55 protein-coding genes are annotated in these 49879 nt (G+C 68.3%); 24 read left to right on the top strand and 31 right to left on the bottom strand.

Going from position 1 to position 49879, the window contains the following annotated elements; all coding sequences use genetic code 11:
• Positions 1-62: 62 nt before the first annotated feature.
• On the bottom strand, positions 63-467 hold the full coding sequence (locus IEZ09_RS38395) for an SRPBCC family protein (RefSeq protein WP_189258760.1): 405 nt from the start codon (positions 465-467) through the stop codon (positions 63-65).
• A 4-nt stretch (positions 468-471) separates the two neighbouring features.
• Positions 472-822 (bottom strand): VOC family protein, encoded by a 351-nt coding sequence (locus IEZ09_RS38390; RefSeq protein ID WP_189258759.1) that lies wholly within the window; start codon positions 820-822, stop codon positions 472-474.
• A gap of 103 nt (positions 823-925) precedes the next feature.
• Between IEZ09_RS38390 and IEZ09_RS38385 the strand changes: the two genes are divergently transcribed.
• A complete protein-coding gene (locus tag IEZ09_RS38385; RefSeq protein WP_189258758.1) occupies positions 926-1738 on the top strand; it encodes a helix-turn-helix domain-containing protein in 813 nt (270 codons plus the stop codon).
• Here IEZ09_RS38385 and IEZ09_RS38380 read toward each other — a convergent pair.
• The 3 genes from IEZ09_RS38380 to radA all read right to left on the bottom strand — a co-directional run bounded on the left by IEZ09_RS38380 (position 1710) and on the right by radA (position 3909).
• The gene (locus IEZ09_RS38380; RefSeq protein ID WP_189258757.1) at positions 1710-2240 is read right to left on the bottom strand and encodes a hypothetical protein; all 531 of its coding nucleotides are present in this window, start codon (positions 2238-2240) and stop codon (positions 1710-1712) included. The two genes, IEZ09_RS38385 and IEZ09_RS38380, sit on opposite strands and share 29 nt — an antisense overlap.
• Before the next feature lie 69 nt (positions 2241-2309).
• Positions 2310-2531, bottom strand: coding sequence for a hypothetical protein (locus tag IEZ09_RS38375; protein WP_189258756.1), 222 nt, complete (start codon positions 2529-2531; stop codon positions 2310-2312).
• Positions 2524-3909: a DNA repair protein RadA gene (gene radA, locus IEZ09_RS38370; protein ID WP_229813327.1), complete on the bottom strand. Its 1386-nt coding sequence runs from the start codon at positions 3907-3909 to the stop codon at positions 2524-2526. Before radA ends, IEZ09_RS38375 begins: the two co-directional genes overlap by 8 nt.
• Before the next feature lie 152 nt (positions 3910-4061).
• On the opposite strand from radA, the gene IEZ09_RS38365 reads away from it, so the two are divergent.
• Positions 4062-4490, top strand: coding sequence for a DoxX family membrane protein (locus IEZ09_RS38365; protein WP_189258754.1), 429 nt, complete (start codon positions 4062-4064; stop codon positions 4488-4490).
• Positions 4491-4557: 67 nt separating this feature from the next.
• On the opposite strand, the gene IEZ09_RS38360 is transcribed toward IEZ09_RS38365, so the two are convergent.
• Positions 4558-5334 (bottom strand): hypothetical protein, encoded by a 777-nt coding sequence (locus IEZ09_RS38360; protein WP_189258753.1) that lies wholly within the window; start codon positions 5332-5334, stop codon positions 4558-4560.
• A gap of 230 nt (positions 5335-5564) precedes the next feature.
• On the opposite strand from IEZ09_RS38360, the gene IEZ09_RS38355 reads away from it, so the two are divergent.
• Genes IEZ09_RS38355 through IEZ09_RS38340 form a run of 4 tightly spaced genes read left to right on the top strand, consistent with a single transcriptional unit; the run spans position 5565 to position 7633 of the window.
• Complete coding sequence (locus tag IEZ09_RS38355) at positions 5565-6053, top strand: CarD family transcriptional regulator (RefSeq protein WP_065915127.1); 489 nt, start codon at positions 5565-5567, stop codon at positions 6051-6053.
• A 40-nt stretch (positions 6054-6093) separates the two neighbouring features.
• The gene (gene ispD / locus IEZ09_RS38350) at positions 6094-6786 is read left to right on the top strand and encodes a 2-C-methyl-D-erythritol 4-phosphate cytidylyltransferase (protein WP_189258752.1); all 693 of its coding nucleotides are present in this window, start codon (positions 6094-6096) and stop codon (positions 6784-6786) included.
• Positions 6783-7277 (top strand): 2-C-methyl-D-erythritol 2,4-cyclodiphosphate synthase, encoded by a 495-nt coding sequence (gene ispF / locus IEZ09_RS38345; protein ID WP_189258751.1) that lies wholly within the window; start codon positions 6783-6785, stop codon positions 7275-7277. The genes ispD and ispF overlap by 4 nt, the downstream gene beginning before the upstream one ends.
• On the top strand, positions 7241-7633 hold the full coding sequence (locus tag IEZ09_RS38340; protein ID WP_189258750.1) for a PPOX class F420-dependent oxidoreductase: 393 nt from the start codon (positions 7241-7243) through the stop codon (positions 7631-7633). The genes ispF and IEZ09_RS38340 overlap by 37 nt, the downstream gene beginning before the upstream one ends.
• Here IEZ09_RS38340 and IEZ09_RS38335 read toward each other — a convergent pair.
• Complete coding sequence (locus IEZ09_RS38335; protein ID WP_189258749.1) at positions 7630-7914, bottom strand: DUF6191 domain-containing protein; 285 nt, start codon at positions 7912-7914, stop codon at positions 7630-7632. The genes IEZ09_RS38340 and IEZ09_RS38335 overlap by 4 nt on opposite strands.
• A 54-nt stretch (positions 7915-7968) precedes the next feature.
• Here IEZ09_RS38335 and IEZ09_RS38330 point away from each other — a divergent pair, with 54 nt between their 5' ends.
• The 6 genes from IEZ09_RS38330 to IEZ09_RS38305 all read left to right on the top strand — a co-directional run bounded on the left by IEZ09_RS38330 (position 7969) and on the right by IEZ09_RS38305 (position 15396).
• On the top strand, positions 7969-8913 hold the full coding sequence (locus IEZ09_RS38330; protein WP_189258748.1) for a toll/interleukin-1 receptor domain-containing protein: 945 nt from the start codon (positions 7969-7971) through the stop codon (positions 8911-8913).
• A 25-nt stretch (positions 8914-8938) separates the two neighbouring features.
• The gene (locus tag IEZ09_RS38325; RefSeq protein ID WP_189258747.1) at positions 8939-9562 is read left to right on the top strand and encodes an HAD family hydrolase; all 624 of its coding nucleotides are present in this window, start codon (positions 8939-8941) and stop codon (positions 9560-9562) included.
• Positions 9559-10953, top strand: coding sequence for a cysteine--tRNA ligase (cysS, locus tag IEZ09_RS38320; protein ID WP_189258746.1), 1395 nt, complete (start codon positions 9559-9561; stop codon positions 10951-10953). The genes IEZ09_RS38325 and cysS overlap by 4 nt, the downstream gene beginning before the upstream one ends.
• A gap of 5 nt (positions 10954-10958) precedes the next feature.
• Positions 10959-11930: a 23S rRNA (guanosine(2251)-2'-O)-methyltransferase RlmB gene (rlmB, locus tag IEZ09_RS38315; protein WP_189258745.1), complete on the top strand. Its 972-nt coding sequence runs from the start codon at positions 10959-10961 to the stop codon at positions 11928-11930.
• A gap of 567 nt (positions 11931-12497) precedes the next feature.
• Complete coding sequence (locus tag IEZ09_RS38310; RefSeq protein WP_189258744.1) at positions 12498-13721, top strand: MFS transporter; 1224 nt, start codon at positions 12498-12500, stop codon at positions 13719-13721.
• Between the two features lie 316 nt (positions 13722-14037).
• On the top strand, positions 14038-15396 hold the full coding sequence (locus IEZ09_RS38305; RefSeq protein WP_229813326.1) for a GGDEF domain-containing protein: 1359 nt from the start codon (positions 14038-14040) through the stop codon (positions 15394-15396).
• Between the two features lie 4 nt (positions 15397-15400).
• Here the strand turns inward: IEZ09_RS38305 and IEZ09_RS38300 are convergent, their stop codons facing one another.
• From IEZ09_RS38300 to IEZ09_RS38255, 10 genes are all read right to left on the bottom strand, one after another.
• On the bottom strand, positions 15401-17983 hold the full coding sequence (locus IEZ09_RS38300; protein WP_189258742.1) for a fumarate reductase/succinate dehydrogenase flavoprotein subunit: 2583 nt from the start codon (positions 17981-17983) through the stop codon (positions 15401-15403).
• Complete coding sequence (locus tag IEZ09_RS38295) at positions 17980-18636, bottom strand: ABC transporter ATP-binding protein (RefSeq protein WP_189258741.1); 657 nt, start codon at positions 18634-18636, stop codon at positions 17980-17982. The genes IEZ09_RS38300 and IEZ09_RS38295 overlap by 4 nt, the downstream gene beginning before the upstream one ends.
• Positions 18633-19397, bottom strand: a complete 765-nt coding sequence (locus tag IEZ09_RS38290) for an ABC transporter permease (protein WP_189258740.1) — start codon at positions 19395-19397, stop codon at positions 18633-18635. The genes IEZ09_RS38295 and IEZ09_RS38290 overlap by 4 nt, the downstream gene beginning before the upstream one ends.
• Positions 19397-20704, bottom strand: coding sequence for an ABC transporter substrate-binding protein (locus IEZ09_RS38285; protein WP_189258739.1), 1308 nt, complete (start codon positions 20702-20704; stop codon positions 19397-19399). The genes IEZ09_RS38290 and IEZ09_RS38285 overlap by 1 nt, the downstream gene beginning before the upstream one ends.
• Before the next feature lie 11 nt (positions 20705-20715).
• Positions 20716-20943 carry a 4Fe-4S dicluster domain-containing protein gene (locus tag IEZ09_RS38280; protein WP_189258738.1) on the bottom strand — a complete coding sequence of 76 codons (228 nt, stop codon included), beginning with the start codon at positions 20941-20943 and terminating at the stop codon, positions 20716-20718.
• Between the two features lie 39 nt (positions 20944-20982).
• On the bottom strand, positions 20983-21717 hold the full coding sequence (locus tag IEZ09_RS38275; RefSeq protein ID WP_229813325.1) for a GntR family transcriptional regulator: 735 nt from the start codon (positions 21715-21717) through the stop codon (positions 20983-20985).
• A gap of 103 nt (positions 21718-21820) precedes the next feature.
• Positions 21821-22636 carry a metal ABC transporter permease gene (locus tag IEZ09_RS38270; protein ID WP_189258736.1) on the bottom strand — a complete coding sequence of 272 codons (816 nt, stop codon included), beginning with the start codon at positions 22634-22636 and terminating at the stop codon, positions 21821-21823.
• The gene (locus IEZ09_RS38265; RefSeq protein WP_189258735.1) at positions 22633-23424 is read right to left on the bottom strand and encodes a metal ABC transporter ATP-binding protein; all 792 of its coding nucleotides are present in this window, start codon (positions 23422-23424) and stop codon (positions 22633-22635) included. The genes IEZ09_RS38270 and IEZ09_RS38265 overlap by 4 nt, the downstream gene beginning before the upstream one ends.
• Complete coding sequence (locus tag IEZ09_RS38260) at positions 23421-24362, bottom strand: metal ABC transporter solute-binding protein, Zn/Mn family (RefSeq protein ID WP_189258734.1); 942 nt, start codon at positions 24360-24362, stop codon at positions 23421-23423. Before IEZ09_RS38260 ends, IEZ09_RS38265 begins: the two co-directional genes overlap by 4 nt.
• 98 nt (positions 24363-24460) lie before the next feature.
• Positions 24461-25555, bottom strand: a complete 1095-nt coding sequence (locus IEZ09_RS38255; RefSeq protein ID WP_189258733.1) for an ABC transporter ATP-binding protein — start codon at positions 25553-25555, stop codon at positions 24461-24463.
• Positions 25556-25874: 319 nt separating this feature from the next.
• Here IEZ09_RS38255 and IEZ09_RS38250 point away from each other — a divergent pair, with 319 nt between their 5' ends.
• On the top strand, positions 25875-26705 hold the full coding sequence (locus IEZ09_RS38250; RefSeq protein ID WP_189258732.1) for a DUF3800 domain-containing protein: 831 nt from the start codon (positions 25875-25877) through the stop codon (positions 26703-26705).
• A 10-nt stretch (positions 26706-26715) separates the two neighbouring features.
• Here the strand turns inward: IEZ09_RS38250 and IEZ09_RS38245 are convergent, their stop codons facing one another.
• Positions 26716-27480: an SDR family oxidoreductase gene (locus IEZ09_RS38245; protein ID WP_189258731.1), complete on the bottom strand. Its 765-nt coding sequence runs from the start codon at positions 27478-27480 to the stop codon at positions 26716-26718.
• A gap of 85 nt (positions 27481-27565) precedes the next feature.
• Here IEZ09_RS38245 and IEZ09_RS38240 point away from each other — a divergent pair, with 85 nt between their 5' ends.
• Entirely contained in the window at positions 27566-27922 is a 357-nt protein-coding gene (locus tag IEZ09_RS38240) for a winged helix-turn-helix transcriptional regulator (RefSeq protein ID WP_189258730.1), read from the top strand.
• Here the strand turns inward: IEZ09_RS38240 and IEZ09_RS38235 are convergent.
• The 3 genes from IEZ09_RS38235 to IEZ09_RS38225 form a co-directional block, all read right to left on the bottom strand.
• Positions 27919-28815, bottom strand: coding sequence for a sugar ABC transporter permease (locus IEZ09_RS38235; RefSeq protein ID WP_189258729.1), 897 nt, complete (start codon positions 28813-28815; stop codon positions 27919-27921). The genes IEZ09_RS38240 and IEZ09_RS38235 overlap by 4 nt on opposite strands.
• Complete coding sequence (locus tag IEZ09_RS38230; RefSeq protein WP_370467784.1) at positions 28815-29732, bottom strand: carbohydrate ABC transporter permease; 918 nt, start codon at positions 29730-29732, stop codon at positions 28815-28817. Before IEZ09_RS38230 ends, IEZ09_RS38235 begins: the two co-directional genes overlap by 1 nt.
• 61 nt (positions 29733-29793) lie before the next feature.
• Positions 29794-31050, bottom strand: a complete 1257-nt coding sequence (locus IEZ09_RS38225; RefSeq protein ID WP_189258728.1) for an extracellular solute-binding protein — start codon at positions 31048-31050, stop codon at positions 29794-29796.
• A 221-nt stretch (positions 31051-31271) separates the two neighbouring features.
• Here IEZ09_RS38225 and IEZ09_RS38220 point away from each other — a divergent pair, with 221 nt between their 5' ends.
• Together IEZ09_RS38220 and IEZ09_RS38215 are read left to right on the top strand one after the other, a co-directional pair.
• The gene (locus IEZ09_RS38220; RefSeq protein WP_189258727.1) at positions 31272-32309 is read left to right on the top strand and encodes a LacI family DNA-binding transcriptional regulator; all 1038 of its coding nucleotides are present in this window, start codon (positions 31272-31274) and stop codon (positions 32307-32309) included.
• 124 nt (positions 32310-32433) lie between these two features.
• Positions 32434-33537 carry a LacI family DNA-binding transcriptional regulator gene (locus IEZ09_RS38215; protein ID WP_189258726.1) on the top strand — a complete coding sequence of 368 codons (1104 nt, stop codon included), beginning with the start codon at positions 32434-32436 and terminating at the stop codon, positions 33535-33537.
• On the opposite strand, the gene IEZ09_RS38210 is transcribed toward IEZ09_RS38215, so the two are convergent.
• Complete coding sequence (locus tag IEZ09_RS38210) at positions 33538-34206, bottom strand: hypothetical protein (protein WP_189258725.1); 669 nt, start codon at positions 34204-34206, stop codon at positions 33538-33540.
• A gap of 151 nt (positions 34207-34357) precedes the next feature.
• Here IEZ09_RS38210 and IEZ09_RS38205 point away from each other — a divergent pair, with 151 nt between their 5' ends.
• From IEZ09_RS38205 to IEZ09_RS38195, 3 genes are read left to right on the top strand one after another with little or no spacing between them, the layout of a single operon-like run.
• On the top strand, positions 34358-34870 hold the full coding sequence (locus tag IEZ09_RS38205) for a beta-class carbonic anhydrase (RefSeq protein ID WP_189258724.1): 513 nt from the start codon (positions 34358-34360) through the stop codon (positions 34868-34870).
• Between the two features lie 23 nt (positions 34871-34893).
• On the top strand, positions 34894-35763 hold the full coding sequence (locus tag IEZ09_RS38200; RefSeq protein WP_189258723.1) for an HhH-GPD family protein: 870 nt from the start codon (positions 34894-34896) through the stop codon (positions 35761-35763).
• The gene (locus IEZ09_RS38195) at positions 35763-36272 is read left to right on the top strand and encodes a 2'-5' RNA ligase family protein (protein WP_189258722.1); all 510 of its coding nucleotides are present in this window, start codon (positions 35763-35765) and stop codon (positions 36270-36272) included. Before IEZ09_RS38200 ends, IEZ09_RS38195 begins: the two co-directional genes overlap by 1 nt.
• On the opposite strand, the gene IEZ09_RS38190 is transcribed toward IEZ09_RS38195, so the two are convergent.
• On the bottom strand, positions 36221-36967 hold the full coding sequence (locus tag IEZ09_RS38190) for an alpha/beta fold hydrolase (RefSeq protein ID WP_189258721.1): 747 nt from the start codon (positions 36965-36967) through the stop codon (positions 36221-36223). The genes IEZ09_RS38195 and IEZ09_RS38190 overlap by 52 nt on opposite strands.
• 15 nt (positions 36968-36982) lie before the next feature.
• On the opposite strand from IEZ09_RS38190, the gene IEZ09_RS38185 reads away from it, so the two are divergent.
• Genes IEZ09_RS38185 through IEZ09_RS38175 form a run of 3 tightly spaced genes read left to right on the top strand, consistent with a single transcriptional unit; the run spans position 36983 to position 39568 of the window.
• Positions 36983-38440, top strand: coding sequence for a M1 family metallopeptidase (locus IEZ09_RS38185; protein ID WP_189258720.1), 1458 nt, complete (start codon positions 36983-36985; stop codon positions 38438-38440).
• Positions 38441-38450: 10 nt separating this feature from the next.
• Positions 38451-38762: an antibiotic biosynthesis monooxygenase family protein gene (locus IEZ09_RS38180; RefSeq protein WP_189258719.1), complete on the top strand. Its 312-nt coding sequence runs from the start codon at positions 38451-38453 to the stop codon at positions 38760-38762.
• Complete coding sequence (locus IEZ09_RS38175; protein WP_189258761.1) at positions 38762-39568, top strand: SIR2 family NAD-dependent protein deacylase; 807 nt, start codon at positions 38762-38764, stop codon at positions 39566-39568. The genes IEZ09_RS38180 and IEZ09_RS38175 overlap by 1 nt, the downstream gene beginning before the upstream one ends.
• On the opposite strand, the gene IEZ09_RS38170 is transcribed toward IEZ09_RS38175, so the two are convergent.
• Positions 39528-40613 carry a hypothetical protein gene (locus IEZ09_RS38170; RefSeq protein WP_189258718.1) on the bottom strand — a complete coding sequence of 362 codons (1086 nt, stop codon included), beginning with the start codon at positions 40611-40613 and terminating at the stop codon, positions 39528-39530. The two genes, IEZ09_RS38175 and IEZ09_RS38170, sit on opposite strands and share 41 nt — an antisense overlap.
• A 23-nt stretch (positions 40614-40636) precedes the next feature.
• Positions 40637-41656 carry an endonuclease/exonuclease/phosphatase family protein gene (locus IEZ09_RS38165; protein ID WP_229813323.1) on the bottom strand — a complete coding sequence of 340 codons (1020 nt, stop codon included), beginning with the start codon at positions 41654-41656 and terminating at the stop codon, positions 40637-40639.
• A gap of 72 nt (positions 41657-41728) precedes the next feature.
• Here IEZ09_RS38165 and IEZ09_RS38160 point away from each other — a divergent pair, with 72 nt between their 5' ends.
• Positions 41729-42358, top strand: a complete 630-nt coding sequence (locus tag IEZ09_RS38160; RefSeq protein WP_189258716.1) for a DUF6928 family protein — start codon at positions 41729-41731, stop codon at positions 42356-42358.
• Between the two features lie 28 nt (positions 42359-42386).
• Here IEZ09_RS38160 and IEZ09_RS38155 read toward each other — a convergent pair whose 3' ends face one another.
• From IEZ09_RS38155 to IEZ09_RS38130, 6 genes are all read right to left on the bottom strand, one after another.
• Positions 42387-43145: a hypothetical protein gene (locus IEZ09_RS38155; RefSeq protein ID WP_189258715.1), complete on the bottom strand. Its 759-nt coding sequence runs from the start codon at positions 43143-43145 to the stop codon at positions 42387-42389.
• Between the two features lie 2 nt (positions 43146-43147).
• Complete coding sequence (locus IEZ09_RS38150) at positions 43148-44272, bottom strand: WXG100 family type VII secretion target (RefSeq protein WP_189258714.1); 1125 nt, start codon at positions 44270-44272, stop codon at positions 43148-43150.
• Positions 44273-44280: 8 nt separating this feature from the next.
• Positions 44281-44601 (bottom strand): WXG100 family type VII secretion target, encoded by a 321-nt coding sequence (locus IEZ09_RS38145; protein ID WP_189258713.1) that lies wholly within the window; start codon positions 44599-44601, stop codon positions 44281-44283.
• The gene (locus IEZ09_RS38140) at positions 44598-45239 is read right to left on the bottom strand and encodes a YbaB/EbfC family nucleoid-associated protein (protein ID WP_189258712.1); all 642 of its coding nucleotides are present in this window, start codon (positions 45237-45239) and stop codon (positions 44598-44600) included. The genes IEZ09_RS38145 and IEZ09_RS38140 overlap by 4 nt, the downstream gene beginning before the upstream one ends.
• Before the next feature lie 132 nt (positions 45240-45371).
• A complete protein-coding gene (locus IEZ09_RS38135) occupies positions 45372-45908 on the bottom strand; it encodes a hypothetical protein (protein ID WP_189258711.1) in 537 nt (178 codons plus the stop codon).
• 121 nt (positions 45909-46029) lie between these two features.
• Positions 46030-48591 (bottom strand): ATP-dependent Clp protease ATP-binding subunit, encoded by a 2562-nt coding sequence (locus IEZ09_RS38130; RefSeq protein WP_189258710.1) that lies wholly within the window; start codon positions 48589-48591, stop codon positions 46030-46032.
• 369 nt (positions 48592-48960) lie between these two features.
• Between IEZ09_RS38130 and IEZ09_RS38125 the strand changes: the two genes are divergently transcribed.
• Positions 48961-49707, top strand: coding sequence for a (2Fe-2S)-binding protein (locus IEZ09_RS38125; RefSeq protein WP_229813322.1), 747 nt, complete (start codon positions 48961-48963; stop codon positions 49705-49707).
• The last annotated feature ends 172 nt before the right edge of the window (positions 49708-49879 follow it).

Here is a 49879-nt window from a genome sequence, read left to right as displayed (position 1 = left end):
ATCAGGTGTTGCGAGGACCCCTAGAAACCGCCCCTGCCGCACGAAAGGGCCCCGCGTGCGTTTCAGCGAGCGTCGTCGAGGGTCTGCTTGACGACGGTCAGGCAGTGGGCCATCACCTTGCCCATCGGCTCGGCCAGCTCGTCGGGGAGCACGTCGCGGGTCCAGAGCATGCGGCAACGGCGTTCGCCCTCGGGGACGATCTGCATCACCGCGTTGTCGTGCTCCGGCGCCACGGTGCCGCTGACGACCGAGTAGGTGATCCGGCGCACGTCGTCGTCGACCGAAACGCGCTTCTCCGTGACCACGGTGCCGTCGGCGAACGTGACCGTGCGGTGGTCGGCTTCGGCCGTGGTGTCCACCACCAGCCCCGGCGCCATGCGCGACGGCCCGGTGGCGAAGTCGCCGATCACCTTCCAGACGTCGTCGGCGCCGGCCTCGATCACGATCTCCTCGCTGATGTACGCCATGTGATCAGCCGACCAGGCAGAGCAGGTGACCCTGCGGGTCGGCGAGCACCGTCCACCCGTCGCCCGGCTGGAACTCGGGCTTGGTGGCGCCCAGGTCGAGCAGTTGCTTGACCGCGAGCTCGCGATCGGCGACCTGGAAGTCCAGGTGCGCCTGCTTGACGGGGCTCGGCCACGCCGGCGCCTCGTAGCCCTCCACCCGGACGAACGCGAGCTGGACGCCGCCGCCGCCGAGGTAGACGCAGTCCGGGTCGCTGAACGTCTCCTCCCACCCCGTGACGGCGCGGTAGAACTCGGCCAGCGGTCCGGGGTCGGCGCAGTCGAGGACGATCGTGGTGAGCTGGGCCAGTGCGGGCATGATGACTCCTCCGGTTCTCGTGCGCACCAGCCTCGCCCGGAGTCGCCGTGCGGTCTTGAAGATCCTTGCGGGAATTGTCAGACCCCCGGCCTACCCTGCCGGTGTGCTCTCGTTCGTCGACCTCGCGGCCCGTCCGGAGTTCACCGTCTCCGTGGTGAACTGCCGGGACGATCACCGCGGCTGGTCGGCCGAGACGCCGCGCTCGGACGTGCGGCTCGTGCTCGTGCACCGCGGTGGGTTCCGCCGCCGGGTCCGCGGTGTGCCCGCGGACCTCGACCGCACGGTCGGCTACGTCGGGCTACCGGGCGAGGAGGAGCAGTTCGCCCATCCCGCGGGCGGCGACGTGTGCACGTCGATCAGCCTCACCGCGGGCCTGTGGCGTGCCGTGGCGGGTGACGCACCCCGGCTGACCGGTTCGTCGCTGTACGTCGACGGCAGGCTCGATCTCGCCCACCGCAGGCTGCTGGCCGCGACCCGCTCCGGCGACTCGGCCGAGCACCTCGTCGGCCTGGTGGGGGAGGTCGTCGAGCAGATGGTGTCGACGCCCGTCCCCGCCGGAGCCGGTGCGGGTGACGCGGCGCTGGTGGCCAGGGCCCGCGACGTGATCGGTGCCGATCACCCCGCCGCGGAGGGCCTGATCCCGCTCGCCACGCTGCTGGGCGTCTCGCCGTACCGGCTCAGCCGTGCCTTCACCCGCGAGCTGGGGGTGTCGCTGACCCGCTACCGCAACCGGGTGCGCGTGGGCCGCGCGCTGGACCGGTTGGAGGGCGGCGAAACGAGCCTCGCCGGCCTCGCCGCCGATCTGGGCTTCGCCGACCAGGCCCACCTGTCGCGAACGGTGCGCGACCACCTGGGCCACACGCCGACAGCCCTCCGCAAACTGCTGTTCAGGGCCGCGGCGGTACCCGCTCGATGATCGTCGCCGTCCCCGGCGACCTGCCCTGCAACGTGATCACGTCACCCCGGATCAGATGCGCCCACGCCGGCGGCACGAACGGCCGCAGCCGCGCCGTCGCCCGTTCTCCCGGCCCCAGCACCGGCTTGGACTCGATCCACAACGCCGCCAGCCGCTGGTGCTTCCCCGTGACGTCCCACGTCGGCCGTTCTCCCCTGGCCTGCAACGGTTCCGCGTCGCGCCCGAGCACCAGCTCCACCCGCAGCACGCCCTGGATCGACTCCACGCACCGCCACTGGAACCAGGCCTCGTCCACGCCCATCTGGAGGGCGGCCTCGGCCAGCAGGGCCCAGTACCGCGGTGTCTGCCAGGTGTGGCCGTCGAACTCCCCCAGCAGGTCGAGAACCAGCTCCCACTCCTCGTGGTCGAGGTGGTCGAGCACGTCCTCGCTCTGCACCTCCGGGGGCACCATGCCCGCCGCGAACCGCAACAACTCACCGATCTCGCGGTCGTGTCTCCCCAACACCTCCGTATTCGATCACAGCCGCGGTTTCGGCCGCGGTCAGCCCGGCCGCGGTCAGCCCGGCCGCGGTCAGCCCGGCCGCAGCAGCGTGGCCGCCTCCGTCAGCAGTTCCTGGAACTCCCCGTCTTGCCAGGCCCCGTCGAAGAAGTCCTCGAGAATGCTGAGCGCGACCTCGAACTCGTTGTGGTCCAGGTACTCCTCGACGTCCGCACGCGACAGGCCCGCGTCACTGCGCGCGTCGTCCGGCACCAGCGCGACCGCGCGGCGCAGCAGCGGCTCGAAGTCAGTCATCGTCGCCCTTGACGGCGTTGCGCCGCCGGTTCAGGCCCAGAACGTCCAGCGCCGACACCAGGTCGTTCGCCACCAGCGCCCGCACCCCGTCCGGCAGCGGGCCGTGGTCCGGTGGCACGAGCGCCTTCTTGAAGCCGAGCCTCGCGGCCTCCGTCAGCCGCTTGCCGACGCCGTTGACCCGGCGGATCTCGCCGGCGAGCCCCACCTCGCCGAGCACCACCAGGTCGGCGGGCAGGGCGATCTCCCGTTCCGCGGAGGCCACCGCGAGCACCACGGCGAGATCGGCGGCGGGCTCGACCAGGCGCATGCCGCCCACCGTCGCGGTGAAGACGTCCTTCTGGAACAGGTTGACCTTGCCGCGCTTCTCCAGCACGGCCAGGGCCATCGAGATGCGCGCGGAGTCGAGGCCGCTGACCGCGCGGCGGGGCGCGGGCAGGTTCGTCTTGGCGACCAGGGCCTGCACTTCGCCGAGCATCGGGCGTTTGCCCTCGACGATCACCGTGACGCACGTGCCCTCGACGGCCTTCTCCCGGCGCGTCAGGAACAGGCCCGACGGGTCCGGCACGCCGATGATGCCGTCGTCGCGCAGCTCGAAGCAGCCGACCTCGTCGGCCGCGCCGTAGCGGTTCTTGATGCCGCGCAGCAGCCGCAGGCTGGAGTGCCGGTCGCCCTCGAACTGGAGCACGACGTCGACGAGGTGCTCCAGAACCCGGGGCCCCGCAACGGATCCGTCCTTGGTGACGTGCCCGACCAGCACCACCGGGAGGCCGCGTTCCTTGGCCATCGCGATGAGTCCTGAAGCGACGGTCCGCACCTGGGTGACGCCGCCCGGCACGCCCTCCACGCTCACCGTCGACATGGTCTGCACCGAGTCGACGATCAGCATCGACGGCTTCACCTGGTCGACCTGCCCGAGCAAGGCGCTGAGCTCGCTCTCGGCCGCCAGGTACATCTCCGGGTGCAGGTTGCCGGTGCGCTCCGCCCTCAGCCGCACCTGCCCCGCGGACTCCTCACCCGTGACGTAGAGGCAGCGGCCGTGGTTCTCCGCCCACCGGTGCGCGGTCTCGAGCAGCAACGTCGACTTGCCCACGCCCGGCTCGCCCGCCAGCAGCACGACCGCGCCCGGCACCAGGCCCCCGCCCAGCACCCGGTCGAACTCGCCCACGCCCGTCGACAGCGCCCGCGCCGACTCGATGTCGACCTCGCCGATCGGACGCGCCGCGGACGTCGGCGCACCGGCCACCACGCGGGTCACCGACGCCGTGCCACGTTCCTCGATGCTGCCCCACGCCTGGCATTCGGGGCAGCGGCCGAACCACTTCGCCACCTCGTGCCCGCACTCGGCACAACGGAAGATCGGCCGCGCTGTCTTCGCCACGGACCGAACGTTAGAGCACGGCACCGACAGAAACGCGAACCGCAGGTCAGGGCCCCGCCGAGAAAGTTCGAAGATTTTTTCGCCGACTTGTCGATCCGGCGTGGTGGCCGTTCGACGCATCAGTGGAAGGACACAACAGCCTGGAGGACACAGTGACCACCGCTACCGCGACCCAGACCCGCAAGTTCGCCCTCGGCCGCTACGCGACCGTCGTCACCCGCGTGCTGACCGGCCTGCTGTTCGCCACGACCGGCCTGAACGGCTTCCTGATGTTCATGCCCGCGCCGGACCCCAGCACCTTGGCGCCGGAAGGCGTGGCCTTCAGCGCCGCCCTCTACGCGACCGGGTACATGCTGCAGCTCGCGTCCGGCGTCCAGCTGGTGTCCGGCGTCCTGCTGATCATCGGCCGGTTCGTGCCGCTGGCGCTCGCGATGCTGGCCCCGATGGTCGTGAACATCTTCCTGTTCCACGTCTTCCTGGAGCCGAGCGGCACCGTCATGGCGGTGCTCGTCGTCGCAGCGGAGATCGGCCTGGCGTGGGCCTACCGCGACAAGTTCCGCCCGATGCTGAAGGCCGCGTGACCGCAGAACACGCGAAAACGCCGCCCCCTCACCGAGAGGGAGCGGCGTTTTTCGTGCAAGCGGAAAGTCAGTGGCCGCCGGTTCCGTGGCCCTCGCTGACGCGCTTGTGCTCGGACGGCGCGATCGGCACCTCGAGCGTGACCGAACCGGCCTTCTCGAAGAGGAACGTGACCTTGACGGTCTGCGCCGCCACGATCTCGCGGTTGATCTTCTTCAGCGTGCAGCGGACCTGCAGCACCTCGAGGTCGTCAGGAATCGCCGCAGACGACGAGGTCGGCGAGACCGAGGACGACCCGGTCGGGCGGCCGGACGACGACGCCGGAACACCGGACGACGACGCCGGAACGCTGGACGACGTCGGGGCGACCGACGAGGACGTCGGCGCGCCGGAGGTCGGCGACACCGACGAGGAAGGCGCGTGCGACGACGACGGGGCGTGCGCGGAGGACGACGGCGCGGAGGTCTTCGTCGGCGCCTTCGAGGGGTCGTACTCGGCCTGCAGCGCGTAGCGCGACGGGATGTCCTTGCCGCCCACGACCTCGGCCTCGCCCTCTGCGGCCTCGGACTTGATCGACAGCAGCTTGTCCGGGGTCTCGCCCGTGTTCGCGATGACGAAGGTCATCGGCACGGAGTCACCCTCGTGATAGCGGTTGCCGTCCGGCGGGAACGCCAGCATGACGTTGCGCACCGCGATCGGGCCCGCGTTTCCGCTCGCACCGTCGACGGCGGCGACCTGGGTGTCGGTCTGGGTGATCTGACCGGCGCTGCAGCCGACCGCCACCAGGCCGAGGCCCGCGGCCAGCGCTGCCGTCACGATCATCCGGCGAGACACTCCTGAGTTCACGGCTCCAGCGTCCTTCCTAGGGAACAACCACCAGGCAAAGAGCCTAACCGGGGCCCGAAAAGCGGACTCGACGTGGTGCCAATCGATCTTGACAAGCCCGTACGTTGCACGCGAACAGGTGGTTTGTCAACCCCCCGCATGGCCCTGACCAGCACTAACGGATCATCGAGCCGCGTTCGCGGCCTTGCCGGACGTGTTAGGATGGAGGAAGCGAAAGGGGCAGAGGACACATGGTTTTCAAGGTCGGAGAGACCGTCGTCTACCCGCACCACGGTGCCGCTCTCATCGAAGCAATCGAGACCCGCGTGATCAAGGGCGAGGAGAAGAAGTACCTCGTTCTCAAGGTTGCGCAGGGCGACCTCACCGTTCGGGTTCCCGCTGACAACGCCGAGATCGTCGGCGTGCGCGACGTTGTCGGCCAGGAAGGGCTCGACCGGGTCTTCGAGGTCTTGCGCGCTCCCCACACCGAGGAGCCGACCAACTGGTCTCGGCGGTACAAGGCCAACCTTGAGAAGCTCGCCTCCGGCGACGTGAACAAGGTTGCGGAAGTGGTGCGCGACCTCTGGCGGCGCGAGAAGGATCGCGGGTTGTCCGCCGGCGAGAAGCGGATGCTGGCGAAGGCGCGGCAGATACTGGTCAGTGAGCTGGCACTGGCCGAGGGCACCGACGAGGACAAGGCCGAGGTCCTCCTCGACGAAGTTCTCGCCACCGCGTCGTAGTTTTCCACAATCACACAGAGCATCGGATAACGCTGCAGACATGAGTGTTGTCGCGCTCGTGCCCGCGGCTGGGCGGGGTGAGCGTCTGGGCTACGGGATGCCCAAGGCGCTCGTGCCGGTCAACGGCGTACCGCTGCTGACCCGTGCCGTTCAAGGTCTGTTCGCGTCAGGCCAGGTTCAGCACGTCGTCATCGCCGCTCCACCGTCCGATGTGGATCTAGTGCACACCGCAACCGCCTCGCTGGCCCCGGCCGGCGGGGCGGTGCACGTGCTTTCAGGGGGCGCCGAACGCACCGACTCGGTGCGCCTCGCCCTCGAACACGCGCTCCGCGTGATTCCGGACACCTCGATCGTGCTGGTGCACGACGCCGCCCGTGCTTTCACCCCTCCCCAGGTGGTCGCCGACGTCGTGGCCGCGGTGCGCGACGGGCACGACGCCGTCATCCCGGTGCTTCCGGTGGCCGACACGATCAAGCAGGTGGACGAGGTCGGAGTTGTCGTCTCCACACCTGACCGGGCCGGTCTGCGGGTCGTCCAGACCCCGCAGGGTTTCCGCGCCGAGACTCTCAGAGCCGCCTATTGCTCCGGTATTGCCGCGACTGACGACGCTGGTCTCGTTGAGAAGAACGGCGGCAAGGTCCACACGGTTCCCGGGCACCCGCACGCCATGAAGATCACCACCCCGTTCGACCTCGCGGTCGCGGAAGCACTTTTCACCGGAGGCCAGCAGTGAGGATCGGCCAGGGCGTCGACGTCCACCCGATCGAGGCAGGTCGCGAGTGCTGGATCGCCGGACTGCTGTGGGAGGGCGTCGACGGTTGCGCGGGTCACTCCGACGGCGACGTGGCCTCCCACGCGCTGTGCGACGCGTTGCTCTCGGCCGCCGGCCTCGGTGACCTGGGCGCGGTCTTCGGCACGTCCGACCCGCGCTGGTCGGGCGCGCACGGAGTGGTTCTGCTCACGGAGGTCCGCCGCCTCATCGAGGAGGCCGGTTTCCGTGTGGGAAACGCCACAGTGCAGGTGATCGGCAACGAGCCGCGCATCGGCAAGCGCCGCGAGGAAGCCCAGAAAACGCTTTCCGAAGCCGTCGGCGGCCCCGTCTCGGTGGCAGGCACCACGACCGACGGACTCGGTCTCACCGGCCGGAACGAGGGAATCGCGGCGATCGCCACGGCGTTGTTGATCGCATGGCCACCCTCTCAGAACCACAGCGCGCTCTCCTAGACAGCGCGAACTACGCCACGGTCGCGACGCTCGCCAAGGACGGCAGCCCGCAGACCTCGGTCGTGTGGATCAAGCGTGACGGCGACGACGTGCTGTTCTCCACCGTCGTCGGCCGTGCGAAGGAACGTCACCTCAGGCGTGACCCGCGGGTGAGCATCACCGTGATCGACAAGGACAACCCGTACCACTACACGGAGTTCCGCGGTGAGGCGTCGATGACCACCGAGGGCGGCGACGACCTCATCCACGAGCTGGCGCGCAAGTACACCGGCGACGACTACAAGGGCGACGTCGGCACGGACAACGTACGCGTGATCGTCCGCGTGAAGGTGTCGAAGACCACCGGCAACCTCTAGTCCGGCAGCTTCAGCACGGCCGTGCCGCCGTCGAGGTCGATCCGGCTTCGCGGCGGCGGCGCGCCGTCTCCCTCGTCGTCACGACGCTGCCGTTCTTCCTTGCGGTGTTCCAGTTCGTCGCGCTTGCCGCCCTCGAACGTCGCCCCCAGCTCGTCGAAGCTGATCGTCGCGAGCGGCGTTCCGCCCTTCTTGCGCCGCACCACCCACTCGATCACGGCCAGCACGAACAAGATCGTCACCAGGCCCGGCAACGACATCGCCCACAGCATCCCCACCGTCATGTCCTGGTGAACTCCCGGCACGGCGGTGTGGTTCCCGCCACTACCATCGCAGGGGTGCCCAAGTACGACGTGTGCCTCTCCTTCGCCGGCGAAGACCGTGACTACGTCGAAGAGGTGGCCCGCCATCTCACCGATCTAGGCGTCTCCCGCTTCTACGACACCGACGAGCAGGCCGATCTGTGGGGCAAGAACCTGGTCGAGCACCTCGACCAGATCTACCGCAAGGACTCGCGGTTCTGCGTGATGTTCATTTCCCGGGCCTACGCGCAGAAGATGTGGACCAAGCACGAGCGCCAGGCCGCGTTCGACCGCGCGCTCGTCTCCGACACCGAGTACGTGCTGCCCGCGCGGTTCGACGACACCGAGATCCCCGCGCTGCGGGTCGGCACGGGCTACATCGACCTGCGCCACCGCACTCCGCGCGAGCTGGCCGCGATGATCGCGGCGAAGGTGGGGGTCGCGACCGGCGCACCGGAGCCGGGCTGGGAGTACCAGCTGTTCGCCGACACCGTCGCGCTGCACATGGGCAAGCTCGGCGACAAGCAGATCAGCCACGAGCTGGGTGAGGTCACCCCTGGCCGCACGATCACCGCGGACACCGACGCGCTCGACAACTACCGGGCGCGCGCCCGAGTGTTCGACGAGATCGTCAACCGCCTCGGGGAGCTGCTCTCGCCAGGCAAGCAGCAGTGGGCGTTCGGGCCTGCCGGACGGCCGGGCGATCGAGACCGGATCCGGCTGCTCGCCAACCGCTTCGTGGAGGCGTACGAGGAACTGCTCGACTGGGCAGCCGAACTGCGCGGCACCACGCCGCCGGAGCGCTTTCGCGTGCTCTACGAACTGACCGCCCGCCTCGCCGACCAGCCGCTCAAGCAGGTCGAGGCCTTCGTGGCCGAGCTCACGGCCGCCACCGAGCGCAATGCGGGCGACCTGCACCTCGTCCTCACCTACGACCCCTCGCCGGTCGCGGCCGAGCTCGAAAAGGTCCAGACCACCTAGCGGCGGAGAACGTAGAGTCGGCAGCGTGACGATCCACGCCGCGCTCTTCGACTTCTCCGGCACGCTCTTCCGGCTCGAGCACCCCGAGCTGGCGTCCAACGCGGACCTGATGCGTGCGCTCACCGCCCCGGTCGGTATCGCCGACGACATGGATCCCGAGCTCGTCGACGCGTGGTTCCGCCGCGACCTCGACCCGGACGTCCACCGCTGGGTGCACGTCCGGGTGCTCAACGACGCGAACGTGCCGAGCGCCGAGGCGCTCTACGACCAGCTGATCGACGCGGAGTCGTGGCAGCCCTACCCGGACACGAAGGCGGCGCTGGAGCACCTCGCCGACATCCCCGTCGCGGTCGTCAGCAACATCGGCTGGGACATCCGCCCGGTGTTCGAGCGGTTCGGCCTGACGCACCTCGTGGACGAGTTCGTGCTCTCCTACGAGGAAGGCGTGATCAAGCCGGACCCGAAGATCTTCACGACCGCGTGCGAACGGCTGGGCGTCGACCCGCGCAACGCCGTGATGGTCGGGGACAGCGAGGAGGCCGACGGCGGCGCGGAGGCCATCGGTTGCGCCTTCCGGCTTGTCAATCCGGTTCCGACGAGTGACCGGCCCACTGCTCTTTTGGATGTGGCCCGTACCATTCCCGTGTGAGCCTCCACATCTACGACACGGCGAGCCGGAGCATGCGGGAGTTCCACCCGCAGGTCAACGGAACGGCGTCGATCTACGTGTGTGGGGCGACCGTGCAGGGCATCCCGCACATCGGGCACGTCCGCAGCGGCCTGAACTTCGACGTCCTCCGGCGCTGGCTCGCCCGCGACGGCGCCGACGTCACGCTGGTCCGCAACGTCACCGACATCGACGACAAGATCCTCACCAAGGCCGCGGAGCACGACCGGCCGTGGTGGGAGTGGGCGTACACGCACGAGCGCGCCTTCGAGGAGGCGTACGACGCGCTGGGCTGCCTGCCGCCGTCGTACGCGCCGCGCGCCACCGGCCACATCACGCAGATGGTCGAGCTGATGCAGCGCCTGATCGACAAGGGCCACGCCTACGACGTCGACGGCGACGTCTACTTCGACGTGCGCTCGTTCCCCGAGTACGGCGCGCTGTCCGGCCAGAAGCTCGACTCGGTGGAGCAGGGCGAGGCCGCGGTGCGCGGCAAGCGCGACGCGCGCGACTTCACGCTGTGGAAGGCCGCGAAGCCCGGTGAGCCGTCCTGGCCGACGCCGTGGGGCAACGGCAGGCCCGGCTGGCACCTCGAGTGCTCCGCGATGGCCACGACGTACCTCGGCAGCACGTTCGACATCCACGGCGGCGGGCTCGACCTGATCTTCCCGCACCACGAGAACGAGCAGGCCCAGTCGCGCGCGGCCGGCGACGGCTTCGCCAACTACTGGATGCACAACTACTGGGTGACGCTGTCCGGCGAGAAGATGGCCAAGTCGCTCGGCAACACCGTGTCCATCCCGGCGATGCTGAACAAGGTCCGCGCGCAGGAGCTGCGGTACTACCTGGTCACGCCGCACTACCGCTCGCACATCGAGTACTCCGAGGGCGCGCTGGACGAGGCGGTGACGGCGTACGGCCGCATCGAGTCGTTCCTGCGGCGCGTCGTCGAGCGCGTCGGGCAGGTGGAGCTCCGCGGCGACATGTGCCCGGACTTCGTCGTTGCGATGGACAACGACCTGAACACCCCGCAGGCCGTGGCCGCGCTGCACAACAAGGTGCGGCAGGGGAACACGGCGCTCGCCGACGGCGACCACGACGCGGCCCGCGAGGCCGCCGAGTGCGTGCGCCGGATGGCCGACATCCTCGGCGTCGACCCGTTGTCGCCGAAGTGGGACGACGTCTCCGCTGCCGACCTCGGCATGCGGCAGGCGTTGACCACGCTCGTGGATCGGCTGCTCGTCGAGCGCCAGGAAGCCCGCAAGAGCAGGGACTTCGCGCGTGCTGACACGCTGCGCGACCAGCTGCTGGAGGCGGGCATCGCCGTCGAGGACACCCCCGACGGTCCGCAGTGGACGTTGAAGGACGACTGACTTCCGTGGCTGGCAACTCCAAGCGCAAGGGCGCGATGCGCAATCCGGGCTCGAAGAAGGGCGCGGTCGTCGGCTCCGGCGGGCAGAAGTCCAAGGGGCTGCAGGGCAAGGGCCCGACTCCGAAGGCGTCGGACCGCCCGAACCACCCGGCCTACAAGCGCGCCAAGGCGGCCGCGAAGACCGAGGCGGTCAAGCAGCAGCGCCGGCAGAAGGTCGAGAAGGCCCAGGCCGAGACCGTGGCGGGCCGCAACCCCGTCGTGGAGTGCCTGCGCGCGGGCACGCCGGCGACGGCGCTGTACGTGGCGCTGGGCATCGACGCGGACGACCGCGTGGCCGAGGCCGTGCGCCTGGCCGCCGACCGGGGCATCTCCGTGCTGGAGGTGGCCCGCGGTGAGCTCGACCGGATCACCGGCGGCGCGATGCACCAGGGCCTCGGCCTGCAGGTGCCCCCGTTCGACTACGCCTCCCCCGACGAGCTGCTCGAACTGGCGCAGCGCGCCGGCGAGCCGCCGCTGCTGGTGGCGCTGGACGGCGTGACGGACCCCCGCAACCTGGGTGCCGTCGTGCGCTCGGCGGCGGCGTTCGGCGCGCACGGCGTGGTGCTGCCGCAGCGGCGCAGCGCGTCGATGACGGCGGTGGCGTGGCGGACCAGCGCGGGCACGGCGGCCAAGCTGCCGATCGCGATGGCGACGAACCTCACCCGCACGCTGCGTGACTGGGCGGAGGCGGGCCTGATGATCGTGGGCCTGGACGCGGACGGCGACGTGGACGTCGACGGTCTGGACCTCGCGACCGGTCCGCTGGTCGTGGTCGTGGGCTCCGAGGGCCGCGGTCTCGGCCGTCTGGTGAAGGAGACGTGCGACCAGACCGTGTCGATCCCGATGGCCACGGGCGTCGAGTCGCTCAACGCGTCCGTCGCGGCGGGTGTCGTGCTGGCCGAGATCGCGCGGCGCCGCCGGGTCGCGGCCAGGGGCTGACGCAGCTGACGTTATCGGTCGGTTCACGACGCCAATGGCGTCCATTCCCCGACGTTAGTGATCGTTTTCCTGCCCGCTGAACCGGTTTCGGTGCGGCGGGCGGGAAACGGCGGTCTCCGCTCTTGCCAGAAGTGTGCGAGTGACTGCCATGACAAACGGCGTGGCCTATTACCCGACGCTCCCGAGCGCGGGTACGTTCTCCTGTGGTCGCCAATTGCCAGTTCTGCGAGCATGAGTCGGAGCGGGTTGCACCGGTTGGCCGAGCTGATGACACCCGTTTGGCACCAGTTGACACAGACTGTGACCATTTGGGGTCCAATCAGGCGAACCCGAGGTCAACTGTGAAGAAGATCAGCCCTGCGTTTCGCTATTGTAACTACTTTAGGTAACTGGTCTGCTCCGTTTAGGTACACACTGTGGTAGGACAGACGTTGAACGGTCAGGCAGCTTCTACCGTGATTGTCGATAGAAATTGATTACCACCGGCGGGGGCGACGTGACTCGGCGTAGAGCGAATCAGGACGTGCTGATTCGCCGCGCGCGGGGCGCGGCTCGCCGAGGTCTCGCATGACGACGCGCGGCGCGCTCCGCGACCTCATGGGTTTGCGTGAGTTCCGCGCCATGTGGATCGGTTCGACCACTTCGACCGTCGGTGACCAACTCGCGGCAGTGGCATTGTCACTGCTCGTGTTCGAACGAACACAATCCGCTGCCTGGACCGCGCTCACCTGGTCGCTGACGCTCTTCCCACCACTGATTTCAGGTCCGTTGCTCGGCTGGGTCGCCGACCGCTTCCCACGACGCACGGTAATGGTCACGACGGCGTGGTCACAGGCCGTGCTGATGGGCGCGATGGCCATTCCGGGCATGCCGCTCTGGGCCATGATCGTGCTGCTGGTGGTGGTGCTGGCCATCTCCTCGCCGTACCTCGCGGCCCAGGAGGCGAGCCTCCCGCACGTCCTACCGGCACACCGCTACGACGACGGCGTGGCGCTCTTCGGCACGTCTGTCGACATAGCTCAGATGGCGGGCCTCGCCGCCGCCGGCTTCCTCGTGGCCCACACGAGCCCCGGCGTGGCGCTCGCGATCAACGCCGGCACGTTCGCCCTCCTGGCGATCCTCGTGCAGGTGTCCGTGCAGCACCGGCCGGCCGCCGATCCGCTGGGCCGCAAGAAGAAGGACGACGAGCCGCGCGGCGCGCTGACGCTGATGGTGTCGGATCCGCGCCTGAGGACACTGCTGGGCGTCCGGCTGCTCGCGGGCCTCGCGATGGTCCCGGAAGGACTCGCGGTCCCGCTGGCGGCGAGCCTCAACGCGGTGTGGGCGGTGGGCCTGATCCTGGCCATCGAACCCGCGGCGAACGTCCTGGGCGTGGCGCTGCTCTTCCGTCTCGTGCGAGATCCGGCGAAACGTGAACGGCTGATCGGTCCTCTTGCGATCCTGTCGCTGGCGCCATTGATCATGTTCGCGTTCAACCCGAACCTGACGTGGACGATCGTTTTGCTGGTGATTGCCGGTATAGGCGGTGCTTATCACACGCCGGCTCGTTCGGCGTGGATGCGGCTGCTACCGGACCAGTACCGAGGAAGGGCTTATGGCATCGGGCGCGCGGCGCTGCGTTCGAGCCAGGGCGGAGGAATGGCGCTGGCCGGTGTCGTCGCCCATTCGGTCGGATCGATCACAGCAACGATCGCAGGAGCGGGCGGTATCGGACTGCTGCTGGCGACACAGGCCACCATCGCGTGGCGCCGCGCTCGCGGTCGCAACGACTCGAAGGCGGTGGCAATCTGAAACAGAACGGTCACCAATAGCGATATCCGTTGTAAGGGGCACCAGACGATCAAGGTGCACGATTGGAAGCGGTTCGAGGAAGGCGGAGTCAGAAGTCACGGTTGCACATGGAAGGCACCTCCTCGTTGCGACGAGCAGCAGCGCGGTAGGTCTACGACCTGGTCAGCGGCGGCTTTGCTCATGATTGCCATGAGCGTAGGGGGTCGTGGTGAAGAACAGTTTGACTGATCGCGGGCGATCGCGGGTACTCGGCTTGACTCCGATTCGCAACTGGGACCTTTGGACCGTTGCGCCTAGTGCGATCGCGTACTTTTTCGTGCTCGAAGCAGCCGTCGCGGCGGCCTCCGTTTGGCTGCTCACCAAGCTGACCGCGGTCTCCCCCGCGGACTGGCTCCGCTTCGGCGCGATCATCGCCGCCATCACGATTCACCTGACCGTGGTACGCAGAGCGGAAGAGGCCCGCCGCAACGAGGCCTCCGGCCCCCACATCGACCTGACCTCGGTCTGGACCTTTGCCGCGGCCGTGGCCCTACCGGGCGGGCTGGCCGTGATCGCCACGATCTGGATGCGCATCCTGATCCAGCCCATCGCCCGCCGCCAGCCCTACCGCTTCGTCTTCGGCACCGCCTCGATGCTGGCCTCGACCCTCCTGTCGTGGGCAGTCGTCCACCTTTCGGGTGTTTCTCTGGCAGCCACCGGAAACGTTCCGACCGACCTCGGGCTGGTGCTTGTTCTCGCAATCACCGCGGTTCTCTACTGGTTCATCCAGGTGATGACGGTCGCCGTGGCGTTCAAAATCGTCACGCCGAACTCCAAGGTCCTCGACTTCCTCGGTTCCAAAGTCGACAACATGCTGGAGATGAGCACCCTCGGCGCCGGCGCCATGCTCGGCATGCTGATGACGTCGCACTGGGTGGGCCCGCTGCTGCTGGTCGTCCCGGTGATCCTGGTGAACGCCCTGCTGTCGCGAGCGGGAGAACGCCGGGCCCACCTGGAACGCCTGCTGCGCGAACAGGAACAGCTCCATCAGCGCCTGGCCGCCGACGCCCACACCGACTACCGGACGGGCCTGCTCAACACCAACGGCCTGGCCGAGTACGCGGGCCGCCTGGCCGAACGCTGCCGCATCGACGGCGAACCGATGACCGTCCTGGTCATCGATCTCGACCACTTCAAGCGCATCAACGACACCTGGGGCCACCCGGCTGGCAACGCCGTCCTGGCCGAGGTGGGCCGCATCCTGCGCGAGAAGCTCCGCCCAGGCGACGTGGCCGGCCGCGACGGCGGCGAGGAGTTCGTGGTCGCGCTGAAGGACACCCCGGTGGCCCAGGGCGTGACGATCGCCGAACGCATCCGCGAGGCCATCGGCTCGCTGGCCGTCCCGACGACCGACAAGCACCGCAACGTCGTCACGCTCTACGGCCGTGAGATCCAGCCGCCGGAGCCGGAGGGTGCGACGCTGCAGGCGATCTCCGCCTCGATCGGCGTGGCCGTCATCCCGGACAACGGCCCGGACATGGCCACGGCCCAGCACTCGGCGGACGCGGCCCTCTACAAGGCCAAGGAGAACGGCCGCAACCAGGTCCGCGTGGCGGGCCTGGACATCCCGCCGCGCCTGATGCCCGCGCCGCGCGCGGACGACATCACCAAGCCGATCACCACGCGCACGGCCTGAGGTCTCACCCCAGCGCCATCCGGGCATAGGCCCGGACATCGGCATCCGTGTCGTCGAGCGCCCGCTTCAGCGCCAGCACGACCCCCGGATCGGTCCTCCACCGCTCCAACGCCCGCACGGCGGCCTTGCGGACGTCCAGGTTGGGATCATCGAGCAGCCCGGCGACGAGCTGGGGATCGTCGAGCGCCCTGGCCACGCCGACGCGCACCTCCCAGGCCGGGTCGTCGATCAACCCGGCCGCCCGCTCGTGCAGCGCGGGCGGCCAGCCGACCCGCCCTGCCGCTTCCAGGGCCGCGGCCCGGACCAGCACGTCCGAATCACCGGAAAGTGCGACGAGCACACCCACGTCGGTGATTCCCTTCGCGACCTGCACCCGCAACTCCCGAGCCGGATCGGCGGCCGCGACCGCCAGCAGCGCGTCCTCCCTCAACGCGACCAGTCCTCGAACGGCGGCCAGCCGCACCTCGATGTCCGCCGACTCCAGCCCCGCCGCGTACAGCTCGGCCGTCCCGAGCTTCAGCGCCCACAGCACTTCCAGGGCCACGGCCCGTGCGGGCGAGCGCTCCAGGGCCTCGCGCAGTGCGTCCGACGCGGGCACCACCTCGACCAGCTCCCGCAACCCCGCAGCGGCGGCGTCCCGCACCCCTTCGTCCGCCATCGCCCGCACCAGCGCGAACTCGAACCCGGCCGGCACCGCCTCGGTCAGCACGGACACGGCGGCCCTGCGCACCGTGACGTCCGGGTCGACGAGGTACGGCTCCAGCACCGCGAGCGTCGGCTGCGAGTCCACCAGCGACAGCACCTCCAGCACCCGTCCGGACTCGACCACCACCTCCTCGGCAGCAGAGGAAGCCGACACCGACGCCGCCGACACCGACCGCACCCCGAGGAACTCGACCGATCCGGCCCGGTGCGCAATCCCGTCGACGGGCACCAGGTACTCCGCGACCGGCCGCTTGATGAACTCCATCTCCCCGGCAGCGTTCTTGCGGAGGTTCAGGTGGTGGAACCACCGGGTGTCGTCCCGCTCGGGAAGATCGACTCGCGAGTGGTAGAGCCCCCACCGCGACTCGTCCCTCATCAACGACGACGCGGCGGCCATCTCCGCGCAGTCCCTGATGAACGACACCTCGACGCACCGCATGAGCTCGTGCGGCGACCGCGCCCCCATTTCCGCGATCTCCGCCGACATCCGGTCGAACGCCTCCAGCGCGAGCGACAGCTTCGTGGCCGTCTTGGGCGGTGCCACGTAGTCGTTCACGAACCGGCGCAGCTTGTACTCGACCTGGGGCTGCGGCGGCCCGTCCGGGTTGCGCGAGTGCCGGAAGATCAACTCGGCCGCCTCCGCCACCTGCTCGGCGGGCAACGGTTGTCCGGCAACGAAGTTCTCGGCCGCGTGCGCCCCTGCCAGGTCGCCGAACACGAACGCGCCGATCATGTAGTTGTGCGGCACGCACGCCAGGTCACCGGCCGCGTACAACCCCGGCACCGTCGTGCACCCGTTCTCGTCGACCCACACCCCCGAAGCCGAATGCCCGCCGCACAACCCGATCTCCGAGATGTGCATCTCGATGTCGTGGGTCCGGTAGTCGTGCCCGCGTCCACTGTGGAACGTCCCGCGCGATGGCCTCTCGGTGGAGTGCAGGATCCCTTCCAGCGCGGAGATCGACTCCTCCGGCAGGTGGGTCGTCTTCAGGTAGATCGGCCCGCGCGCGGAGGCGATCTCCGCGGCCACCTCGGCCATCATCTGCCCCGACCAGTAGTCGCAGTCGACGAACCGCTCCCCCAGCGCGTTCACCTGGTACGCGCCGAACGGGTTGCCCACGTAGGCGCAGGCCGGCCCGTTGTAGTCCTTGATCAGCGGGTTGATCTGGAAGCACTCGATCCCGGACAGCTCGGCCCCGGCGTGGTAGGCCATCGAGTAGCCGTCACCGGCGTTCGTCGGGTTCTCGTAGGTGCCGTAGAGGTAGCCGGAGGCGGGCAGCCCGAGCCGGCCGGAAGCGCCGGTCGCCAGGATCACCGCCCCGGCCGACACCGTCACGAACTCACCGGTCCGCGTGTTGAACCCGGCCGCGCCGACCGCACGCCCCTCCGACACGAGCACCCGCACCGGCATGACGCGGTTCTCGATGCGCAACCGCTCGCGCAACCGGCGTTCCCGCATGACCCGGTAGAGGACCTTCTTGACGTCCTTGCCCTCCGGCATCGGCAGTACGTAGCTGCCCGACCGGTGCACCTGGCGGACGTGGTAGTCGCCGAACGAGTCCTTCTCGAACTTCACGCCGTAGCGCTCAAGTCGTTGCACCATCTCGAAACCACGCGTAGCGGTCTGCATGATGGTGCGCTGGTTGACGATCCCGTCGTTGGCACGGGTGATCTCGGCGACGTAGTCCTCCGGCCGCGCCTTCCCGGGGATCACGGCGTTGTTGACGCCGTCCATGCCCATCGCGAGCGCACCGGAGTGCCGCACGTGAGCCTTCTCCAGCAGCAGGACGTCACGCCCAGCCTCGGCCGCGGTGATCGCGGCCATCGACCCGGCCGTGCCGCCGCCGATCACCAGGACGTCGCAGGACAACTCCACCGTCATGCCTTCACCGCCGCGAGAATCGCGTCGCGCCGGCGTTCGACCTCACCCGCGCCGAGCACGACCACGCGGTCGCCCAGCAGCACGGCCTCGTCGACGTCGTGCGTGACGAACAGGGTTGTGGTGCCGGACAGCACCTCGGTCACCAGCTCCTGCATCGACGAGCGCGTCTGGGCGTCCAGTGCGCCGAACGGCTCGTCCATCAGCACCACGGACGGCTGCTGCGCCAACGTCCGGGCCAGCTGCACGCGTTGGCGCATGCCACCCGACAGCTCGCGCGGCAGGTGGTCCTCGAAGCCGGCCAGCCCGACGCGCTCCAGCCACTCCGCCGCCCGAGCACGCCGAAGCGAGCGCGGAACCCCTTGCAGGGCAAGTGGAAGCTCGACGTTGCGCAACGCGGTGCGCCACGGCAGCAGCCCGTCCTCCTGGAACACCAGCGCCCGGTCCCGCGACGGCCCGCGCACCGCGACCCCGTCCACGGAAATGGCGCCGGAGAACGGGATCAGCCCGGCGACCGCGCGCAACAGGGTCGACTTGCCGCACCCGGAAGGCCCTGCCACCACCACGAACTCACCGTCGGCCACCGACAACGAGAAGTCCGACAACACCGCGGACCTGCCGTAGCCGACGGTCAGCGAACGCACGCTCAGGCTCATCGCAGTGCCTCCCGCGGCAGCCACCGCGTCACGCGGCGGCCCAGCAGCTCGACAGCGGCGGAGGTCAGGTAGCCGAGCAGGCCGATGGTGATCATGCCGACGATCACGCCGGGGTAGTCGACGACCGTGTAGGCCTGCCAGGTGCGGTACCCGACGCCGAACTGGCCGGAGATCATCTCGGCCGAGATCACGCAGATCCACGCCACGCCCATCCCCACCGACAGGCCGCCGAAGACGCCGGGCAACGTGCCGGGCAGCACCACGCGGACCAGCACCTGGACCCGCGACCCGCCCATCGTGCGGACCGCGTCCTCCCAGATCGTCGGCAACGCGCGCACCGCGTGCCTGGTCGACACGAGGATCGGGAAGAACGCCGCGATGAAGGTGATGAACACGATGCCCTGCTCGTCGGTGGGGAACAGCAGAATCGCGATCGGCACCAGCGCGATCGCCGGAATCGGCCGCACGACCTCCAGCGGCGGCCCCAGCAGGTCGCCCAGCCACGTGGCCCGCGCGATCAGCACGCCCAGCGCGATGCCCAGGACCGCGGCCAGCAGAAACCCGGTCATGATCCGCGCCAGGCTGTTGCCCAGGTCGTGGTAGTACTCGACGCCGCCGATCTGCGTCACGAACCGTTCCGCCACCTCCACCACGGTCGGCAGCTGGTCGAACCGCAGCCACGCCCGCGCGTCGGACGCGGTCAGCACCTGCCACAGCACCAGAACGGCCGCCAGCGAGCCGATCCTCAACGCCCAGCGCATCACTTGCCCGCCAAGGACAACGCCTGCTGGAACGTCAGCACCTGACCGCGCTTCGCCGCGGCCGCCTCGGTCGTGAACGGCAGCAGGTCGGCACCGGACCGCACCCAGAACGCGTGCTCCGCGAACCACCGCGTGCCCGTCTCGGCGTCCGGCACGTACCCGACCCGCGGCTTCTTGCCGCTGGAGTTCACGAGCTTCAGCAATGCCGTCGGCGAGGCAACGGCCTGCGGCTGCTCGCCGTCGAACCACACCTCGCTCGCGACCTTCGGGTCACCGCCGAGCGAAGCGGGGTTCGTCAGGTCCTCTGTCGGCTCCACGACGTCTTTCAACGGCTTGTCGTCGATGAACTTGTCGACGTCGAGCTCGTCGATGTTGCCGATGGACTTGAGGAACGGCACGTCCTCCTTCAACGCCTTGCGCAGCACCGGCTTCAGCGACAGGTCGAACGTCGCGATCCCGTTCGGCCCGTTGTAGAGGTAGACGACCTCGACGGGCAGGCCGGTCGCCTTGGCGACGATTTCCGCGGCCTCGAGTGGCCTGGTGTGCAGGAACTTCGTCGCGTCGAGCTGCGCACGCAGGAACTCCCGCAGCACCTCGGGTTGCTGTTGTGCGAAGGGATTGCGCACGACGGTCCCGTGCAACGTCGGCAGGTTCAGCGCGGCACCGTCGTAGAGCAGCTTGGCCTGCTTCTGGTGCACCAGCAGTCCCGGCCACGCCACGAACTGCGCCAGCGCCTGGACGTTGCCCGACTGCAGGGCAGAAGCACCCACCGACGGCTGCTGGTTCTCCACGGTCACCTTCGTGTCGCCCAATGCCCGCACCAACGTCCCGTGCCCGGCCGACCCGACGCTCGCGGACACCTTCTGCCCGGCCAGGTCCGCCAGCGCCCTGGCGGGTGAGCTGGGCGGCACCACGACCATGTTCAGCGCCCCGCGGGCGTTGTAGCCGGTCACCGCGACCATCCGGGTGCCATCATCACCCTGCTTCTGCGTGCGGGATCCGTTGATGAGCAACGGGAAGTCGCCCATCGACCCGATGTCGATCTTCCCGGCGATCATCTGCGCGGTGATCGGCGCACCGGTGTCGTAGTCCTGCCACGTCACCTTGTAGGTCTTGCCGGTCTTCCTGCCGAGCTCGGTGAGCCGTTGCTCGAAGAACCCCTTGTCGCGCAACAACGTGCCCGCGGTGACGGTGTTGATGGTCTTGGACTGGTAGCCGATGACGACCGGGACCTCGCCACCGGAAGCCGCTTCGCCCGTTCCGCACGCGGCGAGCAGAAGAACTGTGGACAGAAGAACTCGCTTCACCAGTTTTCCTTTCACCGCAGGAGGTAGGGCATGTTGATGGTCACCGCACCCGTGGGGCAGCGAGCGGCGCACGGCCCGCAATACCAGCACTCGTCCACGTGCATGTAGGCCTTGTTGGTGTCCGGATTGATGGCCAACGAGTCGAGCGGGCACATGTCAACGCACAGCCGGCAGCCGTCGATGCACTTGGATTCGTTGATCGTCACCGGTACGTCGGCACGGTTGTTGACCAGAGCCATGACTCAACTCCAGGTGAATGTGGTGGGGAATATGGGGTTTTAGCGACAGATTTCGGCGCGCATGGTCAGCCGATCACCGCGCATGCGAATGAACTCCAGATCGACCGGGCGTCCTGAAGCGAAATGACTGAGGCGTTCGACCACCATCAGTGCCGCCCCGCGCGGCACCTCCAGCACGGTCGCGGAGTGCAGGTCGGCGTTCACGGCTTCCAGCGCCATCGAGGCCGTGCCCAGCCGCTGGCCGGACGTCTGCTCGATCAACGAGAAGATGTCGCGGTTGACGAGGTCCTCGTCGAGCAACGGTTCCCCGACGTCCAGCGCGAGATAGGTGAGGTCCAGCGACAACGGCAGTCCGTTCAGCCGCCGCAGCCGCTCGACGTAGACGACGTGGGCGTCTGCGGGCAGCTGGAGCCGTTGGGCGACGGACGAAGGCGCCCGGATCACGGTCGCCGCCCGCACGTCGTTGGTGACTTCCCCGTGTTCGTGCAGGGTTTCCGCGAGGCCCATCAGCTGGTTCAGCCCGTGCTCGACCTTGTCCGCCACGACCACCGTGCCCACCCCGGGCACGCGGTCGATGAGGCCTTCCTCGCGCAGGAGTTCCAGCGCCTCACGAATGCTGTTGCGGGACACCGAGAACTCGGCCGCGAGAAATCGTTCGTCCGGCAGCACACCGTCGGGAAACGCACGGCGCACCACCTGCTGGCGGATCACGTCGGCGGCCTGGCGCGCCCGGTCGGCGCGCAACCGCCGCTCGGTTCGCTGGCTGCTGCTCATGGCCCACAGCATGGACGGCGAACGACGATCAGTTTGTTTCGAGCGTGTTACGCCACCTGGTCAGCGCGCTGTGCAGGGAAAATTCGGCAGCTACGCCAGTCCATCAGGTGGAACGGCGCTGAACGGCCCCGATACCTCGGCATACGAGGTATATCACGAAGCTCACCGCCGTGACGAGAGCGGAAACCGGAAGGCCGGGTTGCAGCGAGAGAAGAATGCCGCCGACGGCCGCGACCTCGGCGAAAACAACGGAAAGAACCGTCGCCCGCAACGGCGAGGCGGTGATCCGCATGGCGGCCGCGGCTGGCGTGATCATCAACGCCAGCACCAGCAGCGCGCCGACGACCTGAACGCTCAGAGCGGTCGCCACACCGACCAGCACGGCGAACACGATCGACAGCGACCGCACCGGAACTCCGCGCGAGATCGCCACGTCCGGGTCGACCGAGGCGAAGAACAACGGCCGGTAGATGAACGCCAGCACGGCGAGCACCGCCACCGACGAGACCACCAGCAGGCTGAGGTCCGTCGAGTCGACCCCGACGATCTGCCCGGTCAGCAGGCCGAACTTGTTCGCCGCCCGTCCCTTGTAGAGGGCGAGCATCAGGATGCCCATGCCGAGCCCGAACGCGAGGATCGCGCCGATCACCGAGTCGCGGTCGTTCTCCCGCCGCGACAGCACGCCGAGCAGCACCGCGGCGATGATCGATCCCGCCAGCGCGCCGTAGCCGACGCCGATGCCGAGCAGCAGTGCGGCCGCACCACCGGTGAACGCCAGCTCGCTCGTGCCGTGGACGGCGAACGCCATCTTGCGGGTCACGATGAACGGGCCGAGCACCCCGGCGACGAGGCCGAGCACGGCAGCCGCGATCAACGCGGTCTGCACGAAGTCGAGCTCCAGCAGGTCGAAGATCGTCACGACGCTGCCTCCGTCGCGAGGTGGTGGGTCTGCTCCTCGCAGGCACCGGCCCCGACGACCAGGATCTGGTCGCGCACCCGGACGACCTCGACGGGCGTGCGGTAGAGCTCGGACAGCGTCCGGGAGTTCATGACCTCGTCCGGCGTGCCGACCCGGAAGCGCCCGCCGACGAGGTAGAGGACCCGATCCACCAGCGGCAGCACCGGGTTCAGCTCGTGCGTGACGAACAGGACGGCCGTGTTGGCCTCCCGCCGTCGCTTGTCGATCAGCTCGGAGACCACGCGCTGGTTGGCGAGGTCCAACGAGAGCAGCGGTTCGTCGCAGAGCATCACGGCCGGGTCGCCGACGAGCGCCTGGGCGACGCGCAGCCGTTGCTGCTCACCGCCGGACAGCAGGCCGATCGGCTCGTCCGCGTACCGCGTGGCGCCGACGGACGCGATGGCCGCGTCGACGCGGATCCTGCGCTCACGGCGGTGGCGCAGGCCGAGGCCCCACCGATAGCCGTCGAGGCCGAGACCCACCAGGTCGCGGCCGCGCAACGTCATGGACTGGTCGAGCGCTCGCTGCTGCGGGATGTATCCGATGGCCTGGTTGCCGCCGGCGACCGTGACCGTGCCCGACGACAGCGGCTGCAGTCCGAGCAGCACCCTCATCAGGCTGGTCTTGCCGGACCCGTTCGGACCGAGGACCGCCAGGAACTCACCGGGCTCGACGTCGAGGTCGAGCCCGTCCCACAACACCCTGTCCCCGTAGGACAGGCGGGCCCCGCGCAGCGAGATCGCGGTCATGCCTTGAGCGCCTGCGACAGCGCGTCCACCTGCTTGCTCATCCAGTCAAGGTAGCTGGTCACGCCCGCGGGCAGCGTCTCGGTGACCTGGACGACCGGCACACCCGCCGCCTTGGCCTTCTCCACGACCTGCTTCGTGACCTGGTTCTCGGTCTGGGTGTTCTCCACCAGCACGTTGATCTGCTTGCCGTCGACCAGCTGGTTCATCGACGCGAGTGCGGCGGCCGGCACGTCCGACTCCTCCTCGATCGCCTTGCTGAACGCCTCGGGCGTGACGTCCTCGGCCTCGGTCTCGTCGATCAGGTAGTGCGCGATCGGCTCGGTGGCGGCGACCTTCTTGCCCTTGCCGATGCCGTCGACCTTCGTCTCCAGCTCCTCGAGCTTCGCGCTGAAGTCCGCGGTGTTCTTCTCGAACGTCGTCTTCTTGTCCGGCGCGATGGCACCGAGCTCGTTCGCGGCCGCCTCGGCCACCGCGCGCACGGTGTGCAGGTCGTACCAGACGTGCTCGTTCTCTTCGTGGTCGTGGCCGTCCGCGGCCGCGCTGGTGGGCGTCGTGCTGGTGGGCGTCGTGCTGGTGGGCTCGGCGTGGTCGTGCTCGCGCAGCGGGAACGCCTCGATCTTCTTGGTGGCGTCGCTCGTGATCAGCTTGGCGAAGAAGTCGTCGTAGCCGCCGCCGTTGAACACGACCAGCTTGGCGTCCTTGACCAGCGCGGCGTCCGCGGGCTTGCTCTCGTACGAGTGAGGGTCGGCGCTCGGGTCGTCCAGCAACGCCTTGACCTCGACGGCGTCCCCACCGACGGCCTTGATCACGCTGCCCCACACGTTCGTGGACGCGACGACCTGGATCTTGCCGCTGTCCGAGGACGGGGTGTTCGTCGTGCCGCAGGCGGCCAGGCTCACGACGGCGAGAGTGCCGACCAGAGCGTTGCGGAGAGTCATCACGCCATCCCTCGATCAGGTAATGGAAACCGTTGTCGAGTTCAGTTTACGACACGAAAAAGCCCCCGACTGTCACGCCGGGGGCTTTCGCGTGTGACTCACGCCTCCAGGCGCTCGCCCGATTCGGGGTGGAACAGGTGGATCTCGCTGTGGTCGCGGACCGCGACCTTGACGTGCTGGCCCAGGGTCGGCGGCGTGCGGCCGTCGACGCGGACCACGAAGCGCTGCGACGAGTCACCGATCTTCACCGCACCGTGCACGAGCGCGTCGGCACCGAGCTCCTCGACCAGCTCGACCGTCATCTCCATGCCCTCCTCGTTGGAGGACACGATGCCGAGCGCCTCCGGCCGGATGCCGAAGGTGACCTCGTCCAGACCACCGGCGGCGTCGAGCGCGGCCCTGCTCAGCGGCACGATGATGCCGTCGAGCTTCGCGCCCTCCGACGTGATCGGCACGGTCTTGAGGTTCATGGCCGGCGAGCCGATGAAGCCCGCGACGAACGCGTTGGCCGGGCGGTCGTACAGCGCGCGAGGCGTGTCGCACTGCTGCAGCAGACCGTCCTTGAGCACCGCGACCCGGTGCCCCATCGTCATGGCCTCGACCTGGTCGTGCGTGACGTAGATCGTCGTGGTGCCGAGCCGCTGCTGCAGCGCCGCGATGTTCGCACGGGTCTCGACGCGCAGCTTCGCGTCCAGGTTGGACAGCGGCTCGTCCATGAGGAACACGGACGGCTCGCGCACGATGGCGCGACCCATCGCGACACGCTGCCGCTGACCACCGGACAGCGCCTTCGGCTTGCGGTCCAGGTACTTGGTCAGGTCGAGCATCTTGGCGGCCTCGTCGACCTTCGCCTTGATCTCGGCCTTGTTGACGCCGCGGAGCTTGAGCGCGAAGCCCATGTTCTCCGCGACCGTCATGTGCGGGTAGAGCGCGTACGACTGGAACACCATGGCGATGTCCCTGCCCTTCGGCGGCACGTTCGTGACGTCCTTGCCACCGATGTGGATGGCACCCTCGTCGACGTCCTCGAGGCCCGCGAGCATGCGCAGCGCGGTCGACTTGCCCGAACCGGACGGGCCGACCAGCACCAGGAACTCGCCGTCGCTGACTTCGAGAGACAGCTCGTCGACCGCGCGGACCGGCGGGTTGCCGGAGAACACGCGCGACGCCTTGACGTAGGACACCTCTGCCATGTGACGCACCTTTCACCGCTTGTCTGGGCGCGACGTTAGGCATTGCAAGCGCTTACGGGAACAGACGTAAGCGCTTACGTTTCAGGCGCGTGAACGTAAGCGCTTACGTCCCGCCGTGCTGACGCAGAGGGACGCAGAGGGACGCAGAGGGACGCAGAGGGACGCAGAGGGACGCAGAGGGACGCAGAGTTGCCACAGAACGACACAGACTGGCATAGTTGATGACAGAGACCTGATCTCACGGCGCCTAGGCTTCGGCCGAACGCCACATCCTAGGGCCGCTCTTTCGTGGAGCGGCCTTAGCGCTATCTTCGGGTCGGTGCACCTCTGCTACCTCGATGAATCCGGCGGTTCCGAGCCACCTGACCAAAGCCCGAACGCCACGCCCGTGATGGTCATCCTGGGCCTGATCATCGATGCCAGCCTCGTTCCCGCGCTCACTCGCGACTTTCTCGCACTGAAGCGTCGACACTTCCCCGGCCGGTTCCCCACCGGCCCTGCGCTGAACCACGTGCTCACTGAGATCAAAGGCAGCGAGCTGCTGCAGATGACCCGCAGCGACTCACGGAACAAGCGCCGCCAGGCCCACATCTTCCGCCTGGAGTTGCTCGACCTGGTCACACGTTACGACTGCAAGGTCGTGGGGCGTGTGTGGGTCAAGGAAAAGGGCAAGAGCCTCAAGGTGACTGCCAGCTACTGCTATGCAGTGCAGGACATTTCACTCCACTTCAGCCAGTTCCTGCTCGCCAACCGCTCACACGGCCTGCTCATCGCGGACGGCCGCACCCAGGCTCAGAACATCCAGGTCGCGCACTCGGTCTTCACACAGAAGTGGCGAACCGGTGGAGATCCATATCCGCCGATGCTGGAGGTGCCGTTGTTCGCGCACAGCGACAACCACGTCGGCCTGCAGATCGCGGATCTGATTGCCAGCACGCTGGTCTTCCCGATGGCGGCAGCCGGGTACTGCACTCAGGCGCGAACCTTGGCGCATTCGTCGCCTCGGTACAAGGAAGTCACAAAGGCGCACGGCGAGGCGCTGAAGGACCTCCAGTTCCGCTATCGCGACGAGACCGGCCGCTGGAGAGGCGGTCTCGTCGTGAGCGATCCGGTTGGGAAGCGTCCCGGCTCAGCGCTGTTCGGCGACTGAACCGGAACCCTCAGCCGAACGCCTTCGCGTTGCGCACGGCCCACTCGGCGAATCGGGTCGCCGCACGTCCCGCCACCTGCTCCACCTGGCCGCTCACCTGCTGCTCCTCTTCCGTCGGCGAACCGAGAATCGTCAGCGTCCCCTCCACCACGGGCGGCGGCATGAACTGCAGCATCTGCTCGCGGGCCTCCTCAACGGACTGCTCGACGAACGGCAGCGAAAGCGCCTCGGCCCGTTCCCGCGGAGTCAGCGCCTCCGGACCGGTCAGCACATACGTCTGCCCCTCATGGCCGCCCTTCAGCGCCACCGCCGCGACGGCGGCGATGTCCGCGGGATCGACGAAGGGCAGCGCCACGTCTGCGAACGGCGCCGCGGCCACGCCACGACCGGCCCACGCGTAGGCGTTGGTGAAGAACCCGCTCGGCCGCAGGATCGTCCACTCCAGACTCGACTGCCGGACGCCCTCCTCGAACGACGCCATCCGCGAGTGCGGCACCATGCCCGGCCGCGTGCCGGCGCCCTGCGACGACAGCAGCACGACCCGCTGCACACCCGCTGCCTTCGCCACGTCCAGCACGGCGGCGATGTCCGTGTCCGGCCCCAGCAGGTCTCCGCCGAACAGCAGGAACAACGCCTCGGCGCCGTCCAGCACCGGCTCCAGCGAAGCCGGGCGCAGCAGGTCGACCCGCGGCCGCGAGACGCCGACAGCCTTGTCCCCCAGCAGCTCCATCAACGGGCGTCCCACGTTGCCGGTCGCCCCAGTCACCACGATCACGAGCTTCTCCTCAGCCGTTGTTTCGGTATCGAGAAGAAAGCTAACATCGTGAAGTTAGTAGGTACCTAGAGGAAAGTGACTACCCATGGAGACGGTGCCCGAGCTGGCCTGCCCCATCGCGCCGGTCGTCGACCTGGTCTTCAGCCGGTGGACGACGCCGATCCTGTGGACGTTGAACGAGTACGGCCGCCAGCGGTTCGTGGAGCTGGAACGGCGGATCGGCACGATCACGCCGAAGGTCCTCACGCAGCGGCTGCGGCAGCTCGAGAGGGACGGCCTGGTCACGAGGACCTACCACCCGGAGGTTCCGCCACGGGTGGAGTACGAGATCAGCGAGCTCGGGCGCAGTCTCGCGCCGATCTTCCACAACCTCGCCGACTGGTCGAAGCGCAACCTGGCCCAGGTCGACGAGGCCAGGTCGCGCTACGACGAGAACAACTAGCCCTTCACGGCACCGGACGCGAGGCCGGTCACCAGGAAGCGCTGCACCAGGTAGAACACGATGATCGCGGGAATCGCGACCAGGATCGACGCGGCGGCGAGGTGCCCCCACTCGGTCCGGTTCTGCTGCACGAACACCTGCAGACCCACGGCCAGCGTCTTCGACTCGTCCGCGGCGGACAGGAACGCCGACGCGAACGCCACCTCACCCCACGCGGTCAGGAACGCGTAGAACGACGTGACCGCGAGACCCGGCTTGGCCAGCGGGAGGATCAGCCGCCAGAACACGCCGAACGGCGACAGCCCGTCCACGCGACCGGCCTCGTCGATGTCCGCGGGCACCGTGTCGAAGTAGCCCTTGAGCATGTAGGTGCAGAACGGAACCGCGGTCGTGCAGTAGACCAGCACGAGGCCGATGGAAGTTCCGTTGAGCCCCAACGCGATCAGGATGTTGTACAGCGGCACGATCAGCACCGCGAACGGGAACATCTGCACCAGCAGGAACGACATCATCAGCCCGCGCTTGCCGGGGAACCGGAACCGCGAGGCCGCGTAGCCCGCGGTGGCCGAGATGAACACGCCGAGCACGGTCGTCATCAACGCGATCAGCACGGAGTTGCCGAACCAGGCGAGGAAGTCGCCCTTCTCGCCGGCGAGCACGCGGGTGTAGTTGTCCAAAGAGGACTCGTTCCACAGCTTCGGCGTCGGCTCGACCGCGCGGGCGTCCGGCTTCAGCGAGGTGACGAACACCCAGAAGATCGGGAACACCGCGATGACCGAGGCGACGATCAGGGCGGCGTGCAGCAGCACCGACGCGCCCTTGGACCGTTCCGCCCTGCGCAACCTGCGGTCGGTGGCCTGGACGACCTTCAGAGACGAAGCATCGAGCGTCATCACCACACCTCGCCCTGCTTGCGCAGCGCCCGCCGATATGCCGCGGCGAACACCAACAACACCGAAAGGATCAGCACGCCGTAGGTCGACGCGATCGCGTAGTCGCGGGACGCACCGGAGAAGAAGCGCTCGAACGCGTACGTCACCAGGATCCTGGCGTTCGGGTTCGGGCCCGCGACCAGGTAGATCACCGGGAACATGTTGAACGTCCAGATGATGCCGAGCAGGATCACGGTGGACGACACCGAACGCAGGCCGGGCAGCGTGACGTGCCGGAAGCGCTGCCACGGTGTGGCACCGTCCATCTCGGCCGCCTCGTAGAGGTCGCCGGGAATCGACTGCAGGCCACCGAGCAGCGCGACCATCATGAACGGCACGCCCAGCCACACGTTCACGATGATCACGGACACCAGCGCCCAGTTGTTCTGGCCGAGCCACACCGGGTCCGGGAGGCCGACGGAGCGCAGGACCTGGTTGATGATCCCGTACTGCGCGTTGAACATGTACTTCCACGCGAACGCGCTGATGAACGCGGGCACCGCCCACGGCAGGATCAGCAGCACCCGGTAGAACGAGCGGCCGCGCACCTGCCGGTTGAGCAGCAGGGCCAGGCCGAGCCCGATGGTGTAGTGGAAGAACACGCAGGCGAAGGTCCAGATCAGCGTGCGGACCAGCGTGCCCCAGAACGCGCCGTACGAGTCGCCGCCGGACAGGACGTTCAGGTAGTTCTTGAAGCCCACCACGTCGTAGGACGCGGGCCGGTCGAGGACCGGATTGGCGATGTTGCCCTCGTTGATGTTCGTGAAGGTGAAGAACACGCCCTGGGCGAGCGGGTAGAGCACCAACACCGCGATGACCACCACGACCGGCAGCACCATCGCATACGCGTACCAGTACCGGTCCAGGAACCGACGCACCGATCTCCTCCGAACGTCAGGCGAACGGCCGGGGCGGAAAACCCCGGCCGTTCAACACCAATCAGCCGATCGAGTACTCGGTGACGACCTGCTCCTTGTACGCCTTGGCGACCTCGTCCAGCGCCGCCTTCGGCTCCTTCTTTCCGGCGAGCACGTCGGCGTAGGCGACCTTCAGCGGGTCGAACAGCTGGCCACCCTCGGGGATCCAGGCCCGCTCGTGCGCGACCTTCGTGACCGGCTCGAACGCGGCGACGATCGCGTTGGCCTTGACGTCGGCGTTCTGGTAGGCCGACTTGCGGGTCGGCAGCAGGCCGAGCTCCTTGGCGATCGAGGCCTGCGACTCGACCGAAGCCATGCACTGGATGAACTTGACCGACGACTGCTTCGCCTTGGTGCCCTGACGGATCACGTAGTCGTGACCACCGACGGGCGCGCTGCCCTTGCCGGCGGACGGGCCGGGGACCGGCGCGATGCCCAGGTTCGCCTTGTCGGTGAACGCGGTGCCCTTGAGGTAGTCGGCGACGGCCCACGGACCGTTGATCACCATCGCCGCGTCACCGCTGGAGAACGCGGCCTGCATCGTGGTGTAGGAGTTGCCGGCGTCGAGCGAGGTGAACGCGGCCTTGGCGTCGAGCAGGCCCTTGGCGGTCTGCAGCGCCTTCACGTTCTTGTCGGAGTTGACCACGATCTTCTTCGCCGAGGCGTCGACCAGGTCACCGCCCTCGCCGTAGATGAACGGCAGCGCGTAGTACGCGTCGTTGTTGAGGAAGAACGACTTCTCACCGCCCAGCTTGGCGGCGGCGGCCTTGAGCTCGTCCCACGTCTTCGGCGGCTCGACACCCGCGTCGGCGAGCTTCTTCTTGTTGTAGAGCAGCGCCAGCGAGTCGGTCACCTGCGGCACGGCGTACGTCTTGCCCTCGAACTTCGTCGAGCCGAGCGGCGCGTCGAGGAAGTCGGAGGTGTCCTTCGCCAGGTCGGTGTCGGACAGGTCGGCGACGTAGCCCAGCTTGGCGAGCTGCGGCACCCACGCGACCTCGGCGCGGAAGACGTCCGGGCCCTGGCCACCCTGCGCGGCGGTCTTGTAGTTCGCGAGCGCCGTGTCGAACGCCTGCGTCTCGACCTTGACCTTGTAGCCGCCCTTGGTGGCGCAGTCCTCCGCGATCTTCTTGAACACGGGGCCTTCGTTGGGGCCACTGGTGTCCCAGAAGGTCACTTCGCCCGAGTCGGATCCGCTGCTGCTCGATCCACCGCCACCACAGGCGGTGAGCACGAGGGCGACACCCGTCGCCATGGCGGTCACGAGGGTTGTCCGTCGCATCGTTGCTGCCGTTCCCTCCAGCTGGGGCCTCATCTCCCGGCGAGATGAGGGTCTTGCAAGGTTTTGCGAGAATGTTGCGGGCGATTTCACTACCAGAACCATGGTCAGGTCAAGACGTCGACCGTAACCAAGCCGTAACGGCACTGTCTTGCAAACGCTCGTTGCAAAATTTTTCTGAACGCGGCAGGCTTGCCCGCAACCGAGGTCGATCAGGAGGCAACGTGTCCGGACTGTCCGAGATCGCCAGGGCAGCCGGGGTGTCCATCTCGACGGTGAGCCGCGTGCTGAACCGCCGGGCCGGCGTCAACGAGGAGACCCGGCAGCGAGTGCTGTCGGTGCTCGCGGAGATGCCCTACACCCCGCGCGGACTCGGTGCGCTGCAACGCACCGGCGTGATCGGTCTGCTCGTGCCGGAGCTCTCGAACCCGGTCTTCCCGGCGTTCGCCGAGGCCCTGGAGACGCGGGCGGCGCGCCTCGGCTACTCGTCGCTGCTGTGCAACACCCGCAGCGGTGCCCCGATGGGTGAGGAGGAGTACGTCCGGATGCTCCTGGCCCGCGGGGTCGAGGGCATGGTGTTCGTGTCACCGGAGATCACCAACGTCGAGGTGCCGCTCGGTCAGGCGCCGCGCCCGAGCTACTACGCGAAGCTCGTGGCGGACGGCGTCCACATGGTCTTCCTGAACGGTGCCACGCCGGCGCTGGACGTGCCCGACGTGACGGTGGACGAGCAGCTCGCGGGCTACATGGCCACCAAGCACCTGATCGAGCTGGGCCACGAGCGGATCGGGTTCGTCTCGGGTCCTGCGCGATCCCTCCCCTCACGCCTGAAGCGCGCGGGGTGGGCCGCCGCCCTGGAGGAGAACCACCTGCCCGCGGGCTCCGAGTACGTCGCGCACGCGCCGTTCAGCGCGGAAGGCGGCGGTGTGGCGGTGGCGAAGCTGCTCGACACCGTGGCCCCGACGGCGGTGATCTGTTCGTCCGACCACATGGCGCTCGGCGTCATGCGCGAGGCACACCAACGAGGGATTTCGGTTCCGGAGAACCTCTCGGTCGTCGGGTTCGACGACATCCCGCTGGCCGCCTACTCGTCGCCCGCTTTGACGACGCTCGCGCAGCCCATCGAGGAGATGGCGGCAGCCGCCATCGACGAGCTCGTGCTGCGCCTGGACCCGGATCGCCGCAGGCAGGACAGGGACAACTACACCCGCGTCTTCCGGCCGCGACTCGTCGTGCGGGAGTCCACTGCCCCGCCGAAATAAGACGCCCATTGGTCTGGACCAACTTCTGAACAAGGCAGATGGGTCAACCAGCACTGATGCGTCATTTGAGGGACACAGGTCACCCTCGCTTCACGAATTGGTTCTGAACCGTTACGGTCACTTCATGGCGCGGTCGATGCATGTGCGACGTCCTGCGACGCTGGCCTCTCTGGCCGCTGAGCTGGGCGTTTCCCGGACAACGGTGTCCAACGCGTACAACCGTCCCGACCAGCTCTCCCCCGAGCTGAGGCGGCGGGTGTTGGACACGGCCCGAAGGCTGGGTTATCCCGGCCCGGATCCTGTGGCGCGCTCGTTGCGCACGCGCAAGGCAGGTGCGGTGGGCCTGCTGCTCACCGAGAACCTCTCCTACGCGTTCCGCGACCCTGCCGCGATCGGTTTCCTCGAAGGCCTCGCGCTGGCGTGCGAGGACGCCGGCACGGGTCTGCTGCTGGTGCCCGCCAACCCCGAGCGCGAGGACGTCGCGTCCGTCCACCGCGCGGGTGTCGACGGCTTCGTCGTCTACTCGGTGCCGGACGACGACCCGCACCTCGCCGCGGTGCTGGAGCGTCCCGTTCCCACCGTCGTCTGCGACCAGCCCGACCTCGGCACCGTCGACAGGGTCGGCATCGACGACCGCGGCGCGATGTACGAGCTCGCGAAGCACCTGATCTCGCTGGGCCACCGCCGCGTCGGCGTCGTCTGCATGCGCCTCGCGCGCGACCGCAACGACGGCTTCGTGACCGCGGAGCGCCAGCACGCAGCGCACTTCCACGTGCAGCGCAACCGCCTGTCCGGCCTGGCCGAGGCGTTCAGCGAGGCCGGCGTCGACTGGTCGCAGGTGCCCGTCGTCGAGCGCTTCGACCACAACATGGCCTCCGGCGCCTCCGGCGCCGCCCAGGTGCTCGACAAGGACCCGCAGATCACCGCGTTGGTCTGCACCTCGGACGTGCTGGCGCTCGGCGCGATGACCGAGGCGGCGCGCCGCGGCCTGCGCGTGCCGCACGACCTGACGGTGACCGGCTTCGACGGCATCCGCGAGGCGGAGGCCGCCGGGCTCACGACGGTGCGTCAGCCGGTGCTGGAGAAGGGCCGCGCGGCGGGCAAGCTGCTGCTCGACTCGAACGAGCGGTCACGGCCGCGGTCGGTCAACCTCGCCACCGAGCTGATCATCGGCAAGACGTCGGCGGCGCCGCGCGGTGGTGCCGAGGAGCGCTGGTTCGGCCCGTGATCACCACTCGAGCCTGAAGACAACGGGTGAGCTGGCCTTCCCGGCCAGCTTCGCCACCAGCAGGTAGTCGCCGGGCCCGACCCGCGTGTGCGCGCCGCACCCCGGCTTCGAGGTCGAGCCCGCCCACTTCGTGCCGTAGTTGAAGAGCTCCTTGGGCTGCATCACCCGCACCTCGGAGCCCGCCGTCGACAGGCAGTGGTTGCTGGACCACAGCACCGTCGCGCCGTCGGCGGTCAGGACGGTCAGCTCGCGGTGCTGGCGTCCGATGTCCTTGATGCACGGCACCGGACCGTTGTTGACCACGTCCATGGACAGTTCTGGCTGGTCACCGATGGTGTAGAAGGGCTTGTTGGCCTTCGCCACGACCGCGATCACGTCGTCGGCGCAGGGCTGCGGCGGCCCCGGCGGCGGAGGCGGAGGCGTCGTCTGCGTCGGAGAGGGCGGCGGAGTCGTCGACGAGGACGACGGGACCGCGGTCTCGGACATGCTCGGCGGCGGGTTGGAGGACGACGCGGCGGCCGCGTTGGTCGGCACGGCCGGCTGGTCGTCGGACCCGAAGAGCCCGACGATCCAGATCACGAGCAGCAGTGTGACGAGCGCGGCGCCGATCGCGGCGATGCGGCGGCGCCAGTACACCGTGGACGGCAGCGGTCCTGTGGGCTCGATCACGGCCAGAAGGTAACCGGGCCAGGTGGAATCACGTGGTAGGTGAGCGTCGCTCGATCGGTTGAACGTGATATTGACCGGAAACCCCTTGTGAACGGGCGCTAACACCGGTTCCAATCAACGCGAGGTCCGCCGGTAGGCCATGGAGGGTGTCATGACCGCGATCGACGAACTGCTCAAGCGGAACTACGAGCTCGGAAACGTGGTTCCCGGAGACCGTTCCTCCGCGAAGCCGTCGCTGCAGGTGGCGATTCTGACCTGCATGGACTCCCGCATCCGGGTGTTCGAGATCTTCGGGTTGAAGCAGGGTGAGGCGCACGTGCTGCGCAACGCGGGCGGGGTCGTCACCGACGACATGATCCGCTCGCTCGCGCTGAGCCAGCGCAAGCTCGGCACGCGCGAGGTTCTGCTCGTGCACCACACGAACTGCGGCCTCGAGATGGTGACCGAGGACGAGTTCAAGGACGAGCTGGAGGCCGACACCGGTCTGCGTCCGACCTGGGCCGTCGAGGCGTTCAAGGTGGTCGAGCAGAGCGTCCGCGGCTCGATGGCGCGCCTGCGCCGCAGCCCGTTCATCCCGCACACGGACAAGATCCGCGGGTTCGTGTACGACGTGCACACGGGTGAGCTGCGCGAGGTCGACGCGGTCGACACCAAGGCCGCGTGACCGTTGCGCCACAATGGCGCACGATGAATCACGAGTTGCTGCTGGGCTGGTGGGACACCGCCGCGCGCGACCTTCCGTGGCGCCGTCCGGACTGCACTGCGTGGGGCGTGCTGGTCAGCGAGATCATGCTGCAGCAGACGCCGGTGTCGCGCGTCGAACCGATCTGGCACGAGTGGCTGTCGCGCTGGCCCGTTCCCAGCGCGATGGCCGCCGCGTCCCAGGGTGAAGTGCTGCGCATGTGGGGCAAGCTCGGCTATCCCCGGCGCGCTCTGCGGCTGCACGAGGCCGCCACGGTCATCGCGCGCGATCACGGTGATGTGGTGCCGTCGGACGTGGAGACGCTGGAGTCGTTGCCGGGCATCGGCAGCTACACGGCCCGTGCGGTGGCCACGTTCGCGTACGGGCAGAAGTGCGCTGTCGTCGACACGAACGTCCGACGCGTCGTTGCGCGCGCGGTGCACGGCGCTGGTGATGCCGGTCCGCCGTCGACCAAGCGCGATCTCCGTGACGTCGAGGTGATTCTGCCTTCGTCGCGGGAGGACGCCGCGGTGTTCTCGGCGGCGTTGATGGAGCTCGGCGCGTTGATCTGCACGGCGAAGAACCAGAAGTGTGCCGACTGCCCGCTGTACAGCGAATGCGCGTGGCAGCTCGCTGGCCGTCCTGCCTATGCGGGACCGGCGAAGAAGGTGCAGCAGTTCGCGGGCACCGATCGGCAGGTGCGGGGCAAGCTGCTGGACGTGCTGCGCGGCGCACCCGGCCCGGTGCCCAAGGCGCAGCTGGACATCGTCTGGCACGACATCACCCAACGAGAGAAGTGCCTGGTCTCACTGCTCGACGACGGTTTGGTCGAGCAGACGCGGGACGGCCTGTTCGCGCTACCGGGAGAGCACTGATGCACGCGCTGGTGGCGTTCTTCGACGACGAGGCGGACAAGCAGGTCCGCGACCTGTGGCGGCGGATCGGCGCTCGTCACGACTACCCGCCGCACCTCACGTACGCCATCGCGAGCACCATCGGCCCCAAGGTCCGCAAGGAGCTGCGCGAGGACCTGGAACGGCTCTGGATGCCGGACCTCTGGCTGCACACCCTCAGCACGTTCTCCACGGTCGAGAACGTGCTGATGCTCGCCGCGGTGGTCGACGCCGAGCTGCTCGCCGTGCACTCCGCGATCCACGACGTGCTGGCCGGTCACGTGAAGAACCCCAGCGCGTACTACCTGCCCGGCAACTGGGTGCCGCACTGCACGCTCGCCGCCGGCATCGACGACGACGCGATGAAGAAGGCGTTCGCCGAGGTCTTCCCGGTCGAGCCGATCCGCGCGAAGGTCCGCGAGGTCTCGATCGTCGACACTCAGACCGGCGAGATCGACGTGCTCAAGAAGGCCTCCACGGCACCCCGGTAGACCCACGGGGCGGTGGCGTGCACGAGGTGACCGGCCTCCGGCACGTGCAGGTACTGGCCGCCCGACCTGCGCGCGGCCTCCTCCATCTGGTTCGGCAGCTGACCGCCCTGACCCGCCTCGATGACCAGTGACGGGCACTTCACCTCGTCGATGGACTCCCAGTACGCGCGCGTGCCCCACTCGGCGGCGATCTCGTAGAGGTCGTCCATCGACGCGATCAGGTGCCAGCCGTCCTCGCGTTCCTCGAAGTACTCGGCGAACACCGGCGCACCGAAGAACGACGTCACGTGCGCGAGCGACTGGAACGGCACCGGCCAGGCGTCGAAGAACCACTTCCACTCGTCGACGGTCCTGCCCCTGTTGTCCGGGGCGAAGTCCTCGACCACAATCGCGCGCACCAGGTCGGGGCGGGTCGCCGCGAGACACCACGCGTGCAGCCCGCCCATGGAGTGCCCGATCACCACAGCGGGTCCGAGGCCGAGGTCCTCGATCGCCTTCGCGGCGTCGGCGACGAAGTCCTCGGTGCGAAACGGTCCCCGCTGCGGGTTGCGGCCGTGCCCGCGTTGGTCGATGCCGACGACACGGCCGAAAGGTTTGAGCCACTGCGCGACCGGCCACCACGCAGTTGCCCTGCTCATCAGGCCGTGCAGGAGCAGTACGCCTTGACCCGTTCCGCCGAACTCCACCACCGACACAGGGATGATTAACGCATGAAGGCCCGCCCGTACCTGATCGCCCTGGTGTTGCTCGTGCTCGTCGCGGGTCTGCTGGTCGTGTTCCGCACGCCGGGCAGCGACCCCGCGCAGCAGCAGCAGCGCCAGGAGCCGTCACCGCAGGCGGCCGTGGAGGCCGGCGCGGGTGCGGGCGACGCGTACTACCCGCTGGACGGCAACAGCGGCTACGACGTCGCGCTCTACGACCTGGCGATCACCTACGACCCGCAGTCGAAGCAGCTGAAGGGTGTCGCGAAGATCAACGCGACCGCGGTGAGCGACCTGTCGCGGTTCAACCTCGATCTGGAGGGCCTGCAGGTCAGCGACGTGCAGGTGGGCGACAAGCCGGCGAAGTTCGCGCAGGAGGACGAACACGAGCTGGTCATCACGCCCGCGTCTCCCCTCGCCAAGGGCAAGCCGTTCACCGCCGTGGTCACCTACGGCGGCGAGCCCAAGACCGTCGAAAGCGCCTCGCTGGGCCGCAGCGGCTGGCAGATCTCGTCGACGGGTGGCGCGTTCGCCGCAGGTCAGCCGCACTCCGCGACGTCGTGGTTCCCGGCCAACGACACCCCGCGCGACAAGGCGGCGCTGAAGCTGTCGGCACGCGTCCCCGACGGCTGGACGGCGGTCTCGAACGGCCTCGAAGGCCCCGTGACGCGGGATAGCGGCTGGACGACGTTCAACTGGTCCGAGGAGACCCCGCTCGCGACCTACCTGATCACCGTGGCCATCGACAAGTTCGAGGTCGTCCGCTCCAAGCTCCCCAACGGCACACCGGTGCTCGACGCGTACGCCCCCGGCACGTCCGCGCAGAAGAAGCCGATCCAGGCGGAGCTGCCCGAGGTGCTGTCGTTCCTGGAGACGAAGTTCGGCCCGTACCCGCAGCGCGCGGCGGGCAGCATCTGGGTGGCCGACCAGATCGGCTTCTCGCTGGAGACCCAGACCAGGCCGATCTACGCGTCGTGGGCGGACCTGGAGGTGGTGGTGCACGAGAACGCCCACCAGTGGTTCGGCGACTCGGTGACGATCTCGAACTGGGCGGACATCTGCCTGAACGAGTGCCTGGCGTCCTACGCGCAGTGGCTGTGGCTGGAGAAGAACGGCACCGACCTCGACGAGCGCTACCGCGGCCGCGTCGAGGAACTGCGTTCGCGCAGCTCGTTCTGGGCTCCGAAGCTCTACGACATGGGCAAGGGCAACGAGTTCAGGGGCGTCTACGACAAGGGCATCATGGCGATGCACGCGCTGCGCAAGCAGGTCGGGGACGACGTGTTCTTCAAGGCCCTGCAGTCGTGGACGGCCAAGCACCGCGACGGCAACGCGTCCTGGCCGGAGTTCGAGAAGCACTTCGAGGAGGCCTCCCGACAGCAGCTGGACGGGTTCTTCCAGGCCTGGTTCCGCGGATCGGGCATTCCGGAAGATCAGTACCTGCTGCCTGTCGGTGTGCGCCGCTAGAGTCGGTGTCATGGCAGTCGTGAAGATCAACGCGATCAAGGTCCCCGAGGGCGCAGGCCCCGAGCTCGAGAAGCGCTTCGCCGCCCGCCTCGGCGCGGTCGACGACCAGCCGGGCTTCCTCGGCTTCGAGCTCCTGCGCCCGGTCGCGGGCGAGGACCGCTACTTCGTCGTGACGCACTGGGAGACCGACGAGGCCTTCGCCGCGTGGCGCGACGGCCAGGCGGGCCAGGCCGCGCACTCGGGTGAGCGCGCGAAGCCCGTGTCGACCGGCGCCGACCTGCTGGAGTTCGAGGTCGTGCTGGGGAGCAAGCCCAAGCAGTGATCGACCAGGCCTACGACCGGGCCGCCGAGCTGATCTCCTGCGCGGACGCGGTGCTCGTCTGCGCCGGTGCAGGCATCGGCGTCGACTCGGGTCTGCCGGACTTCCGCGGCACCGAGGGCTTCTGGCGTGCCTACCCGCCGTACCAGCGCCTCGGGCTGAAGTTCGAGGAGATCGCCGACCCGGTGCACTTCGCCGACGATCCCGCGCTGGCGTGGGGTTTCTACGGCCACCGGCTCGGCCTGTACCGCGCGACCGTGCCGCACGAGGGTTTCGAGATCCTCCGGTCGTGGGGCGCCCGCGTCTTCACGTCCAATGTGGACGGCCAGTTCCAGAAGGCGGGCTTCACGGACGTCGCCGAGGTCCACGGTTCGATCCACCACGTCCAGTGCGTGGAACCGTGCACCGACGAGATCTGGGAGTGCACGTTCGACGTCGAGGTGGATCCCTCGACGATGCGCGCGGTGGGCCCGTTGCCGTCGTGCCCGTCGTGCGGTGGCCTGGCGCGGCCCAACATCCTGATGTTCGGCGACTGGGCCTGGGTGCCGCACCGCAGCCAGGCCCAGCTCGACGCGCTGACGTCGTGGCGGCGTTCGGTCAGGAACCTGGTCGTGATCGAGATCGGTGCCGGCACCGCGGTGCCGACCGTGCGCCGTCAGGCAGAGCTGGCGAGCGCGGCCTCCGGTGCGCTGATCAGGATCAATCCGCGCGAACCGGAGGTCAGGCACGGCCGGGGCGTCTCGTTGCCGTCGAACGCCCTCGAAGCACTCACCGCGCTGGCGAGCTCAGTCGATCGAACGTCTCGGTGACCTTCCGCCTGTCACCGACGACCGCGTACGCCTGCAGGTCGACGTGCCGGGAGTTCCTGCTCACGAACGTCGCCTCGATGGTGTACGAGCCGCCCCAGGCCGTGTACTCGTCCGGCGCCCTGCTCTCCAGGTAGACGTACGCGTCCTCGCGCGTCTGGCTGTTCGGCAGATACATGCCCAGGCAGTGCGTGCCGTCCTCGGTGCAGCGCAGCGACGGGCTCTTCTTGTGGTCCCACCGCGTGGCGTCGAACGGCACGAGCTGCCCGCTGAGGTACGCGTACTCCTTGGTGAAGTCGCGCTGGGTGTAGGCGACGATCGTGCTGTGGACCTCGCCGACGTTCGCGGCGGGTTCGGCGTCCTCGACGTGCAGCCCGGCGCGGAGCTGGATGACGTTGCCGGACACGCTGACGTCCGGGTTGAGCCAGTAGTGCGAAAGGCCGAGGCTCATCGGGCTCTGGTTCGGCTGGTAGTCGGTCGCCTTGCAGTTGTCGTCGGGCAGCTTGGTCTGCTGCGGAATCGGCACGTACATCGCGAGCCTGCTGGCCGCGAGATAGCGGTCGCCGCCGACCTTCTCGAACTGCGACAACGCGCTGGTGGACCACGAGTGGTAGGGCGGCTCCTTCTTGTCGTCGTCCTTCTGCGAGCCGGCCTGCGTCGGGTTGTAGCACTCGGTCGCCCTGGGCTGCACCGTGTCAGGCGCGCCGATCGGCCGGACGAACGGCCGCACGGCCCACTGGAACGCGGCACCGTGCCCGCCGCTGCCGATGTACTCCTTGCCGCCGTACCTGACCGAGGCGATGGCACCGGCGAGTGCCGTCGACGCCGTCACGGACACCTGGTCGGAGGAGATGGTCAGGTCCGGGTAGTAGGTCCCCCAGTTCGTGTGTTCGGCGCACTCGGACTTGTACGTCATGACGAACTGGTAATAGGCCTCGTTGCGCATGTCCTGAGGCTCTGGCGGCGGTGGACAGATGGTGGTGGGTTCCTCGGCCTGAGCGGGCGAAAGCATGCCCCCCAGCAAGGCCGCAACGGCGAGGATCTTCATGTGACCTGTCTAGCAGGAACCAGCTACCGGGGTACGACGAACTGCGCGACGACAGCCCTGTGATCGCTGCCGGGCACGTCGAACACGTCCACCGTGTCCACCGGGCATTTCGAGTCGACCAGCACGTGGTCGATCGTGACCGGCGGCGGCCACACCCCGCTGTTGCTCGGCCAGGTGTGGATCAGCCCCTTGCCGACCTGGTCAGCGGCGTCCACGTACCCCTTGTTGAGCAGCCGCGTGATGCCGACGTGGTCGAGCGTCGCGTTGAAGTCGCCCGCGAGCACCCGGATCGCGCCAGTCGAGTCCGGACTGGGCAACCCGGCGAGCTCGCGCTGCCACGCCTCCGGCCCCTCGGTCACGACCGGCGGCAACGGGTGCACCGACACGACCTCGATGTTCTGCCCCGGCAGGTCGACCACCGCGGCCGCCTGCTGCAACGTGCTGGGCGGCGTGAGATCCCGTCGCGTGAGCGGGAACTTCGAGGCGATGCCACTACCCGACCCACCCGGCTCGTCGAGGAAGACCCGGTTCGGCAGCACCTGGTCGAGCCCGGCCCGTTCGAGGTCGCGCACCATGTCGGGCGTCAGCTCCTGCATCGCCAGGATGTCGACACCGCGAGCCTTGACCTCCCTGACGATGAACTGGGCGTCCGCGATCCCGGTGAGCAGGTTCGAGGTCATCACCCTGACCTGCTGCCCCACCCCGTTGGGCCGCGAGTCGGGAAACGCCCGCGGCGCCACGTTGGCCACCAGCACGATCCCCACCAGGGTCATCGTCAGCCCGACGGCCCACCGCCTGCGGAACAACGCGCCCAACCCGATCAGCAGCCCCACCACGGTGAGGTAGGGCATCAACGACGTCGTGGCGATCATGTACCGCGTGCCGTCGATGCCGAGCAGCCTGACCAGCGCGGCCGCGACGAACGCGATCGCGCAGAGGACCAGCAAGAACGTGGCGAACCCGCTCCTGTGCGGCTTCACCTCGGTGGTGACCACGTCGTGCAGCGTGCCCGAGTACGCGTCAGTCTCCGGTGTGGTCTTCACAGCTGAAGGACGGCCGGCAGCGCCTCCGAGTTGCCCGCCGAAATTGTCAGACCCCACCGCCATGCTGACCTCATGGGAGCCAAAGACTGGATGCTCTTCTACGCATCCGACGACGTCAGCAAGGTCCTGCGCTCGTCACCGAAGATCGACCGCGAGGCCACCACAGCGCTGATGCAGCGCCTCTACCCGTCGCACAACCTCCGCCCGATCCCGGACGGCTGCCTTGACGTGGCCAACCCACCCGCAGGCGAGGTCTACGCCGGCGTCTTCCCAGGCCTGTCCATCGTCTGCACCAGAGACGCCGCGAACGACGCCCCGACCGACCTGGACCCGCGCTTCGTCCGCGAGGCCGCCGGCCGCACCCTCTACCTGCACGCGATGCACAGCGTCGTCGACTTCTTCGCCTACGCGATCTGGGAGCCCGACGGCACCGTGCGCCGCGCGTTCAGCCTCGCCCCCGACAGCGGCGTCATCGAGGACATCGGCACACCACTGCCGTTCGAGGAGAAGTACCTGGCGGGCGACCCGGAGTTCCTGGCGAGCCTGGACGGCGACGACTACCCGTTCCGCTTCCACCCGCTCGACCTGGCGGAGGAAGCGCTGCGCTCGTTGTTCGGCTTCAACTACGAGGGTCTCTACCTCGACGACGACCCGAACCTGGAGGAGATCGTGCTGGCCGGCTACGCCGTGACGCCGCGCTGACTCACACGACCTTCACCCGATCTCCATGTCAGCGCTGGGCACCAGGAACTCGGTCGAGCAGAGCGGTCATCGAGTCAACGGTCTGCAGAACGACCCCGGGGAGGATCGGACCGTCCATCACGGTGTACGCGATTCCTGACTCGAAGGTGAGGTTCCGCAACTGCATCTCGTCGAGGAGCAGTTCGAGGAACTGGTGGTTCAGCACGCCGGCTGCTTCGGGCAGGTCGCTGGTGAAGGCGACGAACTCGTGGTCGACGAACGCCGGCAGTTTCAGCTCCATCCACAGCGGATCGTCGTCGCGCGCCACCGTCACCGGCATCTCACCGGCCCAGTTCCGCTCCTGCGCGGCCGAACCGGAGTGCCTGCGTCGAACGATCTTCAGCGGCACCAGGTCCGCCGTCGCGACCTCGATCCTGACCTCCTGAGCCGTCCTGGTGCTCGTGGAGGTCGCTTTCTCCATCGACGCCTCGCTCACCCGGACCTGCCACCGGCCCCGCCGGAAGTCCAGCACGTGGTCGAAGCGCGGCTCCGACTGCCTTCCCAGCCATTTCAAGAACGTGCCGTGCTCGTCCGCCATCGCTCGGGTGAGGTCGGCGGACCAGGGGCGGGCTCCAGCGCGCCGATACGTCACCGTCCCGCCAAGGCTCTCCGCGAACGCGGTCAACTCGTCGAGACGTTCGCGCTCCGCCTTGCGGTTCTTGCGCCACACCAGCCACAACACGAGACCGACCAGCACACCGACGCAGAGACCGAAGAGACCGAGCCGCAGGTAGAACTCGCTGTTCATGCTCAGATGTCCAGGTATCCCTCGATGCGTTGCTTCTCGTGGTCCTTGCCGGTGTCGTCGTACTCGTCACCTTTCTGGACGTTGCCGATGTTCCGCAACGGCTTGTCGATGCCGGCGTTGCCACCCGAACCGACACCGACCTGCGCTCGCCCGGCGTCCACCGCCGCCTTGCCCATGGAACCCAGGAAACCCCGCTGGACCCGTTCGCCGATCAGTCCCTCCTTGCTCATCACCTTGACCACCGGCGACTTGTTGCCGAGGTCCTTGGCGATGTCCGCGAAGTGGCTGCTGACCTGCTTGTTGACCATCGACCGCTGGAAGGCGTCCCGCACGTTCTTGATCCGGCCGCCCAGGTTGCGCAGGAACTCCATGATCTTGCTCAGGAACTGCTTCAGCCTGGCCACGATGCGCGACACCCGGCTCGCAGTGGATGCGACGCGCACACCGGTTGCCGCACCCGCGGCGGCAGTCGATGCCCCGAAGCTCGGCACGGCGGCCGCGAGCGCGGGGATCCAGATCATGATGAGCCAGGTGATGAGCTCGGTCAGGATCGCCTTGATGAAGTCCTCGATGATCGTCATGATCATGCTGGAGATCTGCAGCATCTGGGCCAGCTCGCCTGCCTGACCGGCAACGCCGTCGATGCCGTTGGCGAACTCGCCGAGCTTGGTGGCCGCCACTTCGGACGTTTGACCACCCCAGGTCTGCACGGCGCTCGCGAGGTCCGCGTCGAACTGCTTGCGCAGGTCGGCAACGCCCTTGGCGATGTTGCTGAAGTTCTCCGCTGCCTGCTGCAGCGCAGGACCGTCACCACTGCAGAAGTGGATCGCGTCCTCCAGCGGCTGGACTACGCTGATCAGGAAGTTCAGTCCCTGCCCGACCAGCCAGCCCAGCGGATCCGTTGCGATGCCGTACGCGGACGTGCCGAGTGATCCGATCAACGCGCTGCCCTCGGACGCCAAGGCGATCGTCTCGGAACTGTCCTTGCCGTCGCTGAACTTCGACTGCGCCTCGATCGACTTCAGCACTCCGCCGACGAACGGAGTCGCCTCCGCCATCTTCCTGCCGACCGTCTTCTCACCGACGGTGATCTCGACACCGCCGGCCTTGGTCTTCTCCTCAGCCACGGGGACGCCTACTTCCTGTCGATTTCTACCTGGATGCCGTTGAAGATGGCCTTCAACGCCTCCTCCTGCTCCCGGTAACCCTGGGCGGTGCCGCGGAACTTCTCCGCTCCGGACTGCAGTCCGTTCTGCAGGTCGGTGAAGAGCTCTTTGAGCTCATTCAGCTTTTCCGTGTAGCTGCTCTTCACGAAAATTCCGACCACGCCCCACGACTTGTTCCCCACATCGGCCTTGCCGACGAGGCCGGCAATCGCCGCCGCGGTGTCGCGCTGTGCGTCGAGCATGCCCGCGAACTGCGTGAGCTCGTCCGGGTTGACGTCGAATCCGCTCATCGGCCGCCGTCCTCGTCGTCGTAGAGGTTCAGGAATCGATCGTCCTGTTTGAGCGGCTGGCCCGCTTGGGTCGAGCGCGTGTCCCAGGAGTCGTCGCGCAGCACATTCCGGTCCGAGAAGTCCTCAACGGACTCCGGAGCCGGCCTGCGCGGTGGCGCTGGTGGCCGGACCGGCGTGGCCGAAGCGGGAGGTGGAACCTGCTGAGGCTGCGGAGCAACAGGCGGTGCGGCCTCGTCTGCCGTGGCGGCGCGCAGCTCAGCGGGAGTCATGCCGAACAGCTGGGCCTGCGTCTCCAGCACCTGGTCCTTGAGGTGCATGTCGTCGCCCAGCGCACCCTCCACAATGCTCGCCTGGCGACGAGCGGCCTCAGCGACAGCCTTCTGCAACGTGGACATCAGCTCGGCGGCCAAGGCGTGCGGCGGGCGGCGCATGGCCTGGTCGGTGAGCCTGATGTCCTTGATGGATCCGGACGGGCCTGCCACCACCGTCACGGCGCGGTCGGCCGAGGTGGCGACTGCCTCCATTTCGGTCAGTTGCTGCTGCATCTCGCCGATGTTGGCGAACTGCTCGTCAACTCGGTGCATCTGTGCCTGGAACCGCTCGAACTGGGCTACGAGCTGGTCGAACTCCGCCGACACGGCCGGGACCTCCTCCGCCTCGCCGCGAGCTGGAGCTGCGGCGTTGATTCTGCGTGAGCAGGTCCATACTGACAGTGAAGGACTTGTCGTGCGGCGAAACGGGCAAATCGACCCGTCGGAGTGACGTGATCCTCAGACGACCGCGGTGGGATCCCGCGGCTCGACGCCCGGCATGAGGTCGAGGGTCTCCAGGATCATGTCGACGAGGAAGACGAGTTCGTCCGACCGGACCTGGCCCTGACCGACGACGTGCACGAACCCGTCCTCAAAGGACAGTTCGAAGAACTCCAGCTTGACCGTGCGCTTCGGCAGCGGCATCGTCGCGACCTCGATCCAGTGCTGGTGCAGCACGACGTTGTCGCTCATCACCGGTCTCGGGTTGCAGGCTTCGGTCACGTGGACGTGCCAGGGGCCGCGCTGGAAGTCGAGCGTCAGCTCGGCCCGGTACTTCGAGTGCTGGAGGCGCGGGGACCACGCGGCCGCCATGCCGGGGCCGGAGAGGGTGCCGCCGAGCTCTGCGGCGAGCTCGGTCAGGGCTGGGGACTGCTCGGCGATCGCCTTGGCGCGGGCACGGGCGCGGCGTTCGGGGAGCAGCGCGTAGAAGACGACGACGATGGCGATGAGGACCATCACGTGCGGCTGCAGCAGGATCGTCAGCAGGATTTCCATCGCGGCCCCCTCCTGCGAGCACGTGTCGTCTCTTCAAGGTGCCGCGAGGCCTGATTGTTGAGCGGAGACGAGAACGGCTCCCGGGCGGGGAGCCTGGGAGCCGTTCTCGTTTGCTGCTAGATCACTCGGTCTCGGTCGCCGGCGCGTCCTGCGGCTCGGTGGCCGCGGGGGTCGCCAGGTCGACCGGCGGGGCGTCCGGCACGCGGTTCGGCTTGGCCTCGCCGCGGAAGACGAAGCGCGCCTTGTCGTGCTCGTCGGACACGCCGTCCCAGCCCTCGACGTCGGTGATGATGATCTGGCCCGGCTGGAGTTCGCCGAACAGGATCTTCTCCGACAGCTGGTCCTCGATCTCGCGCTGGATCGTGCGGCGCAGCGGGCGGGCGCCCAGCACCGGGTCGAAGCCGCGCTTGGCCAGCAGGGCCTTCGCCCTGTCGGTCAGCTCGAGGGCCATGTCCTTGTTCTTCAACTGGGTCTCGACGCGGGCGATCATCAGGTCCACCATCTTGATGATCTCGTCCTGAGTCAGCTGGTGGAAGACGATGATGTCGTCGATGCGGTTGAGGAACTCGGGGCGGAAGTGCTTCTTCAGCTCGTCGTTGACCTTGTTCTTCATGCGCTCGTAGTTGGACGCGGTGTCCTGACCCGAGGTGAAGCCGAGGCCGACGGCCTTGCTGATGTCGGACGTGCCCAGGTTCGACGTGAAGATGATGACGGTGTTCTTGAAGTCCACCGTCCGGCCCTGACCGTCGGTCAGGCGGCCGTCCTCCAGCACCTGGAGCAGCGTGTTGTAGACCTCCTGGTGGGCCTTCTCGATCTCGTCGAAGAGCACGACGGAGAACGGCTTGCGGCGCACCTTCTCGGTGAGCTGGCCGCCCTCTTCGTAGCCGACGTAGCCGGGAGGGGCACCGAAGAGCCGCGACGCGGTGTAGCGGTCGTGGAACTCGCCCATGTCGATCTGGATGAGCGCGTCGTCCTCGCCGAACAGGAAGTTCGCCAGCGCCTTCGAGAGCTCGGTCTTACCGACACCGGACGGGCCGGCGAAGATGAACGAGCCCGACGGACGCTTCGGGTCCTTCAGACCGGCGCGGGTGCGGCGGATCGCCTGCGACACGGCCTTGACCGCGTCGACCTGGCCGATGATCCGCTTGTGCAGCTCGTCCTCCATGCGGAGCAGACGCGTGGTCTCCTCCTCGGTGAGCTTGAACACCGGGATGCCGGTCCAGTTGGCGAGGACCTCGGCGATCTGCTCGTCGTCGACCTCAGCGACGACGTCCAGGTCACCGTCCTTCCACTGCTTCTCCCGCTCGGCCTTCTGGCCCAGGAGCTGCTTCTCCGCGTCACGCAGCTTGGCCGCGCGCTCGAAGTCCTGCGCGTCGATCGCGGACTCCTTGTCGCGACGGACGTCGGCGATCTTCTCGTCGAACTCGCGCAGGTCCGGCGGCGCGGTCATCCGGCGGATGCGCATGCGAGCGCCCGCCTCGTCGATGAGGTCGATCGCCTTGTCCGGCAGGAACCGGTCGTTGATGTACCGGTCGGCCAGCGTGGCGGCGGCGACGAGCGCGGAGTCGGTGATCGAGACGCGGTGGTGCGCCTCGTACCGGTCGCGCAGGCCCTTGAGGATCTCGATGGTGTGCTCGAGCGACGGCTCGCCCACCTGGATCGGCTGGAAGCGGCGCTCCAGCGCGGGGTCCTTCTCGACGTGCTTGCGGTACTCGTCGAGCGTGGTCGCACCGATCGTCTGCAGCTCACCGCGAGCCAGCATCGGCTTGAGGATCGACGCGGCGTCGATCGCGCCCTCGGCGGCACCCGCACCGACGAGCGTGTGGATCTCGTCGATGAACAGGATGATGTCGCCGCGCGTGCGGATCTCCTTGAGGACCTTCTTCAGGCGCTCTTCGAAGTCACCGCGGTAGCGCGAGCCCGCGACCAGCGAGCCGAGGTCGAGCGTGTAGAGCTGCTTGTCCTTGAGCGTCTCGGGCACCTCGCCCTTGACGACCATCTGCGCCAGCCCCTCGACGACGGCGGTCTTGCCGACACCGGGCTCGCCGATGAGGACCGGGTTGTTCTTGGTGCGGCGGGACAGCACCTGCATGACCCGCTCGATCTCCTTGGTGCGCCCGATCACCGGGTCGAGCTTCCCCTCACGGGCCGAAGCCGTGAGGTTGCGCCCGAACTGGTCGAGGACCAGGGACGACGACGGGGTGCCCTCGCCGCGACCGGTCGACTCCGACGCGCCCTTCTCCGTCGAGTAGCCGGACAGCAGCTGCAGCACCTGCTGGCGCACCCTGTTGAGGTCGGCGCCGAGCTTCACGAGGACCTGCGCAGCAACGCCTTCGCCCTCGCGAATCAGGCCGAGCAGGATGTGCTCGGTGCCGATGTAGTTGTGGCCGAGCTGCAGCGCCTCGCGCAGAGACAGCTCCAGCACCTTCTTGGCGCGCGGGGTGAAGGGGATGTGTCCACTCGGAGCCTGCTGGCCCTGGCCGATGATCTCTTCGACCTGCTGGCGGACGCCCTCCAGCGCGATCCCCAACGACTCGAGCGCCTTGGCGGCGACACCTTCACCCTCGTGGATCAGACCCAGGAGGATGTGCTCGGTGCCGATGTAGTTGTGGTTGAGCATCCGTGCCTCTTCTTGGGCAAGGACAACCACCCGCCTCGCGCGGTCGGTGAACCTTTCGAACATTCGCACTCCCTGACTGCTGCGTCGGCGGTCCTCGGCTCCACCGATCTACCCTGGTGAGCGCGGCACCGTGGCTCCACTGTAGTGGGCGGTACCGAGGCCTGTGGTTCCCGTCAGGGGACAGTGGCGTCCCGGAAACCCTGACGCCAGCATCAACGCAGGTCGGGAGCAACGGATTCCACAGATCGGGCGATGTCCGCTGAGCGCGAACAACCGACCGCTGGGCGATACTCCTGTGACCGGGCCCACCCCGGGGCGCGAAAAACGGGCATCTTGGGTAAGGTTAGGCAAGCCTCATACACATGAGATAGGACTTGCGCGTTGACCGTACCTGCGAGGGTCTCACGACAGAACCCGCGCGCGCTCACGCCCTTGGCCGAATCCATCGCCCGTCTGGACGCCACCTCCGAAATCAGGTTCGGCGCCCCTCCCGCGGACTGGACGATCTGCTCCGACCTGCTGGCCGAGCCCGCGCGCTTCGACCTGTGGCGCAAGGACCTGGCCGAGTGGATGGTCGAGCAGTACGGCGAGTCCGACGACCGCGCCACCGCCGGCTACATCATGGGCTGGTACCTGCACATCCCGGGCACCATCGCGGGCCTCCTCTTCCACACGGCCCGCCGCGTCCCGACCCTGAAGCCCAGCGACATCGCCTTCCGCACCAACACCGAGGGCCGCCCCCACCCGGACGGCATCTCCGTCCTGTGCGACGAGTTCGCCTGCCTCCCGGACGACCCGGCCTCCAACCACCCGGCAGCCACCGTGGTGGCCAACGAGGCAGCCCTGGCCGCCTTGCTGCGCGCCCGCTACGCGGCCCACGCCGCCCAGTTCGTGGCCTCCTTCGGCCAGGTGGTCCGCTTCGGCCGCCGCACCCTCTGGGCCGCCGCCACCGACATGCTGGAGTACGGCGCCTGGGCAGCCGGCCGCGTCTGCGGCGACGAGAACGGCGGCGTGACGGACGCGGCGCTGATCCTGCCGGAGAAGCTCGAGCCCTTCGTCTCCGCTTCGACCCTGCACCTGACCGGCGAGGGCTGGAAGCGCAAGCGCAACAGCTGCTGTTTCCACTACGTGCTCCCCGAGGCCGAGCCCTGCACGGCCTGCCCGCGCACCTGCTCCTGAGCCCGAGCGAAGGTGGAACCCGAGCAGTCCTTGGCATGCCGGGCTGGTGGGGTGGGTCCCGTCACGAGTCGTGCCTGATCGTCTGCCGCGCCCAGGGAGGGGTGTCAAGCGGGCACGCTTTTCGTCTGTCGTGTCTCGGGTGATCTGTCGCAGGTTTGTCTCGGTTGTTGTG

The sequence above is a fragment of the Lentzea flava genome (assembly GCF_014648475.1).
Classification (GTDB): domain Bacteria; phylum Actinomycetota; class Actinomycetes; order Mycobacteriales; family Pseudonocardiaceae; genus Lentzea; species Lentzea flava.
The sequence above is the reverse complement of the archived record's forward strand: the minus strand, read 5'-3'. Positions and strand labels throughout refer to the sequence as shown.

What these genes read in the sequence shown, in the direction of transcription:
- IEZ09_RS38395 (WP_189258760.1), bottom strand. Translation starts at nt 467, where the DNA reads ATGGCGTACATCAGCGAGGAGATCGTGATCGAGGCCGGCGCCGACGAC.
- IEZ09_RS38390 (WP_189258759.1), bottom strand. Translation starts at nt 822, where the DNA reads ATGCCCGCACTGGCCCAGCTCACCACGATCGTCCTCGACTGCGCCGAC.
- IEZ09_RS38375 (WP_189258756.1), bottom strand. Translation starts at nt 2,531, where the DNA reads ATGACTGACTTCGAGCCGCTGCTGCGCCGCGCGGTCGCGCTGGTGCCG.
- IEZ09_RS38355 (WP_065915127.1), top strand. Translation starts at nt 5,565, where the DNA reads ATGGTTTTCAAGGTCGGAGAGACCGTCGTCTACCCGCACCACGGTGCC.
- ispD (WP_189258752.1), top strand. Translation starts at nt 6,094, where the DNA reads ATGAGTGTTGTCGCGCTCGTGCCCGCGGCTGGGCGGGGTGAGCGTCTG.
- IEZ09_RS38340 (WP_189258750.1), top strand. Translation starts at nt 7,241, where the DNA reads ATGGCCACCCTCTCAGAACCACAGCGCGCTCTCCTAGACAGCGCGAAC.
- IEZ09_RS38335 (WP_189258749.1), bottom strand. Translation starts at nt 7,914, where the DNA reads ATGACGGTGGGGATGCTGTGGGCGATGTCGTTGCCGGGCCTGGTGACG.
- IEZ09_RS38310 (WP_189258744.1), top strand. Translation starts at nt 12,498, where the DNA reads ATGACGACGCGCGGCGCGCTCCGCGACCTCATGGGTTTGCGTGAGTTC.
- IEZ09_RS38300 (WP_189258742.1), bottom strand. Translation starts at nt 17,983, where the DNA reads ATGACGGTGGAGTTGTCCTGCGACGTCCTGGTGATCGGCGGCGGCACG.
- IEZ09_RS38295 (WP_189258741.1), bottom strand. Translation starts at nt 18,636, where the DNA reads ATGAGCCTGAGCGTGCGTTCGCTGACCGTCGGCTACGGCAGGTCCGCG.
- IEZ09_RS38290 (WP_189258740.1), bottom strand. Translation starts at nt 19,397, where the DNA reads ATGCGCTGGGCGTTGAGGATCGGCTCGCTGGCGGCCGTTCTGGTGCTG.
- IEZ09_RS38280 (WP_189258738.1), bottom strand. Translation starts at nt 20,943, where the DNA reads ATGGCTCTGGTCAACAACCGTGCCGACGTACCGGTGACGATCAACGAA.
- IEZ09_RS38275 (WP_229813325.1), bottom strand. Translation starts at nt 21,717, where the DNA reads ATGAGCAGCAGCCAGCGAACCGAGCGGCGGTTGCGCGCCGACCGGGCG.
- IEZ09_RS38265 (WP_189258735.1), bottom strand. Translation starts at nt 23,424, where the DNA reads ATGACCGCGATCTCGCTGCGCGGGGCCCGCCTGTCCTACGGGGACAGG.
- IEZ09_RS38260 (WP_189258734.1), bottom strand. Translation starts at nt 24,362, where the DNA reads ATGACTCTCCGCAACGCTCTGGTCGGCACTCTCGCCGTCGTGAGCCTG.
- IEZ09_RS38255 (WP_189258733.1), bottom strand. Translation starts at nt 25,555, where the DNA reads ATGGCAGAGGTGTCCTACGTCAAGGCGTCGCGCGTGTTCTCCGGCAAC.
- IEZ09_RS38240 (WP_189258730.1), top strand. Translation starts at nt 27,566, where the DNA reads ATGGAGACGGTGCCCGAGCTGGCCTGCCCCATCGCGCCGGTCGTCGAC.
- IEZ09_RS38235 (WP_189258729.1), bottom strand. Translation starts at nt 28,815, where the DNA reads ATGACGCTCGATGCTTCGTCTCTGAAGGTCGTCCAGGCCACCGACCGC.
- IEZ09_RS38225 (WP_189258728.1), bottom strand. Translation starts at nt 31,050, where the DNA reads ATGCGACGGACAACCCTCGTGACCGCCATGGCGACGGGTGTCGCCCTC.
- IEZ09_RS38215 (WP_189258726.1), top strand. Translation starts at nt 32,434, where the DNA reads ATGGCGCGGTCGATGCATGTGCGACGTCCTGCGACGCTGGCCTCTCTG.
- IEZ09_RS38205 (WP_189258724.1), top strand. Translation starts at nt 34,358, where the DNA reads ATGACCGCGATCGACGAACTGCTCAAGCGGAACTACGAGCTCGGAAAC.
- IEZ09_RS38200 (WP_189258723.1), top strand. Translation starts at nt 34,894, where the DNA reads ATGAATCACGAGTTGCTGCTGGGCTGGTGGGACACCGCCGCGCGCGAC.
- IEZ09_RS38195 (WP_189258722.1), top strand. Translation starts at nt 35,763, where the DNA reads ATGCACGCGCTGGTGGCGTTCTTCGACGACGAGGCGGACAAGCAGGTC.
- IEZ09_RS38185 (WP_189258720.1), top strand. Translation starts at nt 36,983, where the DNA reads ATGAAGGCCCGCCCGTACCTGATCGCCCTGGTGTTGCTCGTGCTCGTC.
- IEZ09_RS38180 (WP_189258719.1), top strand. Translation starts at nt 38,451, where the DNA reads ATGGCAGTCGTGAAGATCAACGCGATCAAGGTCCCCGAGGGCGCAGGC.
- IEZ09_RS38170 (WP_189258718.1), bottom strand. Translation starts at nt 40,613, where the DNA reads ATGAAGATCCTCGCCGTTGCGGCCTTGCTGGGGGGCATGCTTTCGCCC.
- IEZ09_RS38160 (WP_189258716.1), top strand. Translation starts at nt 41,729, where the DNA reads ATGGGAGCCAAAGACTGGATGCTCTTCTACGCATCCGACGACGTCAGC.
- IEZ09_RS38155 (WP_189258715.1), bottom strand. Translation starts at nt 43,145, where the DNA reads ATGAACAGCGAGTTCTACCTGCGGCTCGGTCTCTTCGGTCTCTGCGTC.
- IEZ09_RS38145 (WP_189258713.1), bottom strand. Translation starts at nt 44,601, where the DNA reads ATGAGCGGATTCGACGTCAACCCGGACGAGCTCACGCAGTTCGCGGGC.
- IEZ09_RS38135 (WP_189258711.1), bottom strand. Translation starts at nt 45,908, where the DNA reads ATGGAAATCCTGCTGACGATCCTGCTGCAGCCGCACGTGATGGTCCTC.
- IEZ09_RS38130 (WP_189258710.1), bottom strand. Translation starts at nt 48,591, where the DNA reads ATGTTCGAAAGGTTCACCGACCGCGCGAGGCGGGTGGTTGTCCTTGCC.